This is a genomic window from Arcicella aquatica, assembly GCF_034928825.1.
GTDB classification, from domain to species: Bacteria; Bacteroidota; Bacteroidia; order Cytophagales; family Spirosomataceae; genus Arcicella; species Arcicella aquatica.
The window spans coordinates 1-57,671 of the sequence record NZ_JAYFUL010000035.1; the positions used below are offsets into that span (position 1 = coordinate 1).

Sequence of the window (57,671 nt, forward strand, 5' to 3'; positions counted from 1 at the left end):
AAGTAATTTTTTAATTTCGCTACTGATGAAACTTTTCATTAAAAGGCTGTTTTTTGTTGCTTAGGAACTACAAAATTCAGCCTTTTTTTATTAATTGTAAATTTTCATCGGGTAGAGTAAGACGAAACATGAGTCATCCCGAATTTTCTCTAAAAATAGTGAGTTTTAGATGATTTTTGAGTTTTTGTAATTTATTCTCGTCCTTACTTTTTGCCTTGATGCAAAAAGTAACAAAAAAATCAAGAATTCCTAAACTCGCTACCGCTCAAACAGTAGGAATTCGGTGTTCATCAATCATAAAAAAGCGGTCGAAACTAGTTTTTCGACCGCTTTTTTATGATTTTAAAATTCGGGATGACTCATGTTTGAGCAATCATTTTACTTGATTAAAAACTGCCTTGAAAGTTTATCATAAACACCCAAAAGCTGATTTGATTTACCATCCTTTTGGAAGATTGATTCCCAAGTATTCAGAGGCTCCCAAATACAAGTCCCTTTTCCTCTGCCGTTGGGTAAATTAAAAGCAATCGCATTGACATCTTCTTTCAACTGTGAATATTCTACCACGATAACGTCTTTGTTATACCGTTGGATAAGATTACTTAAATTATCTCTTAAATCATCCGTAGTACCATGCCATTTAGGATAATATGATTCGCCTATGACATCAAAATGTACTCCTCTTGCCAACATCCCATCAATAAAATTAACGGATTCGTGATTTTGACCACCTAAGGCTACATGAAGCATCATGACTACATTGGCATCAACAGCTTTCACTGCGGCTGTACCTGCATTTAGCAATTGAGCCAATTCGTCAGGATTTTGAACATTACCATCAGGCCATACGATACCGTGGTTAATTTCATTACCTATCTGTACCATATCGGGAACAGTCCCTTGGTCTTTCAACTCCTGCATTACTTGTTTGGTATAATCAAACAATGATTTTTTGATTTCTGTAAATTGTAAACTGTTCCAAGCAACAGGCTTATTTTGTTTACCTGGGTCTGCCCAGTAATCGCTATAATGGAAATCAAGTAAGAGTTTCAAACCAGCAGCTTTCACTCTTTTTGCCATTAGTTTAGTATGTTCTAAATCGCAAAAACCTTTGTTAGGAGAATACCCATTAGCATTGGCAGGATTATTAAAAATACGCAAACGGATATAATTAAAGCCATGTTCTTTCAAAATTTGGATAGCATCTTTTTCAACACCATTGTCAGAAAACTTTACATTTCTAGCTTCTAGTTCCGGCAAAAATGAAATATCAGCACCAATCATTTTATCAACCGAGCGATTTTTGGCTGCTTCACCTTTTAATTCGTAAGTTTTATCAATCGTAATTTTAGCTGCTTTTTCAGGAGCAACCGTTACAATATCAGTTGAACCTGTAAATAAACCTGTTGCTGTAGCTTCAAATTTAATCAAATCGGGCTTTGTACCTGCTTGTACAATCACTTGACATTTACCATTGAATAAAGCTCTTTGCCAAGCGCCATCAATACATTTGTCTGGTTCATGGCTACTTGGGTCACCATTGCCCACACCAATGATTTTAGCATCACCTTTTAACGAGAATCTTATCATATTATCAGCATCGGGTACTTCTCGTCCTTCTTTATCTACTACGCTGATATTAATAATGCTTACATCTTGACCATCGGCCAAAGTAGTGGTTTTATAGGGTGTAACTACTACTTCGGTGGGTCTGCCGGTGGTTTCTATTTTAGCGGTTAGTTGTTTACTATTTTTATAGGCTATCGCTTCTAATTTGCCTGGTGCATAGTTCACCGACCATTGAAGGTGACCATTTCTAGGCATATCTTTTTTGCCCAAGCTTTTTCCATTCAAAAACAATTCTACGTTATCAGCATTGCTATTCACCCAAACGTCAATCGGTTTGTCATTTTTGCCTAGCCAGTTCCAATGTGGTGAGATATGGAGAATGTCTTTGTCCGTCCACCAACTTTGATAATAGTAATAAATGTTTTTGGGGAAACCGCAAACGTCCATCACACCAAAATGAGAATTGACATTAGGCCAACGAAAAGGAGTAGGTTCACCACGATAATCAAAGCCTGTCCAGATAAAACCACCTAACCAAAAATCATTAGTAGCTGATAATTTCCACCATTCTTCTGCTTTACTTGCCCACCACGGAGCAGTAATATCTTGGTCAGGTAAATAACCTCTGATAGAATCTGTTTCATAAATTCCTCTGGTTGTTACCGTACTACCCATTTCAGTGCCAAGAATAGGTTGTGTTGGGTGGTCTTTATGATAATCAGCCACAGCAAACTGACGATAATTGAAGCCTCTTACTGGAATCACTTCGTTTACACCACGATAGACATTAGCTAAATCTGCGGCATACGTAGAGGTACGAGTAGGGTCTAGTTGTTTTTGCTTTTCAATAAGTGATAAGGCTATTCTTTTCCCAAATGTATTGGTCTGGATACCGCCTTCTTCGTTACCAATACTCCACATAAAAACGGAAGCATGATTTCGGTCGCGTTTTAAAAGTCGTTCAAACTGAGCCATGTATTCAGCTCCGCTATTTAGTAAGCGTTGCTCATCCATTACCAACATCCCTAAACTATCACAAGCTTCTAATAATTCTGGTGTAGGAGCATGATGACTAGTCCGATAAGCATTTGACCCCATATTTTTGAGCAAACTGATGCGGTAATATTGCAAATAGTCTGGCAATGCACTACCAATTCCTGCATGGTCTTGGTGATTGTTGGTACCCAATATTTTTACATATTTTCCATTCAGAAATACGCCATTATTTTTTACCTCAATAGTCCTTATGCCAAATTTAAAGCTTTGTTTATCAATGATTTGTCCGTTGGCTTTAAGTTCTACGACTACTCTATGTAAGTAAGGGTCTTCTAAAGTCCACAGATGTGGATTGGTAATAGTAAAGCTTTGCTTAGTTGTTTTTTCTTCAAGAGAAGGTTGAGATAAAGGTTGGTCGATAGACTTTCCTATCATTTTCCCAGACCTATCAATTAAATAAGAGGTCAACGTATAATTAGTAGGAGAGAAGTTTTCATTGCTTACATTAGTTTCTACATAAATGGTTGCTTTATTATCTTGTATCTTAGCATGAGCAAAAATGCCATCAGTATTGATATGTAAGTTTGAATATTTATTTAACCAAACGTGGCGATAGATACCTGCACCCTCATAAAACCACCCTTCATATTGTGAAGCATCAGCCCGCACAACAATCACATTTTCACGTTTGAAATTAATAAAATCAGTAATATCATAAGCGACTCCTAAATAACCACTTTTGTTATTACCTAAGTAAAAGCCATTTATCCAGATATTGGCATCTCTGAAAATACCATCAAACTGAATTTGAAAACGGCTACCAGAATCAGAAGGAGCTACTTTAAAGTGTTTTCTGTACCAACCCACACTTGTTTCTGGGAACAAACCACCGACAGGCTTAAATCCATGAGCTTCAACGTTCAAATCTTCCGATTTGGCAAAAGGTAATTCAACAGCCCAGTCGTGTGGAAGATTGATTTTTGCCCAAGTACTATCTTTAAAACGAGCTTCAATAGCAGAATTTTCGGCACTACCAGATTTTACAAAAACTTTGGTAATACCATAATTAAAGTCTTTTTCGGGGTTAGAGGTATGTCCTAAATGGAATTTCCAATCATTATCAAAATTGATTCTTTGCCTTGGGATAACCTGTGAAAATGATATAATAGAAAATAACAGGAGAAAACCTGTTAATAAAAAGCCTTTGTGATTTTGCATAATTATTAAAACAGTAAGAATAGTTAAAAAATTTCCTCTGTATTTACACAGAGGAAATTTAAATAAAAAAGCATCAATAGGTATTATAGTTACCTATCTCAATTGATTTTCAACCTAAAAAATCATTTTACTATTTATTAAGGTAAAAAAGCATCCATCGCAATAGTAGGTTTGCCCGAATTATCAAAAGCACCTAGCGTATAGCCAACCCAATTGTTATGAGCTTGAGGTTCCCAATAAAGTACACCTAATCCTTTTGAATTACTAATAGATTTTGTTTTAGTGATAATGTCACTTAGGAATAGTTTGCATTCCGAGGCACTATCCCAAGGCATACCTACTTCTACAATCATTACTTCTTTATTGTAGCGACTTATCATATCGTTCATGTTAGTCAAACATTGCTGATTAACTTTTGCCCAACCACCACTAGCAAAATCTGGAGCATAAGTAGGATACAGCGACATTCCGATGACATCATATTTGGCTCCATTGGCTTTTAATCCATCAAACATCCATCTGAAAAGTTGATTATCATAACCATTAGAAATATGAACGATAACCTTTGCATCCGGAAAAATAGCTTTTACGCCATCATAACCAGCGTTAATCATTTGGGCAAAACCACTCATATTGGTAGAGGCTCTTCCAGTTGGCCATAACATACCATCATTCGTTTCGTTCCCTACTTGCACCCACTCAGGTGTAATCCCATTTTTCTTTAGCTCAGTTAATACGTCGGTAGTATGTTTTCCAATGGCAGACTTTAGTCCTTCCAAATCTAAACTAGTCCAAGCGGCTGGTTTGGTTTGTTTGCCAGGGTCGGCCCAATTATCGCTATAATGAAAATCAATCATGATGCGTAATCCCAAGTTTTTAGCACGAATGGCCTTGGCAACAACATCCGCAGTATTGTTGTAGGCTGGCGAAGGATTTACCCAAACTCTGAGGCGAATAGAATTCATACCCAATGATTTCATCAGTGCCATACATTCCATCGCTTGCCCAGAAGTATTATAAAACTTTACACCAGCAGCCTCCATTTCTGTAACCCAACTTACATCAGCGCCTTTTGCAAAACCAGAGATTGGCGTCTCTTTCACTGGCTCAATCACTTCGTTATTGCTTGTATTGCTACACGACAACAACAAAAGAGAACAACAAAGAAAATTAATTAATTTATTCATGTTATTTTATTCAATGGTATAAGTATAATTCCCTGCTTTTAAGTCAAGTGTAATGGTGCGAGTTCCCGCTAAGCTCGCTGGAATAACGATATTGTCTCCATCGTATTCTAAACTTAAATCTGCACCAGTATCGCCCATATTGATTGCCCATGCACTGTTTGCTCTAAATTTCAATCCTCCAGCTTTTAGCACTGTAGTTACTTTCCAAACATTTTTGGTAGCATCGTAAGTCATTTTCACGTCGTCTGCCCAACCATTTGCAGCGGCATCACCAATGATTCCCCACGTAGTTTTAGTACCACTCCATGTATTACTATTCGTGTTTCCTTTCAACAGATAATAGCCATCTTCTGGCACAAACAAATTGCCACCACTACTGCTAAAAGTACCTGCTACATCACTACCTGTGGTAGTACTGCTTACCCACCCATAGTTTGTACCATTCCAATCGGGCTGACTTGTATATTTAAACTGATGCGTTCCGCCAACAATATTAACATAGCCTTCGTAAATACCGTTGGCATTTCTTGAAGAAATTCTTGGTGCTGATGCTGGATTCCAACCTTGAAAGTCGCCTGCTACCCAAAGCGACGGATAATTAATCACGACTAAATAGGGAGTAACTGAAACAGATAAAACGTTAGAATATATATCTGCTACAGCATCTGAAATATAAGATTTTACCCTTAGCTCTAACTGACCAACAGCATTAGGCTTTAGCCCCATGATGATGGATAACTGATTAAAATCGGCAGTAGTATATTTCAACTGCACCGTGTTGCCTAAGCTGATTTCTTTGGGTGCTGTAAAGTTAGTACCCGCTTTGGCAATTTGTAAGGTATAGCGGACAGCAGCCTGAAAGCCATAATTGGCACGATTCCATGTAAATGCCACGGCAGAATCGTTGGCTGTTGCTGGGGTAAGTACATAACTTGTTTTAGAAGAACTTAGCACTGGTGCTTCGCCCTTACTACTCATAACGGTTTTTATTTCATTGTTTTCACAAGAAAAAATACCAATACTTATGAGGCTTATTAATAGTATTCTGAATATATTTTTCATGATAGTCTCTATTTTCTTAAATCATTAATAACCTTGATTCTGTACCAGATTTGGGTTTGATGATAGGTCATTTGATGGTATCGGGAAAAGATTATATTTATCTTCTACAGCTCTTCCATTAGCTATTCCACCTTTCCAAGCCCATAAATAAGCACCAGTCGTGAATTTTTTGTACCTGATTAGGTCTGTTCTACGATGAGCCTCATAGTACAATTCTCGTCCTCTTTCATCCAAGATAAAGTTGAGCGTTAATTGACTAGCTGTAATATTGCCAGTGGTTTTTCCACCGTAAGCTCTAGTACGTAATTGGTTGATGTAAGTTAAAGCAGTTGCTACATCACCGCCTGTTCCGCCTCTTAATACGGCTTCTGCATAAATCAAGTTGATTTCGCCTAATCTAAACAATGGAAAGTCAATGTCTGTCCAGTTTCCAGCAGGGTCTGCATGAGGAGCTTTAGCACCTGTACGCGTTTTGTTACGATATTTATTCGACGAATAGCCATCAGTACCTTTGTATAGTTCCGCCATCAAACGATTTTGTCCTACGGTATAAAACTGTGCTCTTTGGTCTGTATTACCTGTTTCGTCAGGAAATAAATCCACAAAGTTTTGTGTATGACGAAGTCCACCCCAGTTACCACTCGTTCCAGAAATATCACCCGGTACGGCAGCAGGGCCGTGTGCTAAATAAGTAGTTCCGCCCCAGTTTTGCGTATTAGTAGCATCGTAGGCAATCATGAAAATATTTTCAGTTTTATTCAAATGATTGTCTGCCAAAGTCAATTCACGATAATTTGGATGTAATGAGAAGGACGCAGCTTTTATTTTATTACAATAAGTAATAGCCTCCGTGTATTTGGCTGTGCCTGCATATACTTCTGCATTCAAATACAAACGCGCTAATAATGCCCAAGCGGCAGATTTTTCAGCACGTGGGTATTCGTTTTGACCCGGATCAACTAAATCATTTTCAATGGCTTTTAATTCTGTTTCGATATAAGTAAACAAATCCTTCCGTTGAATCTGTTTTGGAAGAATAGCTCCTACGGCGTCGTTTTCTGTTACAAATGGAGGATTTCCAAACAAATCCATCAATGCCCAATACTGATAAGCACGAATAAATCTAGCTTCTGCTCTGTATTTTCTAATGTTTTCAGCATCTGTTCCTGTGATGCCTCTCTTGCTCAAATTAGCATCCGACGACTGGCGAATGAAATCATTACAAAGCGTGATTTGGAAGAAAGCACGGTAATAAATACCATTGATAATAGGATTGATAGCCGACCAGCTCATTTCCTTTAATCCTTTTACACCAGCATCATTTTGCCATGTCCACGAGGCTTCATCGGTTGTAAGTTCTTGCAAATTCCAATATAATCTAAGAAAATCCGAGTTTCCTTCGTCAGAAATAATCTGAGATGGAATATCAGGGCTTCCTGTTCCTCCAGTATTGCCCGTCAAAGCAAAGGCTGAATATACTTTTGCCAAAGCTTGTTTATACCCGAGTGGAGTTTTATAAACCGTTTCAGCAGTAATATCATTGGTGGGTAATAAATCTAACTTATCAGTACAAGCACTTATAATAGCAATAAGCAGGCTTGATATGGCTATTTTTAAATATTTTATTTTCATTTTTCTGTCGAATTTTATTAAAAGTCAAGATTCAAGCCTAAAGCAATGGTACGTGGACGAGGGTACAAACTATTGTCGATACCAGAAGCAACTTCAGGGTCTAAGCCTTTGTATTTAGTGATGACAAAGACATTCTGTACGCTGGCATTGATGCGTAAATTAGCAGTACTATTTTTCAAGAATTTACCTAAATCATAACTCAAATTGGCATTATCCATTCTTACAAACGAAGCATTCTGAATATAATAATCGCTCAATAATTGTTGACTATTGCCTTTGAACTGTGTATCTAAATAATTGCTTGAAGCATTATAAAGTACGCTATTACCTGTAATCTGACTCAATACGCCACTTTGACTAAAATTGTTATTATAAACATAATTATCAAATGAGGCACGCATTACAAAGCCCAGATTCCATTTTTTGTAATTAACAGAACTACTAAGTCCTAAGAATATTTTTGGAACAGCACTTTTACCTTTGTAAAGGTCATCTTGATTGATAATGCCATCACCGTTTTTGTCTACAAATACTCCTTCTACAGGCTTACCATTTTCGTCATATACCTGCTTGTATAAATTGAAAGTACTTTTGCTATAACCAACAGCATTGATAAAGGCAAACTGTCCGCCAATACCGCCTGCAATACCACCCGATGGGAAGCCAGGATAGTTTTTGTCTTGTGGTACTACCGTTAGGTTAGTGATGGTATTTTGGTTGTAAGTAGCATTGAAATCAAGGTTCCAAGTGAGGTTGTTTTTTCTAATGATTTGAGTGTTAATGCTAAACTCTACCCCTTTGTTTTCCATCGACCCTACATTGGCTACAATAAATGCTGTAAAGTTGGCGCCTGCTGGTTGTGGAATATTGTTGAGTAAGTCTTTCGTATTTTTTACATAAAAATCAACACTACCTTTTACTCGGTTATCGAATAAGCCGTAGTCTAAAGCGATGTTTTTAGAAGCTGTTTCTTCCCATTTACGGTTGCTATAGAAGCCACCTGGGCGATAACCCTGATAGAAAGTATCTCCAAACTGATAAGAAGCATTCGCAGAACTCAATGCAAAATATGAATAATAGTCATAATTCCCGATGCCATCTTGCTGACCAGTTATCCCGTAGCTAGTTCTTATTTTGAGGGCTGAAATTACTTTACTACTCGCTAAGAAAGTTTCATCCTTGATGTTCCAAGCCAATGCAATGGACGGGAAAAGTCCCCATCTGTTGGCAGGAGCGAAGCGAGAAGAGCCATCACGACGAAGCGTTGCCGTCAAGAAATAACGATCATTCAAAGAATAATTCGCACGACCGAAGAAAGAAATCAAGGTGTTTTCTGGTGTATCAAAAGGAAAAGCAGGGTCGGTATTTGGATATTTTACACCACGAGCATTATAACTAGCATAATTGTAGTTCGTCGTTTTATAATTATTGAATGAATATCCCGCCATGACATCAAACTTGCTTTTGATATCTTTCAATTCTTTGGCATAATTCAGATAAAACTCCAAAAGCGTATTTTGCTTTGTTTGTTTATACGTGTTGTTTGTTCCTCCTGCGCCATTGGCTACATAACCGATAGCTGCACTATCTGTAACATAAATTGTTCCTGCACCTTTTGATACATCATAGCCTAAATTTAAGTTAGCCCTCAATTCAGGCAAGAAGTGGAATTTATAATCTAACTGAATATTACCGATGCTTCTCTGTGGAGTACTTTCATCAAAACGCTGTTCTAATTGTCCCAAAGGGTTTCTGCCTGCTAAATTGACCAATCCTGTAGCACTGGTTCTGTCTAACCATTCAAAGTATCCTCCAAATCTTTGTGGATTCTCCGTGGCATATACAGGTTGAGTAGGGTCGAAACTAATCGCCGAGCCAATCGCACCAGTAGACGCAAATCTTGCCTTTTGCATACTTCCCTTAAGACTAATATCTACTTTCAGGTGGTTTTCAAAGAAAGTAGGATTTAAGGCTATCGATAAAGATGTTCTTTGCAACTTATCTGTTTTCAAAACCCCCGTTTGGTTCTGGAAACCCAAAGAAATACGATAAGGTAATTTTGCTATTTCACCGCCAAGGCTCAAGTTATTATCAGTCATAAAGGCTGTTTGGTAAATAGCATCTTGCCAATTGGTATTTGCCTTGCCAAGCATCGCTTTTTGTGCAGCCGTTCCTTTTTCATTTACAATCGCACGAAATTGGTCGGCACTCAATACACTTACTTGTTTAGTAATATTTGAAGTTGAGTTTACCGAAGAGAAATTTACTCGTAAAGCACCACTTTTCCCTTTTTTGGTGGTAATGATGATTACCCCGTTTGATGCCCTAGTACCATAAATAGCCGATGCCGAAGCGTCTTTCAAAACGGTGAATGTTTCAATATCATTTGGGTTGATAAAGCTAAGGGGGTTAGATGCCCCAGCGATGCCACCTTCTCCTTCCAAAGGAACGCCATCAATAACAATCAAAGGATTGTTACTGGCACTCAATGACGAGCCACCACGGATTCTGATGGTACTTCCAGCCCCTGGCTGACCGCTATTTGAAATGATAGACACCCCAGGAACTTTACCCGAAATCAATTGTTCTGGTGTAGTGATTGCTCCTGTTTGGAAATCTTTGGAGGTTATGGTGGTAACAGCTCCCGTTAAATCCTTTTTCCTTGACGTTCCATAACCAACTACTACCACTTCGTCTAAAGCTGTAGTAGCAGCAACTAGCACAATATTCATCACCGTAGCAGGACCAACAGGCGATTCTAGTTTGGTAAAACCAACGGAATTAAAAATCAAGATATCTCCAACAGATGCCATTATTTTAAACTCCCCCTTGCCGTCTGTAATGGCTGCTGTCTTTTTATTCTTAACAGTTATCGTTACACCAGGTAAGGCCGATTCGGATGACTCTACTACTCGCCCTGTTATCATTCTATCTTGTGCAGAGGCATTAATACTGGTTAGAATACTAAGGATAGCCAAGACATAGTACAATAATTTTTTTCTCATCTTAATTTTTGATATAAATAAAATACTATTAATTATTTTAAAAGTCAAAATTAGAGAGGATATTATGTATAGTTTTATCTCAGCAATCATAATTTTGGTGCTATTGTTCTAAATTTGTAGAATTAGAGGCTCTACATAAAAAATGATTTATTTTAGATTAAATATTATATAATTAAGACACAGTATTAATGCATCAATTCATTCAGCGTAACGTTATTTTATCATTGACTTACCTATTCATTTTTTGGAGTTTAGGCTTTTTGACTTATGCCCAAATTCCAAGTTTAAAATTTAAACATATTACCAATGAACAAGGATTATCGAATAGTACTATCGAAAGTATTTATCAAGATAGTCGTGGCTTTATGTGGTTTGGGACAAGAGATGGCTTGAATAGATATGATGGCAATCAAATCGTAGTTTTTAAGAATAATCCAAATGATGAAAAAAGCATAAGCGATAATTATATCACATACATTCATGAAGACAAAAACAAGACTTTATGGGTAGGTACAATTAACGGATTGAACCGTTTTGATGAACGAAAAAATACCTTCACCAGATTTAAACACAACCCTCAGAAACCAAGAAGCATTACTGATAATTATATCACGTGCATCAAAAATGATAGTAAAGGAAGGTTGTGGATTTGCACGCGCGGGGGAATAAATCTTTTACAATCTTCTGATGGAAACTTTATTGCGTACCGCAAAAAGCAAAATGTTGATATTTCCCTTACTGATAACCATATCAATTGCTTGTTTGAAGATAGTAGTCATAACCTTTGGGTGGGAACAGAAAGTGGCATTCAACTTTTTGATACGCACAATGGCACTTTCCAAAAGATAGATGCTTTTGCAAATCTCAGTTTTTCTTTAAAAGGATATGCCGTCAATTGTATTAATGAAGACAAACAAGGTAATCTTTTGATAGGAACCAACGGAAATGGCTTGATTATTTATAATCATCAACTGGGTACAATCAAACAATACAGTCATCAGGAAACTCAAGCGAAATCACTTGCTAATAATTTAGTTAAAGCAATTCTGATAGATGATAAGAAAAATATTTGGGTGGGTTGTATTAATGGAGGTTTAAATCTTTTTGATCCAGTTTCTGGTAGTTTCTTAAATTACCAATATCGCCCAGAAGACCCTAATAGTCTTTCGCAACGAACAGTTTCTGCCCTTTTTGAAGATAACCAAGGTAATCTTTGGGTAGGTACGCACCGTGGGGGGATTAATTTATACATGCCCAAAACAGAAAAATTTACTTTATTTAGGCAAGAGTCTAATATTAATAGCTTGAGTTATAATGATGTCAAAGCTTTTTGTGAAGACCGTTTCGGTAATATCTGGATTGGGACAGATGGTGGGGGCTTGAATTTATTTAATCGAAAAGATAAATCGTTCAAACATTTCAAATACAGTCCATTCCATAAAAATACCATTGGCTCTAATGAAGTATTAGGTATTAATGAAGATACAAAGGGGAACTTATGGGTAGCAACTTGGGGTGGGGGACTAAGCTTATATAATCGTGCAACGAACACTTTTAGCCGTTTTTTAAATAATCCAGCCAATAAAAATAGTGTTAGCTCAAACTACATTCAGACAATATTTGAAGATAGTAAACAAAACTTATGGATTGCTACTTATTATGGAGGCTTAAACCTTTTTGACCATAAAACAGGCAAATTTACTAGGGTTATCTACGGAAAAAATAACCAATCACAATTACAAGGAAATAATATCATTTCCATCAACGAAGATAAGAAAGGTAATATCTGGATTGGAACTGATGATGCGGGCTTGAATTGTTTGAATACTGCCACGCAGACTTTTACACATTATTTTAATAATGATAGTAAAAAACCAGATTTGAGGGTCATTTTCACCGATAAAAAAGGGAGAGTTTGGGTAGGGCAAATGGGTCTTTACCTTTTCAACGAAAAGCAGAACACGTTCTCTATTTTTACATCAAAGGCAAACCTTGATACAGAATTTATCAAGGGAATCGTAGAAGATGATGAAGGCAATTTGTGGATTGCTACTTCAAACGGGATTACTCAGCTCAATCCACAAACAATGAGCATAAAAAAATATAATACTGCCGACGGATTACAAGGACTGGAATTTGAAGCAAATGCCTCTTTGATGACCAAAGATGGACAAGTGTTTTTTGGCGGAGTGAATGGCTTCAATACATTTTATCCGCATAAGATTACCACGAATACTTTTACACCGCCTGTTTATATTACTGATTTTCAGCTATTCAATAAAAAAGTAGATATCGACGAAGATTCTCCTTTGGAACAAGACATTAGTTTTGCTCAATCAATAGACCTTAGTTATAAACAATCAACTTTTTCTTTTGGTTTTGCAGCCCTCAATTATACCGCCTCTGAAAACAATCAATATGCTTATAAATTAGAAAATTGGGATAAGGATTGGATTTATGTAAATAATGAGAAAAAAGCCTCTTATACGAATGTTAGTCCCGGAGATTATACTTTCCATATTAAAGCAACCAATAATGATGGCGTTTGGAATGAGAAAGGTTATACTATTGAGGTAAATATTACGCCACCTTTTTGGGCTACATGGTGGTTTAAAACCTTAGTAGCTTTGTCTATTTTAAGTGGCATAGCGGCCTTTTATAATTTTAAAAGAACGCTTGAAATTCAACAATTAGAAGAACAGAAAAAGGAGGAAATCCACCAAGAACAACTACAGTTTTTTACCAATATTTCTCATGAATTTCGCACGCCATTATCGTTGATATTAGGGCCTCTTGAAAAGCTAAAAAGAGAGTTTCCAACTTCGCCAGCTCATCCATATTATGATTTAATGTACCGAAATGCCAATCGGTTAATTAGCCTTATCAACGAGTTAATGGATTTTAGAAAAGTAGAATCAGGCGTATTGAAATTGAATGTCATGGAAGGAAATATAAATACTTTTCTAAAAGAGATTTCAGAAGAATTTAGTGATTTGGCAAGCGAAAAGAAAATTACTTTTGAAGTTTTTCAAAATAATCAGTTGGATGAAACATGGTTCGACCGCCAGATTCTGGAAAAAATTATTATTAACCTGCTTAGTAATGCCTTTAAATACATTGCTAATGGTAAACACATCACCTTAGAAGTAATGGAATCGCTCGAAAAATATCAACCTAAATATGCCAATGAACTATTAATACCGCACGAATACAAAGGTTCGAGCTACCTGTACATCAGGGTTTCAGATGATGGCATAGGTATTTCTAAAGAATCAATCCCTAATTTATTTGAACGATATTATAAAACTACTGAGGCTCATCTGGGTTCAGGTATTGGTTTGGCCTTTGTGAAAAGCCTTACCAAACTTCATAAAGGGAGCATTTGGGTATATAGCGAAAAAGAAAAAGGTACTGAAATTATTATTGGAATACCGTGTAAAAGAGAGGATTATGCTGAAAATGAACGATGGATAAAAAACAAAGATATTTTGATTAAGTTGGAAAGCATCTCTTCAAAATATGAAGTAGATATTCCCATCAACGAAGAAGTTGCCGAAAAAAAATCCTTAAAATCTACACAATCATTAGCCAAGCCTACCATTTTGGTAGTAGATGATAATGATGAATTAAGGACATTTTTAAAAGATGCCCTTCACAAAAACTACCATATTTTAGAGGCTATTAACGGACAACAGGGATATGAAAAAGCAAAAGAATGTTTCCCAGATTTGATTATTAGCGATGTAATGATGCCCGTAATGAATGGGAATATATTTTGTAAGAAAGTGAAAGACGATGACGAGATTAGCCATATTCCATTTTTGATGCTTACGGCCAAAGATGCAACTGAATCAAAAATAGAAGGGGTGGAGTCTGGAGCAGATTTTTATTTTTCAAAGCCATTGAGCATAGAGCTACTAGAACTGACTATTAAAAATATCTTTATCCAAAAACAAAAATTAAAAGAAAAATATGGTAATGACCAACTTACGGAGATTGTAGAGTTGGCACATTCTCAAAAAGATAAAGCTTTTCTGACAGAATTGATTCAAATGATTGAAGCACACCTAAGCAACCCAGAAATGAATATAGACTATATCTGTGCAGAAATGGGCATGAGTCGTACAAAACTGTATACTAAAGTAAAAGAGCTAACAGGGCAAGCGATAGGTGATTTTATCAGAAGTATTAGATTAAAAAAAGCGGTGCAGTTAATGACCCAACAAAATATGCCTATTGCTGAAGTAATGTATAATGTAGGGATTCAAACACAATCGTATTTTACCAAAGCCTTTAAAAATGAATTTGGAAAAACGCCCATGCAGTTTTTGAAAGACTTGAAGAAATGATTAAACAACATGAGCCATCTTGAAAATTCAGGATGACTCATGTTTACTACGCTTTTCTAACAAATTCCGACTTTAAAGCCATTGCACCAAAGCCATCAATTTTACAATCAATATTATGGTCGCCATCAGTAAGACGAATATTTTTTACTTTAGTCCCTGCTTTAATGGCTTTAGGAGCGCCCTTGACAGGTAAATCTTTAATGACAACAACGGTATCGCCGTCTTTAAGCTCATTACCATTTGAATCTAGTATTTTTGAACCTGCATCTTCGGTTTCTACTTCATCAGGATTCCATTCATAGAAGCATTCAGGACACACTAATAGCGAATCACTTGGATAAGTGTACTCACAATTACATTTTGGGCAAGGTGAAAATTCAGACATGAAATTAATTTAATAATGATGATTTTATCAGTTAGCTAATTTAATAAGCTACAAAAGTAAGCATATTTCATTAATAAGTTTGTAAACGCTGAATCATAAATAGCTATGACAAAATTTCTTATTACTTTAAAGATATAATAGCATTAACCCTATAAAAACCCCAATAAAATGCTGAAGATGTTTTATATTTCGCTTTGAATAAATATGTGAAAAGAATTCAAAGTAATATTTTACTGATAAAGTCCTCTCAAAGTATCAAACAAAAAATAATGATAAAAAACAAACCACATTTTGAAGTATTAGATGGACTGAGAGGAATAGCGGCTTTATGTGTTGTGGTATTTCATTTTGCTGAATGTGTGTATGCCGATTATAGTAAAAACTTTATTGGACATGGTCATTTAGCCGTTGATTTTTTCTTTTGCCTTTCAGGATTTGTAATAGCCTATGCCTACGACGATAGAATTGAACAGATGGGAAAGTTAGCTTTTTTCAAAGCTCGATTGATTCGATTACACCCTTTGGTAGTAATAGGAACGTTATTAGGAGTAATAGGTTTTCTTTGTAGTCCGTGGACAAACGCTGTTGATAATTATACTTTTGGAAAGATATTTTTGTTAGCGATAGGGTCTATTTTTGTAATACCACTTCCATTAATGGAAGACCGTTTCTTTAACTTATTTGGTTTTAATGCTCCTGCTTGGTCATTGTTCTGGGAATATGTTGCCAATATTTTGTACGCCTTTCTATTGCATAAACTTAGTCGTCGTTTATTGAGTGTGCTAGTAATTTTAGCGGCTGTAGTACTTGGTGTGGTAAGTTACCGTGCTGGAAATTTAGTGGGAGGATGGAGTAAAAACAATTTTTGGGACGGAGGAGCACGCTTGGCATATTCCTTTTTAGCAGGATTATTAATTAATAGAAGTCGATGGATTATTGAGAATAAACTTGGATTTATAGGTTTAATTCCGATGTTGGTAGTTGCTTTTATGATACCCGTCTTTGCTAATAATTGGCTAGTTGAACTTTTAGTGGTAGTATTTTACTTTCCATTGCTTATTGCTTTAGGAGCAGGCACTAAATTATCTTCCATAACACAAAAGATTTGTCAGTTTTCAGGAGAACTTTCGTATCCACTCTACATGACTCATTATGCATTTATTTGGATTTTTGCTAGTTATTTGTCTCATTTTAAGCCAGATATAACTCAAATTGCTTGGGTAATTGTGGGAGGCACTTGCTTTTTAGTACTTTGGGCAACAGGCATTATGGTATTTATTGATAAACCTATCAGAAAGTATTTAGCATCTAAAAAGTGAATGGGATTTCATTGTCAAAACTTTCCAAATCCACTACAAGGTTGTTTTCTTCAATGAAATATTTAGTGATTTCTTCGCCTTTATTAATATAATAACAAACGCGAGTAATACCCTCTAACATAAAGCCTACGTGTCGAAAAATTTTACCTGCTTCTGAAAAATATTCGTCTTTATGAAGCACTATTTCCTTCGCTTTGGTAGCAATGAAGTCAATTTGCTGTTGGTTCAAATTTCCAAATCGCAATAAATATTGTATCAATTCTTTCATGATAGGAGGTTAGTCAAAGTTCTCTTCTTGGGATTTGTCATTTGGCAAAAAATGTGTGTAAATATCAACTCATGGCATGACTATAAGATAATTTGAATCTAAACAAAACACTCCTCAGTCATGCCATGAGTATGCTCGACGGGTTTAAAGCCGACGCTTAAGAAAAATAACTCCTTTCCATTCTGACAAAAACCCTTCCAAAATGGAAGGGTTTTTTATCGCTCAAAAATCACTAAAAATTATATCTTATTGATTATCAATAAGTAACAGCCTTCTTCTCTTTTTTGGCTCATATTTTGGCATTAGGTTATCAAATAAACAACTAATACCATGATGACTTTCATTCTTTTACTCGCAGGGCTTTTATGCTTCGCATTCTTTTTAAAAGCGATAGATTTTTTTGAAAACATTTAACCTTAAACGAATCTAAAAAATTCTTATAGAATCATGATGACAGCCCTCTTTGCACTATCCATCGCCGTATTTGGCTATTTGTGTTATGTTTTATTAAAACCAGAAAAATTCTAAGCAATGAATACTGAAATTTTAGGAGTAATCCTCACCTTTATCCTCACGATAGCTTGTGCTATTCCATTGGGGAAATATATCGCAAAAGTTTTTGGTGGCGAGGCTACTTTTCTCGACTCAATCTTCAATCCTATTGAAAAACTTTTCTTTAAGTTTTCAGGTATCAATCCTAAACAAGAGATGACTTGGAAACAACATTTGGTAGCCCTGTTAACGATTAATTTACTGTGGTTTTTCTGGGCAATGTTTGTATTAATGAACCAAAGTTGGTTGCCTTGGAACCCAGACGGAAACCCATCGATGTCAGCAGATTTAGCCTTTAATACTGCTATTTCATTTTTATCAAACACCAATTTACAGCATTATTCAGGCGAAAGTGGAATGTCTTATTTAGGGCAAATCTCTTGCCTTACTTTATTCCAATTTATCTCTGCGGGTGCAGGTATGGCTGTTTGTGCGATGGTATTTAATGCCATGAAAGAACGCACTACTGATAAACTAGGCAATTTTTACAATTATTTCCTTAAAGCTTGTACACGTATTTTATTGCCACTTTCTTTAGTAGTTGCGTTGGTTGTTTTATACAATGGCACACCGATGAATGTAGAAGGTAAAGCTTCATTTATATCAATGCAGGGCGATACTGTACAGGTTTCTCGTGGTCCTGCCGCAGCCATGATAGGCATTAAACAAATAGGTACGAATGGTGGCGGATATTTTGGCGTAAACTCTGCTCACCCACTCGAAAACCCCAACTACCTAACTAATATTGTAGAAGTAGGCAGTATCCTGTTGATTCCAATAGCGATGGTTTTTGCTTTGGGCTATTATTTAAAACGTAAAAAGTTAGCCTACACCATTTTTGGCGTAATGACTCTTGGCTTTCTGTTGTTTTTGCTTCCGTCTATCTATTTAGAAATGAAAGGAAGTACAGACATTTCGACAATGGGAATTACCCAACAACTAGGCAGTATGGAAGGTAAAGAAGTACGTTTTGGCCCTGCGGCATCTGCTTATTGGGGTATTGCGACAACAGTTACCTCAAATGGTTCTGTGAATGCCATGCACGATAGCTTTACGCCATTAACGGGGATGTTCACGATGTTGGGTATGATGATTAATGCACTATATGGTGGGGTAGGAGTAGGTTTCTTGAATTTCTATATTTTTATCATCATTGCTGTATTTATTTCAGGCTTAATGGTTGGGCGTACACCTGAGTTTCTGGGTAAGAAAATAGAAGCAAAAGAAATGAAAATCGCAACCATTATTGCCTTACTTCACCCATTGATGATTTTAGGAGCAACGGCTTTATCATCTTTCGTCTTTGTCAAAAATCCTGATATTGGCTGGTTAAATAACCCTGGTTTTCATGGCTTTTCAGAAATGCTGTATGAATATACCTCTTCTGCTGCCAACAATGGTTCTGGTTTTGAAGGGCTAGGCGACAACACTGTTTGGTGGAACGTTACCTGTGGTATTGTGATGGTAATCAGTAGGTTTTTGCCAATTATTGGGCCAGTAGCCATTGCAGGGATTTTAGCTAATAAAAAATATATTCCTGAAAGTGCAGGTACTTTAAAAACGGATACTGGAACATTTGGATTGATGGTTTTTGCCGTAATTTTTATCGTAGCAGCCCTATCATTCTTCCCAGCATTGACATTAGGACCGATTGCGGAATATTTTACAGCTTTTAGCTCTAAGCCTTGAGCGATAAGCTTTCAGACTTCGGATTTGCTTATAACGCAATAAATAAATACTTAAAAATACTCAAAGCTGATAGCTCATGGCTCACAGCTTAAAGCTTACTCCCATGAAAACCCAACCAACTTCGCTTTTTCAAGCAGATTTAGTCAAGGAAGCTCTTCGTGCTTCTTTTGTAAAGCTAAATCCAACAATAATGTTCCGAAACCCTGTAATGTTTACCGTTGAATTAGGAACACTTGTGATGCTATTTGTTACGATTTATAGTATAAACAATACAGATCAAGGCTCATTTGCTTATAATCTAACGGTTTTAATCATCTTATTGCTAACCCTTTTGTTTGCTAATTTTGCCGAAGCCATCGCCGAAGCAAGAGGTAAAGCCCAAGCGGATTCTCTTCGTAAAACCCGTGAAGAAACTCCAGCCAAATTAATTCGTTCGGTTGGGGAAATGTATTTGAACGAGATTCAAATCGTAAATTCAGCTCAGTTGAGAAAAGGAGATGTTTTTGTGTGTGAAGCTGGAGATACTATTCCTACAGATGGTGAAATTATTGAAGGCTTGGCGACGATTGACGAGTCGGCTATCACTGGGGAATCTGCCCCAGTAATTCGTGAGTCAGGTGGGGATAAATCATCTGTAACGGGTGGTACAAAAGTACTTTCAGATAAAATTAAAGTAATTGTTACGACAGAACCAGGTGAAAGCTTTTTGGATAAAATGATTGCTTTGGTAGAAGGAGCTTCTCGTCAGAAAACACCCAACGAAATAGCTTTGACAATCCTTTTGGCTGGCTTTACTCTTATTTTTATCATTGTCTGTGTAGCCCTTAAACCTTTTGCAGATTACGCTAATACACCCATAACGATTGCAGCTTTTATATCACTATTTGTTTGTTTAATTCCTACTACTATTGGTGGTTTACTTTCTGCGATTGGTATTGCTGGTATGGACAGAGCTTTACGGGCAAATGTAATTACAAAGTCTGGTAAAGCGGTGGAAACAGCAGGAGATATTGATGTTTTGTTGTTGGATAAAACAGGTACTATCACCATCGGTAACCGTAAAGCCACCAATTTTTATGCGGCAAATGGTACAGATAATAAAACGTTTATGAATGCCACAATTTTGAGTTCTTTAGCCGATGATACGCCCGAAGGTAAATCGATTATTGAGTTAGCGGCTAGTCATGGTTTAAAGATTCCAGTACTACAAAGTGATGTAGAATTGATAAAATTCACGGCAGAGACTCGTTCATCAGGGGTGAACCTTCCGAACGGAACACGTATTCGTAAAGGTGCTTTTGATTCAATGAGAAATCTTGCAGAAAATGCAGGCAATACTTTCCCTGCTGAAATTACTGATAAAGTAAAATTCATTGCCAGTAACGGAGGGACACCTTTGGTAGTGACTGAAAACGAAAAAGTGTTGGGCGTTATCGAACTACAGGATATTATCAAACCGGGTATTCAAGAACGTTTTGAACGTTTGCGTAAAATGGGTATCAAAACGGTAATGGTGACTGGTGATAACCCTCTGACAGCTAAATACATTGCTGAGAAAGCGGGTGTAGATGATTTTATCGCTGAAGCCAAACCAGAAGATAAAATGAATTATATCAAAGCCGAACAAGCAAGTGGTAAACTGGTAGCCATGATGGGTGATGGTACGAACGATGCACCTGCTTTAGCTCAGTCTGATGTAGGTGTAGCGATGAACTCTGGAACTGTAGCTGCTAAAGAAGCAGGTAATATGGTTGATTTAGATAATGACCCTACAAAATTGATTGAGATTGTAGAAATAGGTAAGCAATTATTAATGACCCGTGGTACACTTACTACCTTCTCGATTGCCAACGACGTAGCCAAATACTTTGCCATTGTGCCAGCGTTGTTTATTGCTAGTATTCCAAGTTTGCAGGGGCTAAATATCATGCACTTGCATTCGCCAGAAAGTGCCATTTTATCGGCTGTGATTTTTAATGCATTGATTATTCCTGCTTTGATTCCCTTGGCTTTAAGAGGGGTTGATTATAAGCCTATCGGTGCAAGTGCTTTATTAAGAAGAAACTTATTGATTTATGGTGTTGGGGGACTTATCATTCCTTTTATCGGAATTAAAGTATTGGATTTAGCAGTTGGATTGTTTTTCTAAGGAAAAGGAAACTCATTTTCAAATCACCACACTTTCAAATTTTCAAATTCATTTTATTCAGACAATGAAAACTCAATTATTCCCAGCACTTAAACTCACATTGATGTGTTTGTTGCTATTCGTTATTATTTATCCTTTAGTGGTTTTAGGTTTTGCACAGTTTGCTCCTAGCAAAGGTAAAGTGCCTTTTGTTGAGTATCATGGAAGAATTGTTGGAGCAGATAATATCGGTCAGAAATTTGACCAAGATCAGTATTTTAATAGCCGTCCTTCGGCAGTGAGTTATAATGCTGCTGGTTCTGGGGGGTCAAACAAAGGGACTACAAACCCTGATTATTTGGCACAAGTGCAGGCTCGTATTGATACCTTTTTGGTGCATAATCCAACAGTTCCTAAAGCCGAGATTCCATCTGAATTAGTAACAGCTTCGGGTAGTGGGCTAGACCCACACCTTTCACCAAAAGGTGCTTTGGTACAGATAGATAGAATTGCCAAAATTAGAAATATATCAAAAGAAAAATTAGTAGCCTTAGTAAATGCTCAAACCGAAAAACCTCTTTTGGGCTTATTCGGAACAGAAAAAGTAAATGTATTGAAATTGAATATTGCTTTAGAAGCTTTGAAAAATTGAGTGAATTAGCGAATGAGTGATTTAGTGATTAATTTTTTGTAAATCAAATTATTAATCTCGTCAATTCCTCAGAGTTTTTACTCATGGGATGACTTCAAGTCATGCCATGAGTAGCTTGAGTCTCAACTTTGAACCTATCAAACTATGAGATAAAACAATTCACAAAAACAATCTCATATCATGAAAACAATTTATTTTACTTTGATTGCCTTGTTCGTTTTTCAAACAAGTATTTTTGGACAAACTGAAAGTAAACCAAGCATTACTTGGTCGGCTTATTTGGAAACCTATTATGTCTATGATTTTAATCAACCAGCTAATCATGAAAGACCAAGCTTTTTGTATAATCATAACCGACACAATGAGTTTAATTTGAATCTGGGTTTTATCAAAGGCAGTTATAGTACAGAAAATACCCGTGCCAATTTAGCTTTGATGGCTGGTACGTATGCACAGTATAATTTGGCAGCCGAACCATCACTTTTACAACACGTTTTCGAAGCCAATGTTGGTGTAAGGCTATCTAAAAACAACAACCTATGGTTAGATGCAGGGATTATGCCATCGCACATTGGTTTTGAAAGTGCTATTTCAAAAGATTGTTGGACATTAACCCGAAGTATTTTAGCAGAAAACACGCCTTATTACGAGTCTGGGGCTAAAGTTACTTTTATTAATCAAGATAATCGATGGACTCTCTCAGGAATGGTATTGAATGGTTGGCAGAGAATAAAACGTCCAGATGGTAACCAAACACTTGCTTTAGGGACACAAGTACAGTTTAAACCAAACGATAAAACAACCCTTAATTGGAGTACCTTTATCGGAAATGATAAACCCAGTAATGAGAAGCAACAAAGGTATTTTTCAAACCTTTATGGTATATTTCAAGTATCTACAAAATTGGGTTTGATTGCAGGATTTGACTATGGTATGGAACAAGCGTCAACTGGTTCGTCAGATTATAATACTTGGTATAGTCCTGTTGCTATTTTAAAATATACACCCAATGCTCAGTGGTCTGGGGCAGTTCGCTGGGAGTATTATCAGGATAAAAATGGCGTTATTATAGCGACTAATACTCCTAATGGTTTTCAGACAAGTGGGTATTCGCTTAATGTAGATTATAAAGCCAGTGATAATATCCTTTGGAGAGTAGAAGGGAGATTATTAGAAAGTAAAGACAATATTTTTATCAAAGAAGGGCAAACCGTAAAGGATAATTTTTCATTGAATACCTCAATCGCTATCTCAATTTAAGATGCAAAAAGAGCAGTCAGCAGCATATTTTCTTGAACTAATCCGCCAGTCGAAGCGAGGGAAGTTTAAAATATACATTGGCATGAGTGCTGGTGTGGGCAAAACATTTAGAATGTTGCAAGAAGCCCACACCTTGCTTCGTAACAATGTCAATATAAAAATTGGTTATGTCGAAACTCATAATCGAGCAGAAACACATGCGTTGCTAGAAGGCATTCCTATAATTCCTCGTCGGAAACTTTTTTATAAAGGCAAGGAACTAGAAGAAATGGATGTGCAAGCAATTATTAATCAACGCCCTGAAATTGCTATTGTTGACGAGCTGGCTCATACCAATATAGAAGGCTCGAAGAACGAAAAACGTTGGCAGGATGTCATGGAGATTTTGAATGCTGGCATCAATGTTATTTCTGCGGTTAATATTCAACACCTTGAAAGCCTTAACGATGAAGTAAAGAAAATTACGAATGTAGAAGTAGCCGAAAGAGTACCCGATTGGGTTTTGCAACAAGCTGACGAAGTAGTAAACATTGACTTAACGGCTGATGAGCTAATTGTACGTTTGAAAGAAGGTAAAATCTACGATTTGAAAAAAGTAGAAACAGCCTTGAATAATTTCTTTCAGCCCTCTAAGCTTTTGCAGTTGCGAGAATTAGCCTTGAAAGAAGTGGCCCATCAGGTAGAGAGAAAGGTATTTAATGAAGTATCGAGCAGTAAGTTCACACACGAACGTTTCTTAGCTTGTATCAGCTCTAATGCCAATACTTCTAAAAATATTATTCGAAAAACAGCTCGTTTAGCATCGCATTACGATTCTAAATGGTTTGTTTTGTATGTACAAAGACCTTCGGAAGCAAGTGATAAAATAAATTTAGCTGCTCAGCGACACTTGATTAATAACCTAAAACTAGCTACGGAATTAGGAGCGGAAGTTATCAGAATACAGAGTGATTCTGTAGCAAAAAGTATTGTAGAAATGGCTGAAAAATATGAAATCACAACAATTTGTATCGGGAAGCCACATTTTAGTTTATTCAGAATTATCTTGGCGACGAATTTATTCAATCAATTACTCAAAAAACTATCGTCCTCAGATATTGATATTGTTATTTTAAGTTAAATAGATTACTCATTAATGGTTGTCTATTATTTCACTGGCAGGCAATCAAAAAAAGCTGAAAGCTCATTGCTCACCACTCACAGCTAATTACCATGAAAATCAAAGCAAAACTTCAACTGGGATTATTCTTCCTGTTTTCTGTCATCGTGCTGTTGGGTGGCATGGGAACTTATTATCTTAATCAGCTTAAAGCAGATTCCAGTAAAATTCTTCGTGACAATATCGAGTCATTGGAGTATGTGCAAGGTATGCAGGTAATCTTGAATACTTGGACATCCGAACAAAGCAAACAAAAGGCATTTGAACAATTGCTTGATAACCAAGAACATAATGTAACAGAAGTTGGAGAAAAAGAAGCTACACAAGTATTAAGAAAAGAATATACAGATTTTAAAAAAGATACAACCGCCAACCAATTGTTAAAACTCAACCAAGCATTATTTAAAATCGCGGCGTTGAACCAGCAAGGCATTGTGAGGAAAAATGATTTAGCCTTAAAGACGGCAGAGAGTGCAAGTAATTACCTGAAAACGGTGGCTATCGTTTGTATGTTACTGACTTTCACCTTTATCGTCAATTTCCCTTCTTATATTGCGAATCCGATTAAAGAACTTACAAAAGGGATTCAAGAAATTACAAATAAGAATTACGAACAACGGCTACATTTTTCTTCAGAAGATGAGTTTGGAGAATTGGCTTCAGCATTTAATTCAATGGCAGAGAAATTAAATGAATACGAACACTCAAATCTGGCTAAGATATTGTTTGAAAAGAGTAGGATAGAAGCCATTATTAATAACTTGAATGATGCCGTAATTGGGTTAGATGAAAAGAATAGAATACTCTTCGTAAATATTGTAGCTATCAAAATGTTGAATGTACAGGCAGATGATTTGATAGGTAATTATGCTCCAGACATCGCACTTTATAATGATTTATTAAGAACACTTTTGAATGAAAAAGACGGCAACAAAGAAATCAAAATCTATGCCGACGAGCGGGAAAGTTATTTTACCAAAGAAAGCCTAATTGTAGAAAGTAATGATAAAGTATTAGGAAAAGTAATTTTATTAAAGAACATCACTCGTTTTCATGAATTGGACGAAGCCAAAACTAATTTTATTGCTACCATTTCACATGAATTAAAAACGCCTATTTCAGCCATAAAGATGAGTCTGAAATTATTGGAAAACGAGAAAGTAGGTACTTTGAATAGCGAACAAAGTCAGTTATTAGAAAATATCAAATCAGATAGCCAAAGGTTACTAAATATCACAGGTGAGTTATTGGATTTGACCCAAGTAGAAAGTGGTAAAATTTCTTTGACCATGCAAGAGGTTGAACCACATAAAATTATAGAATACGCTACTTCGGCAGTGCAATTTCAGGCTCAACAAAGCAATATTGAACTTGAAGTACAACTTTCGGGTAATCTTCCAAAAGTACAAGCTGACGCAGAAAAAACAGCTTGGATTTTGGTGAATCTATTAACAAATGCCATTCGATATAGTCCTGAAAATAGTAAAATCATTGTTTCTGCCATTCGTCAAAATAACATGGTGATTTTTACGGTACAAGATTTTGGGAAAGGTATTGCAATAGAATACCTAGAAAAAATATTTGATAAATATTTTCAAACACCTGATAGCCAGAAGGGAACAGGGTTAGGATTGGCCATTGCCCGACAATTCATTGAAGCTCAAAATGGGCATATTTGGGTAGAGTCTGTCGTTGGTGAAGGGAGTACTTTTTACTTTTCCTTGAGGGTTTAGTGTTGCCTTATGTAGCTTTAGGAATTAAATAATCCCCAAAGCTACATAAGGAATGAATTGAACGTTATTCTACTTCTACAACCATTTCAATTTCAACGGACATATTTAACGGTAAAGCACTTACTCCTAAAGCAGAACGCGCGTGTTTTCCCTTTTCTCCAAATACCTGAATCATCAAATTTGAACAGCCATTGATTACTTTTGGATGATCAAAAAACTGGCTGTCGCTATTCACGAATCCTACTATTTTTACGATTCTCTTTACTTTGCTTAAATCGACCAAAGTGGCTTTTAATACCGCTAATTGGTGAGTAGCAGCTAGTTCTGCGGCTTTGGCTCCTTCTTCTATGGTTAAGTCTTTTCCTAATTTCCCTGTGATATATTCTCCACTTGCTTTTAAAGGACCTTTTCCTGAGAGAAATAATAAATTTCCTGTACGAACCACATTAACGTAACTGGCAATGGGTTGTCCTACGGCTGGTAAAGTAATGCCCAATTTGGCTAAATTTTCTTCTGGCGTTTGGGCAAACGTTTGAAGACTAAGGAATAAAGCGAGGAAAAGAAGAATTTTCTTCATGATGATTGTTGTTTTAGTAAGGATGAACAATACTCAAATATTGTTTAAAATTATTAGATATTCAAGTACATTATTAGGACTAAGCATTTATTCAGATGTATTTATGGCTGTATGGGCTAATTTTTGATTCCCAAACCTTAAGACTTACCTTTGCTTTTATATAGGGCATCGTATTGTAAAATATAAATAATGATTAAGTATTTAAATATTTTTGATTTTTCAAAGAAAGTAGATTATAAAGTAGAAATATTAGCAGGACTCACCGTTGCCATGACGATGATTCCAGAATCGTTATCCTTTGCCATATTAGCAGGTTTCCCACCACTAATGGGTTTGTATGCAGCCTTTATTATGGGTTTTGTAACGGCTGTTTTCGGAGGAAGACCGGGTTTAGTATCGGGTGGGGCTGGGGCAACCGTAATTGTACTCATTGCTTTAATGCAGTCGCATGGATTAGAATATGTTTTTGGGGCAATTATTGTAGCAGGAATTATCCAAATAATGGTAGGGTTGTTTAAACTAGGCAAGTTTATTCGCTTAGTACCTCAGCCCGTCATGTTTGGCTTTGTCAATGGTTTGGCTGTTGTTATTTTTATGGCACAAATTGAACAATTCAAAACAATTGTTAACGGACAATCAGTCTGGTTATCATCGACACCCTTATATACAATGTTGGCTTTAGTGGCTTTAACAATTGCTATTGTTTTAGTTTTCCCCAAAATCAGCAAAGCTGTTCCCGCTTCCTTAATGGCTATTATTGTAGTCGGAATAGGAGTGTACGTTTTTAAAATTGAAACCAAAACTGTCAAAGATATTGCTTCTGTGTCTGGTGGATTTCCACCTTTTCATCTTCCTAATATTCCTTTTACATTTGAAACCTTGCAAATTATTTTCCCTTATGGTTTGATTATGGCTGGCGTAGGATTAACCGAAGGATTACTGACACTCAATGTAGTTGACGAGCTTACCCAAACCAAGGGAAATGGCAACAGGGAATCCTTGGCACAAGGAGCTGCCAATATTTTAAATGGGTTCTTCTTTGGTATGGGCGGCTGCCCAATGATTGCCCAAACGTTGGTGAATATTTCAGCAGGTTCCAGAGCCCGTCTTTCGGGTATTGTTGCTTCGCTAGCTATTTTATCGGTTATTCTTTTTGCTTCACCCCTTATTGAAAGCTTACCAATGGCGGCACTTACTGGAGTGATGATTATGGTAGCAATTGGTACATTTGAATGGATGAGTTTTAAAATCATCAATAAGATGCCCAATCAAGACATCTTTATTGGAGTATTGGTAGCGGGTATTACCATTTGGTTTCATAATTTAGCTTTGGCAGTATTAATAGGCGTAATAATGTCTGCTTTATCTTTTGCTTGGGAAAGTGCCAAACGCATCAGAGCTAGAAAATACATTGATGATAAAGGCGTAAAACATTATGCCATTTATGGACCGCTGTTCTTTGGCTCAACTACTGCTTTTGCAGAAAAATTTGATATTGTAAACGACCCGAACGAAGTAGTCATTGATTTTGCAGAAAGTAGAATTGCCGATATGAGTGCGATTGAGGCAGTTAATAAAATTACTGAACGTTACGCTCAACACAATAAAACGGTAAAACTTACTCATCTCAGCCCTGATTCCAGAGCGTTGCTGGCAAGAGCTGATAAAATAATAGAAGTAAATATTCTGGAAGACCCTACTTATCAAGTGGTAGAGGATTGATTTTTACACTTGTAGGACTAAAATTTCAAACATGATTGGTTTGTATATGCAATTGTACATATACAAACCAATAAGAATGATAAGATTAGTGAATTAATTCAGCTAGTTTTTTGTGAAGCTCTTCACTTCTGAGGTTTTTCGCAATGATTTTACCATTTTTGTCTAACAAGAAATTCATTGGTACGGCACTTACGGCATACATTTTAGCAGCCTCGTTTTGCCAGCCTTTCAAATCTGAAACATGAACCCATGTCAATTTATCAGCATTAATGGCTTTTATCCAGTTGTTCTTTTTGTCGTCTAGTGAAACCCCTACAATTTCAAAATTTTTATCACGGTACTCATTATACGCTTTTACAACATTTGGATTTTCTTTCCTACATGGGGCACACCAGCTTGCCCAAAAATCAACCAATACATACTTTCCTTTTAGAGATGCCAACGTAAAGGCTTTGCCTGTAGTATCTGCCATGCTAAAGGCTGGAGCCATTCTGCCAACATCCACTAAAGCAGCTTTATCTAAAAATTCTTTTACACTTATTCCATAATAAGAGTCTTTTGCATTTTTAGCCAAAAGATTATAATACTCCTTCGCTTTATCTTCAGAGCCAGCTCTCATAAAATAGCTATTGATGATAAATGGACTAATGGTAGAATTAGGATGCGTAGTAATGAATTGCTTACAGATACTATCAGCATAAGCTTCACCAGCAACAAACAGGTCATGAGCAGTTTTTCGCAACGCAACACTGTCAGGATCTTTAGTTTTTTGAACAGTCTTGTACAAATTATCTCCCTTGCTCATCAATGCATAAGCACCATCCATTTGTTTTCTGTGTACCATCCAGTCGATGTGTAGAGCTGAGCCTTTTACAGTTCCTTTATTCAAAGAATCTTTGGTTGCTTGTACTAAAATAGTACCACTTTGTACAAATATATTTAGGCGGTCTTTCTTCGGGTTTAAATATAAACTATAAATGGCAGGATACTTTAGTTTGCCTTTGAACGCAAATTTTCCGTCAGTGCTTACCAATGAATCTATATCAAAACCTTTGCCATTATACGTAGAGATAAAGATTTTTTCACTTTTAACTCCTTCAATTTTTCCACTAACATTGTATAATGCTTCTTTTTCTTTAGTAGGCTTGGTTTGAGCCATTATGCTTGAAGCAGACAGAGCCAGTAAGCTCAATGTTATTGATAATTTTTTCATAATCGTGCGTTGGTTGTTGGAAATGTTTTGTTAAAACTTATGATGTAAAAAAAGAGGAGTGTTGATAATTAAGCACAGAAAGTGCTTAATTATCAACCAAATAACAATTCACTCAATAATCATTAGTATCCCGCATTCTGAGTTAGGTTTTTATTCGCTAATCGCTGGTTTTCAGGAATTGGATATAGTACCGCAGTCGATTTCCATGTCTTTGGTTTTTGTCCACCAATTACAGCATCAGCTCTATTTGTCCGTTTTAAATCTAACCAGCGGTGTCCCCACTCTCCAAAAAATTCTAGTTTTCGTTCTTTCTCAATCGCCAACAAGAGTTGCTCCTTTGTAATTGTACTTGACAAAGCTGCTAAACCTGCTCTTTTTCGAATAATATCTGCATCTGCTTTCGCTTCCACAAGTTTCCCTTGTTGTGCTTGTGCTTCAGAACGAATCAGGTATAATTCTGCAAAACGTAAACCAATGTTATATTCATTACCAGTACCTGTCCTTACTTTATACTTGTTGATAAAGTAGTAATTGGTCGTGGCGATTTTGGTAACACCTGTCCAATTGATTTTTCGTAAGTCCACCTCTTCAAACGATTTATACAGCGTATCGTAGAGTGAAAAATTAGGAATTACACCTGTAGCAGCCAAGTAATTAGCTCCAAAAGTAGATACTCCTGTGGTGTTGGCTATTTGCCAAATCGTTTCTGTACTAGTATTCACAAAAGCATCGGCAGGTGCTGGCAAGGTATAGGCTTGTGCTGTAATTACCTGACTTGCCTGTGTTTCGGCATTTGCCCAATCTTTATTGTACAAATAAGCACGTGCCAACAACGTAGTAGCGGCATGTTTGTTGACACGGCCTTTGAAAGTACCTACATAAGTAGTAGGTAAATGCGTTTGAGCTTCTTTTAAATCTGTGATAATCTGAGCCCAGATAGTTGTAGCGGGTGTTCTTGGTGAATTTGCTTTAGCCTCATAATCAGCATCTGGCGTTAAAGACATTGGCACATCACCAAACAAATTAACTAAATAAAAATACGATAAAGCCCTGATGAATTTTGCTTCGCCCAATAACTGTTCTTTTACCGACGGCGTCAGCGTTTGTGATTTGTTCAAACCAGCAATAGCATTATTAGCATTTTTTATTTGCTGAAAGCCATAAAACCATGTCGTATTTTCAACCGAAGCATTAATAGACGTCAGTGCATTATTTTCAAATTCCTCAAAGGCACTGTTAGTATAATTATACTGAATATCATCAGCAGACATACCAGGGTAAAAGCTAGCTCCTTGAATAAAATTTACCATGATGTTCCCATTGTATAAACCAAGTATTGCACTGTTTGCAGTAACATCGGCTTTGAATACATCATCAGAAACAACTTGAGTGGGTGGAGCCCCCAATTCTACAAATGACTCACACGAAGATAAAAGCGATAAAGAAGTAAAGGCTGTTGCCCATAAAACTCCTTTTATTTTTTTATGGATATTTATCATAGTATTTCCTTAATTAAAATGAGCAATTGATACCAAACAAAATAGTTCTAAGTGGTGGCAAAACCTGTGCAATAGTACCTGTCCCTAAGCCTGGAGGGCCCCCACCAACTGTTGTTTCTGTATCTAAAATATATTTGTTTTTAGACCAAGTAAATAGGTTTTGCCCTTGTACATATAGTCTGCAATTAGTCATTCCCAATACTTTTGCAATGTTTTTAGGAACATTGTAAGCAATACTTGCAGATCTCAATTTTAAATAAGAAGCATCTCCCCAGAAAGCATCCGACGAACTATAGAAGTTATATGAATTATAAACCGCGGAACCTGCTACGGCTGTTGCCGCTGGAACATTGGTAATATCACCTTCTTTTTGCCAAACATCCAAATACGTTGTATTTTGGTTATTCAAAGTACCGGGTCTGTTATTAAGAATATTGGTTTGACCAAAACGATGGTTAAATTGGAAAAAGAAATCTAATTGAAAATTTTTGTAAGAAACACTATTTCCCAATCCTCCATAATAAGGCGTTCCGATTTTAGCAACGTATCGGTCGTCAAAAGTGATGGCTCCATCTTTATTAATATCCTCATATTGTGCTGCACCAGTTTTAGGGTCAACGCCCAAATAGTGAAGTACTTTTGTAAAGTTGATTGGCTGCCCAACAATGTATGACCCGCTAGAGAATGTATTTTCTATACCGGGAAATTCAACCAATTTATTTTTCGGTAAAGTAACATTAAAAGTAGAAGTCCATTTCCAATCGCCTGTTGAAATATTCGTCGTGCTTATATCGAATTCCAATCCTCTGTTTTCAATCAAAGCAGGTAAGTTTGATAAAATTGAATTATAGCCCGTTTGGGTTGGCAAACGTAAGTAAGCAATCTGATTGCTTGAACGATTGTTATAATAGTCGGCTGTTAAAAGGATTTTATCTTTCAAGAAGCCCAATTCTAAGGCTACTTCAAACTTCTTGGTAGTTTCCCATTGAATATCAGCATTTGGTAAAGTAACAGGGTTCATTGCTGGATTGCTGAGGTATGTTCCTGATGTACTATAAAGCGGTAAGTACAAGTAGTTAGAAATCTGGTCGTTACCAGTAGTTCCATAGCTGGCTCTTAATTTACCAAAACTCAATACTGGTATTTTTTTAGCAAAATCTTCCTCACTAAATACCCAAGCAGCACCGAAAGCTCCAAAGTTTCCATAACGATTGTTCGGACCAAAACGAGAAGAACCATCTCTACGGAAAGTAGCATTGGCAAAATATTTACCTTTCCAATCGTAGTTTACACGACCAAAAAGAGCATTGTACTTGTATTCTACAATATTATTATAATTAATTGTAATCAAACCCGCTGCCGAAAGCGTATTCAACAAAGCCTCGCTACTATAGTTGCTTCCTGTGATGTAATAACCATCAGAAGTATTGTGTTGCCAGCTTGCTCCAGCTACTGCCAATAATTTACCTTTACCAATTTCCTTTGTATATTCTGCTGTTGGTTCAATAATATAGTTTTGGGCCTTGTTGTCTGCAAAAACCGAGTTACTTGTAGGGTTTGAAGCAGGATTTAATACCGAAGCAGGAGTGAGGTTTTTTTGATCTAAATCTGTAATGGTATAGCCAAAGTTTGATTTGATATTAAAGCCTGAAAAAACATTATATTTTACACTTGCATTACCAATCAAATTGGTTGTGTTTGATAGGTAAGTTCTTCCTAAAGTTGACAAGGGGTTGGTAAAGTTTGATGACCAAAATAGTTTACCATTTGCATCATATAAAGGCAAGTTTGGAGGTAAATTATATACCATACTTACGTCACTTTGTGGTAGATTGGTGTTATCTTTTGAATAACTTACGGCAAAAGCAACATTTAGTTTTCTGTTTTTTGAGTTATGGTCTAAATTCAAACGACTGGTAAATCTCTTGCTTGAAAAGTCTCCTGGAAAAATCGTGGATTCAGTTCTGTAACCTGCATTAAACAAGAAGCGAGTATTGGCATCACCACCCGAAAGCGTTGTTTGAATGTCATTGATTTTACCAGTTCCACCCAAGAAATACTTTTGCCAGTCGGTCGTTTTGGTTTTATCCCAAACTAATAAATCTGGGGCATTGTTGGTATTAGGTGTTACACCATCGTTTTTGAATGCTTGTGTTCTTAAATTATAATATTGCTCTGGATTAAGCATCGGGATAAAGCGATTCAATTCGCTAAAACCTGTTGAGGCATTTACATCAAATTTTGTTTTACCTGCTTTGCCTCTTTTTGTGGTAATCAATACTACGCCATTTGCACCACGTGAACCGTAAATTGAAGTAGCATCAGCATCTTTTAAAATATCAATACGTTCAATATCAGCTGGGTTAATCATGCTGAAAGGGCTTACACCACCGTTAGCCCCCGACGTACCGAAAGCATTCAAATTATCCGTAGCAGGCGAACCGCCATTGAAGTTAGTAAAAGGCACGCCATCAATTACATACAAAGGGATTGTCCCTGACGAAAGAGAGCCTTGACCACGGATTTGAATTTGTATGGCACTTCCAGGGAGACCATTATTCTGAGCAATCTGAGCACCAGGAATACGACCAGGCAAGGCCGCTAATACATTGGCTACTGGTTGTTTGCTAATCTCGGCTGAAGTAATAGAACTTACTGAGCCTGTATTGATTCTTTTTGATGAAGTACCATAACCTATCACAACTACTTCATCTAATGCTTTTTGTGAAGGCTTAAGACTTATTTTCAAGTCAGTAGCATTTCCTACAGTTACTGTATATGACTCATAACCTACGTATGTAAATAAAAGGATGTATCCCTTTTTTGCCAAGATGCGGAATTTACCATGCTCATCGGTTATTGTTCCGAATGGTGTACCTTTGGCAGTTACAGATACCCCTATTAAAGGTTCGCCCGTTTCGGCAGAGGTAACAATACCTGTAACGTCCTCCTTTTGTTCTGACTCTGTAGATGTATTCGGTAAATTGTTTACTTTTAATGCATTAAGCGAAATGCTGGTCGCTGGAATTCTGGATAAAATAATTAAATGTTCGTCTTTCACCGCATATTTAATACCCATTGGCTTAAGCAAGCCATCCAATAAATTCCCTAGTGCTTCTTTTGAAGAGTTGACACTTACTGTTTGATTTAAATTGATTTGGCTACTGCTATAAACAAACTTTACTTTAGCTTCTTTTTCTAAACGCGACAAAGCATTTTTGAGTGAAACGTTCTCAATTTTTATAGAAACACCTTGATTGAGAACACCTTGCGCAAAATTTACATGAGCGTTGATGATTCCCGTAAAAATCATAATTATGATGGCTTGATGCATTGTAAACCGCATAATTCTTAGGGTTAAGTCTTTGATTCGATAATTTTCTATCATACCTTTGATTGGGTTTTATTCTTTGTTGAAATGGAGGAATAAGACAATAGTTTCTCATCACCGTTACCAAACGGTGTGTTGAAATGGAGTTAGCCAAGGCAGGAGTGCTGGGAACACTCTTGCCTTTTTTTAAGATTTTTTTTCTGTCATTAAGGATTACATTATTTTGGTTTATTGATTATTTAGTTTGGTTTTTTGCAAACATATTATCCGTAAAGTCAAGCCCTCCATCTCCTAATTACATCCCTCTGCTTTTAGCCATACGGTATTGTTTTCTCTCTCAAAAGTTCCATTTAAAGTTTGGCAAAGTACTTCAAATGTTTTTACTAAAGACTGATCTGTGAAGTCAGCCGTAATCAAACAATTCTGCAAACTATTGTCTGTTAACTTTACAGTTACATCAAATTTTGCCTCAATCTTCTTAATAATATCACTCATTTTGGCATCTTCAAAATTCATATTGTATTCTGTGTTGGCCAAATATTCCTCTTTTTGTACGTTTACTTGTGCTTTTATTTCCTTTTCAGCTGGCATACAAATGGCTTTTTCTAGTGGTAGAATCAACATTTGTTTATTCGTATTAGGTAACGAAACCGTTACTTTACCCGTGAAAACCACTACTTCGATATGTCCACCGATGTGTCTAATATTAAAACTTGTACCCAAAACTCGAGTATCCATCTGACCCGAATGTACAATAAAAGGATGATTAGCATCTTTGGCAACTTCAAACAACGCTTCCCCATTTAAACTGACTTCCCGATTCTGTTTGTCAAAATGTTCTGGATATGTCAACGTACTTTTACCTTTCAACCAAATAATACTACCATCAGACAGCATTAGTTTCTTTGTTTGCCCGTCTGAAGAGGCGACTATCGTTTCATTCTTTAAATCAAACACATCATAGCCTATTGGACCCAAAGCAAATAATCCAATCAGTATGGCCAACACCGCCGCTATTTTAACATAATTGGCCAAGTTAAAAAAACGGATAGATTTTCGGGGCGAAACCGCTATCTCTTGCTTAATTTTAGAAAACATTCTTTGCTTTATCGCAAGCTTTTCGGCTTCTTTGATATTCTCAAAAGAATTTTGTTCAGTTGCCAACGAATCCATCCATTCTTCTACTATTCGTTTTTCAGCCGCTGTACAAACGCCCTGTTGGTACTTCTCAATTAATATAATAAGCTTTGAATCTCCCATAGTTGTTTTAAAGTTTGAGTAGATAAAATATTATTTTGGAAGATTCATAAATGCCCAAATAATATTTTATGTATCCTCTTATAGTGAAGTAAATGCAAAGGCGTTATACACCTATCTCAAAATTAAAAAAATATTCTTTTTTTTTAATTAGGCGCAAATTGACCCTGAAAATGGCACTTAATTAGGTAAATAGCTCGAAGAAAATGCTTAAAACTAGAAAATCCCCCAATGAATTTCGCAAATGTTTTAAAGCCTTGGTTAAATGATTCTCGACGGTTTTATGTGAAATGTGTAGTTGAAGAGCGATTTCTTGAATACTTAAATGATGTGTCCTACTGAGTCGGAATACTTCCTGACATTTTTCAGGGAGTTCTGTAATGCTTTTTTCCAACATCATTTTTAAATCATTCAATGCCATTTGTTCATTGGTTGAATCGTCGAACAATGCATCTCTGAAATGATTAAAACTATCAATATAATTATTGCGTACCTGAGTCGATTTCATGAAATTGAGCATCTGATACTTGACAGCTTGGAAGAGATAGCCTGAGAGTGAACTATTAATTTGCAGGTTTTGGCGATTAGACCAAAGTGAAACAAAAACATCTTGAATGATTTCCTCAGACGCTTCTTTTTCCCTTAGTCTATTATAGGCAAATGCATAAAGTTTTGCCCAATACCTTTCATAAATTTCATCAAAAGCAGAGGTTTCTCCTTGCTGAATCAGTAGGTATAGTTCTTGGTCAGTATGTGATATCGTTTTATTTATTTCTTTAAAGGTAAAGATTTTGAAAAGAAAAGAGTATTGTGAAATTACGAAAAATAATAACGCTTACCATACGAATCATAAAGCTACAAACAACTTATTTAGAATTTATAATTTTTCTAATAAATGTGTTTTTAAAGCCTTTAAAGCTGAAATAAACAAAATATAATTGATTTAATGGTAAATTCAACCCAATTAATAATTTTTTTGCAGAAAAATCAATGAATTTAGTGAAATTAGCACAGAACGTATATTTATGATGTTATTTCGTTATATTATTAATCTATATATTCTATAGGCAAAATTATATAATAAGGCTGATTGAACAAAATAATTCGCCTTTTTGTAGTATTATTGACCCCAAAAAATATAAAAAAAACTATATGATTATCATATAGTTCTATTTCCAGCAAAATATTTCTGTTCAATCAAAGGCTACTTTTTCTCTTTTTCCAACTGCTTTGAGTGCATGTATTCGGTGGGTGTAATATTAAAATGCTTTTGGAAATTGCGGGCGAAGTTACTTTGTGAGCTAAAGCCGACCATGTAAGAAACTTCGAAAATGCGATGATTTCCTTGGGCTAACAACTCTGCTGCTTTCTTGAGGCGAGTGATATTGATTAATTCGATGGGAGTTAAGACAGAGATAGCTTTAATTTTTCTGTAGAGGGTAATACGGCTCATATTCATAATTTCAGCCAGTTTTTCTACATCCAAATCTGTATCTTCAATGTTTTTGGTAATCGTATCATGTAGACTTTCCAGAAACAATTCATCCGCTTTGGAATGTGCCATGCTCTTAATATGAATCAAGGGAGAATTAGCAAAGTATTCACGAATAATATTTCGATTGTTCAACAAACTTGCCATTTGAGCTTGGAGGTATTCTTTGGAAAAAGGTTTTTCAATGTAGGCATCTGCCCCTAATTCTAATCCTTCTACCTTTGCTTGTATTGAGTTTTTTGCCGTAAGTAGTATGACTGGAATATGTGAAAATTCAAAGTTAGACTTTATTCTTTTACATAATTCAAACCCATCCATCACGGGCATCATTACGTCGCTGATGACCAATTGAATAGCCTCTCGTTCCAATATTTTCAATGCCTCGGCTCCATCTTCAGCTTTTAGAATAGTATATTTATTTCTTAACATTCTTTCTAAAAACTCTAGAATTTCTTCATTATCATCAACAAGTAAAATGATGGGTTGCATATCGTTTGTCATTAATTTCTAAGCGTTGAGTTGGTTTCTACTGGTAATTTTAATACAAATACAATTGAGCCATCTATCGTTTCTTTCAAAAATAAATCTCCATGAAGCAATTCTGTCAACGACCTCGCCAAGGCTAAGCCAATGCCTGTCCCTTCTTGTTTCGACTCTTTCAGGCGATAAAAAGGCTCAAAAATCTTTTCTTTCATCTCAAAGGGAATACTCAACCCGTCATTTTCAAATTCAATCGTAATAAAAACTGGGTTTTCAGCTAATGGTAAGAACCGAATGGCTACCTTCTTTTGGGCAAATTTAATAGCATTGCTAAAAAGATTACTGAGAATTTTATTCAGTGCTTCTTCATCAACCAATACGAAAATATCATTGGGAGAATACGCTATGGTGTAATCCAGCTTTCGTTTTTTGGTTAATAAAGCAAAATTTGAATAAGCGTCTTTCAACATTTCAGTGATGTTTACTCGTACAAAATCTACCGTAAAGCTATTCGTTTCTACTTTCCTAAAATCCAGAATTTGTGTTACTAGTGCAATGAGGCGATTCGTGTTCCTGTCCATCATCATTACATCATCTTTAATATCAGGAATATCATCTACTTGCTCAAGCAGGTTTTCCACTGGCCCTTTTATTAAAGTAAGAGGCGTCCTGATTTCATGGGCTAAATTGGTAAAGAAATCAATTTTAGCCTCATAGATTTCTTTTGCTTTTTTATCTTCTATAATGGTAAGATAGCTTCGTAATAAGTAATAAATCAGCGATAATACAAGTATAGCATACAAGAGATAAGCCCAGATGGTAGCCCACCACGGTGGTAAAATATTGATTATCAATAGTTTTTCTTCTTTGCTCCAATTGCCATTAATAAAGGCCTTTAAATGAAAAGTATATTTTCTTGGGGAAAGATTGGTGAAATATACTTTACGATTGGGCTTAATGGCTGTCCATTCTTTGTCTAATCCCTGCATAAAATAGCTGTACTCTGTCATTTCTGGTGAGACATAACTCAAGGCTGCAAAGTCGATATTAAAAGATGATTTGTCAAAAGGCAGGGTGATTTCATGGGTATAAATAATAGATTTCTTCAAAAATGAATGAGCTCCATCAATGGTTTGTTCTTTGTTTTCTACCCGAAAATCAGTAATATAAATGGGGGGTGTACTGTTGGTTTTTACAATTTTATCAGGCTCAAAGGTTATCATTCCTTTTACACTTCCGAAATACATTTTCCCTGCAGCATCTTTATAGCCCGAATTATAATTGAATTGATTACTCAATAAACCATTGTCTTTAGTATATGTCACCATCTCTTTATTGTCAGGATTTAGGTGTACTAATCCTTTCGAGGTCGTCACCCACATTTTATGATTATTGTCTTCCAGCGCCTTGTAAATAAAATTGCTAGGAAATCCATCATTAGTGGTAGTACTCGTAAGGGTTTTTCTGTCCTTGCTTAGTTTACAAAGCCCGCCACCTTCAGTAGAAAACCATATACAATGTTTGCTGTCTTCGTAAATAGCATTGATGTCATTATTGGTCAGGCTGTTTTTATTATGAGGGTCGTGTTTGAAAGATCCTTTTTCTTTGGTAATAGGATTAAAATAGAATACTCCCCCATGCGTCCCCATCCAAATAGTATGGTTATAATCTTCTATCAACGAAGAAACCCAAATATTAGCGGGGGCTTCTGGTACTGCCTCAAAGCCATCAATTGTAGGATTATATTTTAACAAAGCATTAGAATTACCTACGTAAATATCTCCAGATTTTGTTTGTAAAAAACTAACGATGAAACTACTCCTCAAATCATTTTTCCCTGTCCCTTCATCATAATGCTTTCGTACTTTTCCTGTGCGGATATCCATAATATCCAATCCATGTTCGAATGTGCCTATCCATACATCATTACCTGCTGTCAATAATCCATGAATATTTGAATAGGCAATACTTGTATTTGCTCCAGTAGGCATAAACTGTGTAATGTCTCCCGTTTTAGGATTCAGCTTACTCAGTCCTACATCTTCTGTACCAATCCAAATATTTCCCAAACGGTCTTCACAAATCTCCCTGATGGCATTACCACTGATAGATTTCTTTGAATTATCAGCAAAATATTTCTGAAACAGTGAATGTTCTTTGGCATAATAGTTAATACCACCAAAGTAGGTGCCAACCCAAACACCCCCTTCCTTATCTTTACAAAGAGAATAAACGGCATTATCAGACAATGAAAAAGGGTCGAGAAATTTCTTTTTAAGGTTCGTAAATTGTTTACTATTAGTATTCAAGATAAAAATACCCGATTCTGTAGCAATCCATAATTCATGAGCAGAATATTGTTGAATATCGCGTACATGTACTTTGGTTTTATCGGGGTTGATGCTCAATACATCTTTGTAGGTGGTCGTTGGTATATCAAATTCTTTTAATCCTTGGCTCGCTGTGCCAATATACATGGTATGTTTGCCCACAAAATACATTTTATGTATCCAGTGTGAAGAAACCTTAGGCGAATACTTAAAAACATCATAGCTTTCAAAAGCACCCGTTTTTGCATTAAATTTTTTGATTACCCCCTTGTCAGTAGAAGTCCATACTTCTCCATCATCATCAATTGCCAATGAAGTAGCAGGAAAAAACTTAGGCAAAGGAAAGACCGTAGTAGTTTTGGTTTCAAAGTTATACCTACAGAGTGTTAGCTGGGCAATAAACCAAAGCTGGTTTTTCCCATCTATTTCTAACCTATTTATTTCATTAAATTTTCCTGAATCTAACAAACGCACTAATTGCTCTTTTTGATTATCAAAATAGAATAATCCCTTTGTCGAACCTACCCAAAGCACTCCTTTTTTATCTGTTTTTAAACAATTAATCAAGTCTGGTTTAAAATCATGTAGCCCTTCGGTGGTTTTATAAATTTTAAAATGATACCCATCAAAACGATTTAGGCCGTCTTTGGTTCCAAACCACAGAAAGCCATTTTTGTCTTGGGTAGTGCAATAAACAGTATTGTTTGAAAGACCATTTTCTACCTGATAGTGCCTAAAAAAATAGGATTGAGCCATACCATGGTATGAACAAAACGACAAAATTGCGATGGCTCGTAAAAGGAATGATATATGTTTTTGTTTTTTCAAATAGTAAAATAGACGCTAATAATGAAAGATTGTCTTTGTGATATAAAGGTAAGAAATTATAAGACAGGCAATATGAAATGAAACATTTTGAAGAAATAATGATACTTATTGAATTGGGTATGGAAGATTGAAAGTCTAATTTTGTACTCATCTCTTCAAGTCCTTTGTTTAGGTAGCTGACTAATATATTCAATAATTTAACATAATGAAAAAACTGATTCTTTTAGGCTTGGTATTTTGTAAAACAGCCTTGACTTTTGCCCAAACTACCAAAGCTCCAGCTTATCCTCTCATTACACACGATCCGTATTTTAGTATTTGGTCAACCACCGACAATTTGAATGCTTCGCCTACCAAACACTGGACAGGCACTGACCATTCGCTAATCGGTATGTTGAATGTAGATGGACAAACTTATCGCTTTTTAGGTGACGAAACTATTAGTTACAAAGCAATACTTCCTGCTGGTGATGAAGTAAATTATGCTACAAAATATACAGAAACCACTCCGTCAGCAAATTGGATGAGTCCAGATTTTGACGATAGTCAATGGAAGAATGGTTTAGCACCTTTTGGAAATACCAAAGGGGTTTCCAAAACCTTATGGTTGAGTAAGGACATTTGGGTTCGTCGTGAATTTACCTTAGAAACGCTTAACCTAAAAGACCCCATCTTGAAACTTCAACACGATGATAACGTAAAGGTATATTTGAATGGAGCGTTGATTTTTGATGCAGGTTGTTGTGCAGGTAAATATCTGTATTTGCCTATGTCGAATGACATGAAAAGTAAATTGAAGAAAGGGAAAAACGTTTTTGCAATTCATGTAATAAATACTGGAGGGGAGGCATTATTGGACATCGGTATTGTTCAGAAGAATATTCCAGTTGCTAATACTAGCATGCACATCGCTCAGCAAAAAAGTGTAAAACTAAATGCCACACAGACTATTTATGAATTTACTTGTGGTAAAACAGACCTTACGGTTACTTTCACATCTCCTTTATTAATTAACGACCTAGATATTTTAGCCAGACCAGTTTCATACATTAGTGCCAAAGTAAAGCCGAATGATAATGCTGTACATCTGGTGAAACTGTATCTAGGCGCTTCTACTGATATTGCAGCTAATACAAGTTCGCAACAAATTAATGCTCAGAAATACAACAGTAACAACCTGAGTATTCTAAAAGCAGGGACAATAGAACAACCTGTTTTAGAAAAAAAAGGGGATGACCTTCGTATTGACTGGGGCTATATGTATGTAGCAACGCCCACAGGAACGAATGTGAAACAATCTATCACTACTACTTTACTCAATCCGTTTCAAGCAGCTACTAAGGACATTTTGACAGGTAAAAAACTGGTAATCAATACTATCGTAGACATGGGTAAAATCGCAAGTTCAGCAAAAGAACAGCTGATTATGTTAGGCTATGACGATTTGTATTCAATTCAATATTTTGGCAAAAACCTGCGTCCTTGGTGGAATACAAATGGACAGACAACTATGGAACAGCAACTTGCCTTGGCATCACAAGAATATACTTCAATCATCAAAAAATGCGAAAGTATTAATGAGATGATTCATAATGATGTTTTGAAAGCAGGAGGAGAAAAATATGCCAAATTATGTGAATTGGCCTATCGGCAGAGTATTGCTGCACATAAATTATTAAAAAGCCCTGAAGGAGAAACTTTATTTTTATCAAAAGAGAATTTTAGTAATGGATCTATCAATACTGTTGATGTAACTTATCCTTCTGCTCCACTTTTCTTGGTTTATAATCCTGAATTATTGAAAGGGATGTTAAATGGAATTTTTTATTACAGCGAAAGTGGCAAATGGACAAAACCCTTCCCAGCTCACGATTTAGGGACTTATCCTCTTGCTAACGGACAAACCTATGGCGAAGATATGCCTGTAGAAGAATGTGGCAACATGATGATTCTGGTAGGGGCTATTTGTAAAGCTGAAGGGAATATAGACTATGCCAAAAAGCATTGGAAAACAATGAATGTCTGGGCTGACTTTCTAGCCAAAGATGGTTTCGACCCTGCTAATCAGTTGTGTACAGATGATTTTGCAGGTCATTTAGCACGCAATATCAACCTTTCTGCTAAGGCGATTGTAGCACTTGAAACCTTTCCACAATTGGCTAAACAGATGGGTGAAACAGCTACTTTCGAGAAATACGATGCGATTACCAAAGGCTTTGTAACCAAATGGATGGAGATGGCAAAGGATGGCGACCACTATGCTTTAACGTTCGATAAAAAAGGGACATGGAGCCAAAAGTATAACTTGGTTTGGGATAAAGTTTTAAACTTAAACTATTTCCCGAAAGAGGTATTTGATACCGAGGTGAAGTTTTATTTAACTAAGCAAAATGAGTTTGGATTGCCACTTGATAGCAGAGCAACTTATACTAAGTCTGACTGGGTAATCTGGACATCCGTATTGGCAAACGACTACAAAGATTTTGAGGCGTTGGTAAACCCAATGTTTGATTATGCCACCAAAACATCATCTAGAGTTCCTATTAGCGACTGGCACCAAACCACTACAGGGAAAATGCTTGGCTTTCAAGCAAGAAGCGTTGTGGGTGGCTATTTTATGAAGGTGCTAGAACAAAAAATGAAGAATAAGTAAATGAATTTTAGCGTAGCAATAAACAACTTTTTTTTGCTAAAATTACCCGTAGTTAAATACAATTAACCATTTTATACTTAACCTAAGCATAGGGACTATTCAAATCTGAATTAGTCCCTATCTTTTTTATAGTATTTTGATATATATTATTAATAGTTTTTCCTAGTAACAGATTATGTGCTGATTTTACAAAACAATCAAGTACTTTTGATACAAAATAAACTAGAAAATAATACAATTATTTGTGTGTATTGTACAGAATGGTACTATTCTTGAAATAGTATAATAACCGTCAGTATTATTTATTTTGACCATTTTTAAATTATAAATATATGAGTACCATTCTCGCCCGCCATCTACTCAAAACACTTCCTTTGCCCATCTTGTTATTATCGAGTAATAATCAAGACTTTAATGTTATTGAAATAAGTGATGCATACACCAAAATTTGTGGGCTAAAAGCTGTTGATATAATAGGCAAAAGCGTTTTTGAAATATTTTCTATGGATGCTACCACGATAGCTGAAATAAAGCAGTCATTGCAAGAAGCTATCAAGTATAAAGTGCCCCATAAAATAACTGGTAAGCAATATGATTTTCAGGAAAATAATTCAGCTACCCAAAATAAATATTGGGAGATAGAACACGCCCCCGTACTTGATGATAAAGGGGAGATTATTGCTATCATGCATTCAGTGATAGATGTTACGGAGCATTTTATTCTAAATCAGCAATTAGTAGAGGCAAATATTATCATTGACAAAAAAAATGAACTACTTAGAAAAGCTGAAACTATTTCAAAATTTGGTACTTGGGAACTAGACCTCGTTACTAATGATTTGCAATGGTCTGATGGAGTGTTTAGCATTTGTGGTTATGAACCTCAGGCATTTGAAGTAACCTTTGAAAAAGGATTAGGCATGATTCACCCCGATGATAGAGCCTTTGCTATCGAAGAAATGCAGCATACTATGCAAACGGGGAAAGAATATAGGATTGAAAAAAGATTTGTGTTAGAAGATAATACCATAAAACATATCATTTCCAGAGGAAGTATTATTAAAGATGCAGAGGGAAATCCTATAAAATTATTTGGAGTATTTCAAGATATCACAGACGAAAAAATACAGCAAATTGCCTTACAGAAAACAAAAGATGAATTGAACAAAATCATGGATTCATCCCTTGATATTATCTGTACGATAGATGGAGACGGTAATTTTGTACAAATAAGTGCTGCTTGTTTTAAAATTTGGGGTTATAAACCAGAAGAACTTATTGGTACTAATTTCATGAATCTTGTTCATGAGGATGACCGTGATGTTACCAATCAAAGTGGTATTGATATTAAAAGCGGTATCGAAACTACTAATTTCGAAAACCGTTACGTCAGAAAAGATGGTAGTATCGTTCCGATGGTTTGGTCTAGTCGTTGGGATGCCGTAGAGAATATACATTATTGTGTTGCCAAAGATGCTACAGAGAAAAAGGCAAGTGAAGCGGCCCTGATAGAATCTGCTAAACAGTACAAATATCTATTTGATAACAATCCTTCGCCCATGTTTATTTGGGATTTCAAGACATTAGAAATTGTTGAATGTAATGAGGAAGCCCTCCTAAAATATGGTTATACCCGCGAAGAGATGTTGTCGCTAACTATTTTAGATGTAAGGCCCGAATCTGAAAAACCATTATTATATGCTGCAACTCAAAAGGAAGAAACGTATGGGAAAATTCACAAACGAATCTGGATTCATAAAACAAAAAATAATGACTTGTTAAAAGTAGAAGTCATTGGTCATTTAATGGATTATAATGGCAGAAGGGTTTCGTTTGTACAAATAAATGACGTAACAGAAAAAGAAGGTGTTTTACAAGAATTAAAAGACAGCGAAATAAAACTTCGTACTGCAACGAGCATCGCCAAATTAGGGTATTGGCAAGTCAATATCGAGCAACAACATTTATATTGGTCTGATGAAGTCTATACACTTTGGGGAGTTTCCAAAAACTCTTTTGACCTAAATTTTGAATCTTTTGTCAATACTATACATCCAGACGATATAGCAATGTTCCTTCAAAAACAGAGAGAAGCATTGAATGAAATTAAGGTAGTTGATATAGCATATCGAATCATATTACCTGATGGACAGATAAAATGGATACATGAAATTGGTAAACCTATTAAAGACGATACAGGAAAAATTATTTCATTTGAAGGAACGGTTCAAGATATAAGCGAACAGAAAAATGCACAAAGGGCACTTGTTGAAAGCAATGAGCGATACAAATTTGTTTCAAAAGCAACATCTGATGCAATTTGGGATTGGGATTTACGAGATCAAACTATATATTGGGGAGAGGGCTATTTGAATATATTTGGACATACCTATGAACAGCTCTCTTCTATTGCTAACTCTTGGATTAAAAACATTCACCCTGATGATGTAGCGAGGGTTACGAAAGGCATTAAGATAGTTATTGAAAATAATAATAATATCAATAATTGGGAAGATGAATATCGTTATCGACGCGCTGATGGAAGTTATGCGTATGTAATGGACAAGGGTTTTACCATTAGAGACACTGATGGAAAAGCCATCAGGATGGTAGGTGCAATGAGGGATATTACTTTGCAAAAAGAAAAGGAACAACAATTAAAATTACTGGAATCTGTAGTGGTAAATACCAAGGATGCAGTAATGATTACAGAAGCAGAGCCTTTTGATTTTCCTGGCCCAAGAATAATATATGTAAACGAGGCTTTTACAAAAATGACAGGCTATACGGCCGAAGAAGTAATTGGAAAAAGTCCTCGTATTTTACAGGGACCAGAATCTGACAAAAATGAGTTGTCTCGTTTAGGCAAATCATTGCGAGAATGGGAGACTGCTGAAATTACTATTATTAACTATAAGAAAAATGGAGAGAAGTTTTGGATAAACTTTACTGTCATTCCTGTGGCTGACGAAACAGGGTGGTTTACTCATTGGATAGCGATAGAAAGGGACGTTACTGAAATAAAAATTGCTGAAGAAGCCCAAAAACAGCTTAAACAATTAGAACTGTCATTAGAAAAAGAGAAAGAGATCAATAGCCTAAAAACTAGATTTACAGCTCTCGCTTCTCATGAGTTCAGAACACCTATCGCTACTATTGTAAGTGGGATTGACATATTAGGTATCTATGTAGATATGATGCAGGATGAAAAATTGAAAGAAAAAATAAAACTTCATCTCAATAAGATTGTTTCTCAGTCAAATCGCCTCACCGAAATGTTGCGAGATATATTATTGCTTGAAAAAACCGCCGTAAATACCAAAGAATATAACCTTGAACTCATTGATATTGTCCAGTTGATTAATGATATCAATCAACAATATTATTCGGATAGAAACGATAATCGAACATTAGAAATACATTTGCCAGAAGAGCATAAACTGATTCTTTCAAATACCTCGTTTCTAAATCATATTATTAGCAATTTGGTAAATAATGCCTTTAAATATTCGTCGGGTTCAAAGAATCCAAGTCTGACATTATTGTTTCATCCTGATTGCTATCACATTGTTGTCACAGACTATGGTTTGGGAATTCCTTTGGGTGACCAAGAACATTTATTTGAATTGTTCTATCGGGCAAACAATGTTTTACATATCGAAGGCACAGGACTTGGACTGACTATCACTAAAGAGTTTACAAATAAGTTGGGCGGGCAGATTTCATTTGTTAGTCAAGAAGGAATCGGGACAACTTTTACGTTGAAATTTCCCTATGAAGCACGGACTATTACCCCTCGGCTAAATTAAGGTAATGATAAAACACAACAACCATTTTGTTTTATAGTAACATTATTTAATTTTTTGTAACAATAGTTATATTGTTGTTGCTTTACCTATTGTCAATAGGTTGATTTACAATGCATTATAGATTGTATCAAATTTGGAATTTTTGGAAAGATTAATACATCATTTTAAAAAACAAGAGTGATAATTTTGAATCAGTAAAAGGCATAAATCTATGCCTTACGTTTACTTCACTATTTAATGATGGGAAAAATGAGTTACTTTCAAAGTTTTAAACGTATAACTATATTTTGTGTTACCCTAATGTTACTTATTATGCAGAAAGGATTAGGACAAAATAAGGATTTATACCATGAAAAACACCGCCCGAATTATCACTTTTCTCCACCAAAGGCTTGGATGAATGACCCCAATGGGCTGTTCTTTTATAAAGGTGAATATCATTTGTTTTATCAACATTTTCCAGACCAAAGCGTTTGGGGACCAATGCATTGGGGACATGCTATTAGTAAAAATTTAACACATTGGGAAAACCTTCCAATCGCCCTATATCCTGATAGTTTAGGCTATATTTTTTCTGGAAGTGCTGTAGTAGATTGGAATAATACGAGTGGTTTTGGCAAAAACAATCAGCCACCATTGATTGCTATTTTTACTTATCATAACATGGCTGCTGAAAAAGCTGGGAAAAATGATTTTGAAAGTCAAGGCATAGCGTATAGTAATGATAAAGGTCGTACATGGACAAAATATGCCAACAATCCTGTCATCAAAAATCAAGGTGTTCGTGATTTTAGAGACCCCAAAGTATCGTGGGATGAAGCACGTAAGCAATGGGTTATGGCATTAGCCGTACAAGATCATCATGAGTTTTGGGTATCTAAGAATTTAAAAGACTGGTCGAAATCAGGAAGCTTTGGCAAAGAATGGGGAAATCATGGTGGTGTTTGGGAATGTGCAGACTTATTTCCTTTAAAAGACGGTAAGATTACCAAGTGGGTATTGATTGTCAATATTAATCCAGGGGCTCTAAATGGTGGTTCAGGGACACAGTATTTTATTGGTGAATTTGATGGCAAAACATTTGTACTGGACGAGTCTTTCAAGCCTAGTGTAATGAATGGAAATGGAGTTTGGTTAGACTATGGCAAAGATAATTATGCAGGAGTAACGTGGTCAGATATTCCTAAAACGGATGGTAGAAGAATCTTAATCGGTTGGATGAGTAACTGGCAATATGCTAATATTGTTCCAACTACTCAATGGAGAAGTGCTACTACATTACCAAGAGAATTGACCCTAAAAGCAACAAGCCAAGGATATAGACTTGCGTCAACACCAGTCAAAGAACTTCAATCACTAAGAAATTTGGCTAAAAAACCTTTGCAGGTAAGTAATGTAACGATAAAAGATTCTTTAGATTTAAACACTAAGTTAGGTTTTGTGCCAACTTTATCAGAAGTGGAGTTATCATTTGAAAAACCTAAGACAAATGACATCGTTAATATTGAAATATCTAATGCTAAAGGCGAAAAATATATAATTGGCTATAACAGCGAAAAGAATACATTTTTTAGCGATAGAACAAAGTCAGGTAAAGTAGATTTTTCTAATGATTTTGCAGCAAAAATTCACATTGCTCCAAGATTGTCTGACAGTAATATCATTAAAATGCATTTGTTTTTTGATGTATCCTCAGCCGAATTATTTGCTGATGATGGCACCACAGTTATGACGGAAATTTTCTTTCCGAACGAAGATTATACAAAAATGAACATTAAAACTTCAGGAGCACCTATTAAGGTAAAATCACTGAAAGTCTGGAACTTGAAAAGAAGCTGGAAATAAAATTCATTGATGTAGCGTACAACTAGATAAACTGTTGGATAATAAAATCCAGCAGTTTATCTTTTTCTGCTTATAAAGCCTAGCTATTTTTACTCCTTTTGAATAATTGATTCTTGAAACAAAATCAGCTTATACCATCTCTTAATTGTAAATACATGAGAAAAATATATCAAATATTAGTACCGATATGCATAGTTTTGATGCTGTATGCTTGTAAGAGCAGTAAGGATGAAAAAACATTTCATATTGGTTTTTCGCAGTGTACTATGAGCGACAATTGGCGGAAGACCATGATTGAAGGAATGGAACGTGAACTTACTTTCCATAATAATATTGATATGGTTATCTCTAATGCAAATGGTAGTAGCAATAAGCAGATTTTACAAATTCAACAATTTATCAATCAAAAAGTAGATTTAATCATTGTATCGCCTAATGAAGCCAAACCTCTGACTTCTATCATAGAAAAAGCATACGACGCTGGTATTCCTGTAGTAATTGTTGACCGAAAAACAACGTCAGAAAAATATACGGCCTTTGTTGGGGCAGATAATAAATTGATAGGTCAAAATGCAGGAATATATGCTAACATTATTTTAAATGGTAAAGGGAATATTTTTGTAGTAGGAGAAGGTGCAAAAACCTCTCCAACTATCGACAGGCACAATGGATTTCTAAAAACGATTAATCATTATCCTAACTTAAAGCTTGTTAAATCAGTCTTTTCAGCCCGTAAACCTCAAAATTTCCAGAATCAAGTATATGCTATTATCAGTCAACATCCTGATATTGATTTGATTTTTGCACATAATGATAGGCTTGCACTAATGGTAGCGGATGTTTGTAAAAGCTTGGGTTTGAATAAAAAAATAATTGGTGTCGATGGTCTATACGGCGATAATCAAGGAATTGATTTGGTCAGTAAAGGTGTTTTATCGGCTACTATATTGTATCCTACTGGCGGAGAAGAAGCTATCAAAACGGCTGTTAAAATTTTGAAAAAGCAGCCTTTTAATAAAGAGAATCAACTTTTTACTACCATTATCGATAGTGAGAATGTAGGAATCATGTTGGCACAATATCAAAAGATTAAAGAACAAGAAGACGATATTAAACGTCAAGCGACAAGAATAAAAGACCTGACTCGTATCTTTTCGTCACAACAAAATACGCTTTACCTAACGGTAGTTTTTTTATTAGTGGTACTCTTGCTAGGGTTAATATTGTTCTACTTGTTGCGAGAGAAACAAAAATCGAATCAAATTCTAGGGAATCAGAATAGAGCGATTCTGGAACAGAAAGATGAGATTGAACGTATATCACAACTTGCCCGACAAGCAACCGAAGATAAATTACGTTTTTACTCTTACATTTCCCATGAATTTCGTACGCCCCTGAGTCTGATTCTGACCCCAACAGAAGATATACTTCAACGGAAATCTGTGGATGTCAAAGAAACTAGATATGCGCTACAATTAATTCATAAAAATGCTAATAGACTATTGCGTTTGGTCGATCAATTACTTGAATTAAGGAAAGTAGATGCTGGCAAAATGGAATTAGAAGTAAGTCAACAAGATTTAGTAAGTTTTGTAAAGGAAATCGTGTCTGACTTCAATGTAAAGGCAAAAACACAACAAATAGACTTACAATTTATCTGTCCGTTTAGCATCATGCCAATGGTTTTTGATACGGAAAAACTTGATAAAGTACTATTCAATATTATTTCTAATGCCTTTAAGTACACTCCTAATGGTGGATTGATTCATATTTCGTTATTGAAGAATATTGAGAAAATTGAAATCTTGATTTCAGATAATGGAATCGGTATGAGTAAAGAAGAAAAAGAGCGGGCATTTGATTTATTCTATCGAGGCAATCAGAATATTTCCTTGGGTACAGGTTTAGGATTAGCCCTTTCACGTGAATTCGTTTCTCTTCATCAAGGTGATATTCAAGTAGAATCTGAAAAAGGGAAAGGAACTACGTTTAAAATCATTTTACCTTTTGTTCAAATGCAAAGTGGTGAAACCGAAGTAACTAAAAGTCTGTATGCTCGCGAAAATATAGAGCCAGTTATGCCTGTCGTTTCAAACAGTTCAAAGACTCATGATAATACCATTGTATTGATAGAAGACAATCAAGATTTAAATCAATTTCTCACCCAAAAACTCAATCAATCATACAATACCGTTACCGTAGAAACGGCAGAAAAAGGTTGGGAGAAAATCTTGGATAATATTCCTGATTTAATCATCAGTGACGTAATGCTACCCGAAATGGATGGATTTTCGCTTACTCAAAAAATTAAAAATGACTTCAGGACTTCGCATATTCCTGTGATTTTGTTAACGGCAAAAGGACAAATGGAAAGCCAGATTGAAGGAACAAAAGCTGGGGCAGATGCTTATATTTCAAAACCTTTTAATCAGCAATTGCTAGAAGAAAAAATAAAAGGTTTACTTGAAAACAGAGATAGAATGCGTCGCCGTTTTTCAAGTGAAATTACTAACCCTAGTCAAATTCAAAAAAGTGAGCGTAAGTTTTTAGTAGAATTTGAATTATTGATTGAAAAGAATCTGAATGATAGTTCGTTATCTGTTGAGAAATTGAGTAAAGAATTAGGAATGTCGCGTGTACAATTATTCCGAAAGATTTCGGCATTGACTAACAAAAATGTAACTGATTATATTGGGGATTTTAAATTACTAAAAGCTAAGGCACTTTTAAAAGAAACCGATAAAACCATCGCCGAAGTAGCCTATGAAACTGGTTTTAACAATCCAAGTTACTTTACCACTTTCTTTAAACAAAAGACTAATCAAACCCCTTCTGAATGGCGAAATTCTTGATGTATCATTTATTAAAACGCTGTATCAATACTTATATTCAAACGTTGATTATAGTGTGTAAATATTACATATAATGCTGTCATTCAGTAAGTTAAATTAATGTATCAATACAGATACTCTTTGAAAGAATACTTACAGACATCCATATAATATTCTTCTAATTTTGGTTCATCAAAAAACTTATAAAAGTTAACCATGAATCAAAACATTAAAATATTCTTGTGGGCACTCTCTGCAGCTTTAGGGGGATTCCTTTTTGGGTTCGATACAGCAGTAATCTCTGGCGTAGAGCAAACGCTACAAAAATTATGGAATCTAAACGTAGTTGAACATGGCGTTACCGTTTCAATTGCTTTAATCGGAACAGTTTTAGGTTCTTTAATTGGTGGTTTACCCGCTGAAAAATACGGAAGAAGAATAACCTTATTATTGGTAGCTATCTTTTATTTACTATCGTCTTTAGGTACTGCCTATGCTGCCAACTGGAGTATCTTTTTAGTTTTTAGATTTTTAGGAGGCCTAGGCGTGGGTGTTTCTTCTGTAGTTGCTCCCATGTATATTTCAGAAATAGCTCCAGCCCACAAAAGAGGTCGCTTGGTAGCCATGTTTCAATTTAATGTAGTGTTCGGTATATTGATTGCCTATCTTTCTAACTATTTGTTAGCAGATATTGGCGAGAATGCTTGGCGTTGGATGTTAGGAGTACAAGCCCTGCCTTCTATATTATTTTTAGTAACTGTTTTTATCATTCCTGAAAGCCCGAGATGGTTAATACTCAAAAAAGGGGACGTCGCAACTGCCAGAAAAACATTAGAAGAAATAGATGCCACAACCTCGGAAGAAATTATTGAAGCTATCCGTAGCCATGCATCAACTAGCGTTTCAAGTAATTTTACAACATTGTTCAAGCCTGCGTATAGCAAGCCCGTTATGTTGGCAGTATTATTTGCTGTATTCAATCAGGTTTCGGGAATCAATGCCATTATTTATTTTGCCCCTCGTATTTTTGAAATGGCTGGTTTAGGAAAAGACTCCGCCCTTCTTTCGTCAGCAGGAATCGGTTTAATCAACTTATTATCAACGCTTTTAGGCATTTCGTTAATTGATAAATTCGGCAGAAAAGTATTGATGTTCTGGGGTTCTATAGGCTTAATTGGTTCGTTGATATTAGTAGCGCAAGCCTTCTTTAGTGGTAATATTGGTCTTAACGTTTCTTTCTATTTATTCATCTTTATTGCCTTCTTTGGGTTCTCACAAGGGGCTGTAATTTGGGTATTTATCTCAGAAATATTCCCGAACGAAGTACGTGCTTATGGACAAGCATTAGGAAGTTTTACACATTGGATTTTAGCAGCTATCATCACTTTTACATTCCCATATATCGCAGAGACATTCGGTGGTGGCGTTACTTTCGCATTCTTTGCTTCGATGATGGTTTTGCAACTATTGTTTGTATTGAAAATTATGCCTGAAACCAAGGGGACTTCTCTGGAAGGCGTGGAAAAAACAATCGTAATGCATTAGTACACAATTATTATTTCAATCTATTTAAACAATGACTAATCCAAAAATAATCTGCTTTGGCGAAATGCTTTGGGATATTCTTCCCACAGGAAAACAAGCGGGTGGAGCTCCAATGAACGTAGCGGTTCAATTAAAAAATTTAGGACTTAACCCATTGATTATTAGTCGCGTTGGCGATGATGAATTAGGAGAAGAATTAATTCAGGTTATAACCCAAAAAGGCTTATCTACCGAATTGGTTCAGCATGGCAAAACACATTTAACAGGCGTTGTAAAGGCCAATGTGAGTGATCAAAATGAGGTAACATACAAAATTGTACATCCTGTAGCTTGGGACTATATCCAGCCAGAAGACAACCTGACAGAAGCAGTACAAAGTACGGATGTATTTATTTTTGGTAGTTTGGCAGCCCGTAGTGAGGTTACCTCCAATACTTTACAAGCATTACTAAAACAGGCCAAATTCAAGGTATTTGATGTGAACCTCAGAACGCCTTTTTATAATGAGGAAACGGTAACTTCCTTCTTGGAAATTGCCGATATGGTAAAAATGAATGAAAATGAATTGGCTTTGATTGCAAGTTGGTACGACGAATCTCCAGTCTTAGAAACAGCCATGTTAGCCTTAGCCAAACGTTTCGACATTCAAACACTCTGTGTAACCTTAGGAGCAGATGGAGCTATTTTATTGAAAGATGGAGTGTTTTACCAAAACAAAGGTTTTTCTGTTGAGGTAAAAGATACCATTGGTAGCGGAGATGCTTTTTTAGCTGGATTACTCAAGAATTTGTTACAGCTAAAAAATCCTGCTGAAAGTTTACGATTTGCTTGTGCAATGGGCTCGTTAGTAGCTACTTATCAAGGAGCAACCCCTCAGATTTCAGAAACCCAAGTAATGGCTATGATGTAAGTCTAATTTAACTGTATTTCCTTCCCTGAATTTTTAATAACTAAACAATTTCAACATGAAAAACTTTTTACTGAGCATTACCGTGCTGCTTTGTACGGTACAACTTGCCCTTGCACAGCAAAGAACCATTACTGGTAAAGTAGTGGCGGCTGAATCAAATGAGACGCTTATTGGCGCCAATGTACTCATTACGGGTACGCCTAAAGGAACTTCAACAAACGTAGATGGACTTTTTACCATCACAGTACCCGAAAATGCTACTTCGCTTACCATATCATTTGTTGGTTACACAACGAAAGACGTTTCGATAAAAGGAGTGAGTAATATCGTTGTCTCTCTGACTCCCGGTAAAGAACTTAGCGAAGTAGTAGTCGTTGGTTATACTTCTTCTAAAAAGCAAGACTTAACAGGAGCAGTAGCCATTGTAGATATGAAGCCTCTCAAAAATATCAGCTCAGGAAATCCTATGCAAGCCTTGCAAGGACGTGTCGCGGGGTTGTATATTGAAAAAGATGGTTCTCCTAATGGCTCAAACAGTAGAATCTTGATTCGTGGAGCAAATACCTTAGGTAATAATGACCCTCTGTATATCATTGATGGAATTCCGACTACTCGTCCAGAAGTATTTCAAAATATTAGCCCAACTAATATTGAGTCTGTACAAGTATTAAAAGATGCTTCGGCTGAATCTATTTATGGTGCTCGCGCTTCCAATGGGGTAATTATTGTGACTACTAAAAATGGTGGTAATACCAATGGTAAAATAGAATTTCAGTTCAACAGCAGTGTTTCTTTTCAGTCTGAAAAAGCCATGCGTTTCAAAATGTTGAATGCCATTGATAGAGGTAAAGCTCTTTGGCAAGCATCCATAAACGACGGACAAGACCCGGCATCTGGTTATGGTGAAATCTATAATTTTGATTGGAATAAAAACTATAGCAATCCCGTTCTAAATGGCGTTTCGGTAAAACCTTTTGTAGGTGGTGACCCAAATACTCCTGTGGGCGATACCGACTGGCAAGATGTAATGTATAAAACCGGTATTGTTACTAGAAATGATTTTACGCTTTCGACGGGTAATAAAACGTCTTCATTAGAAGTGAATTTTGGTCAACTCAAAAATACAGGGATGCTAAGATTTACAAATTATGACCGCTTGAATGGTAGTATCAATGCCATCACGCGTGCCTTTGATGATAAATTAAAAGTCGGTCTTAGCCTTCGTATTGCCAATTCCAACGAAACATTAACGGCTAACGATTTGGGAGGAGCTTCGACTACTTCATTAGCAGTTACGTTGGTGCCAACAATTCCTGTATTCCAAAAAGATGGCGTTACTTATGCAGGAGCCTCGGGTGGTGGTTATTCTGATAGAAATAACCCATTACACATGCAAGACATTGCAAAATGGAATAATGCAAACCGTTTGAGTACTTTTGGAAATGTTTTTATTGAAATCCAACCTATTAAAAACTTGTTTTTCAAAACCAATATTGGAGCTGACGATTCAAGATATTTGAACAAAGTAATTACGCCTACGTTCTCTGAAGGGGCATTTAACCGTACAACGAATAGCTTGCTTTTCGACCAGAATCATTTCCTGAGCGTTACTTGGTCAAATACATTACGCTATAACTGGGATTTAAACGAAAAACACCACTTTAAATTTTTAGCGGGTACGGAATACATTAAAACTGATTTAGATTTCCAAACTACCAAGAAAGAAGGTTATGCATTACAAACGGAAGATTACTTTACGCTGAATGCTGGTACAGGAAACACTACCGTATCGGGCGGTTCAACGGGTCATCGTTTGTTCTCACAATTTGGTCGTGTTGATTATAATTTAGATGATAAATATTTATTGGCTCTGACTATCCGTCGTGATGGCTCCTCTCGTTTTGGTACTGATAACAGATATGGTATTTTCCCTGCTGCCTCATTCGGATGGAAGCTTGATAAAGAAAATTTCTTGAAAGACAGTAAACTAATTACAGAACTAAAAGCAAGAGTAGGAGTGGGGCGTGTAGGTAATCAACAAATCGGTGATTTAGCGCGCTTTGGACTATTTGACACAAGATACGGAACAACACAAGCACAATTATCTGGAGGTTTCTGGGAGCAATACATGAATATTGGTACAGCTTATTCATTATCAGGCGCTAACACAGGTACTTTACCATCAGGTTTTGTTCAGACACAAGCAGCAAACTCGGCGTTGAAATGGGAAACTACTGAAGAAATAAATGTAGGGATAGACTTTGCATTCCTAAACAATAAAATCTTTGGTTCATTTGATTACTTTACACGCCAAACAACTGGGATTTTGATTACACCTCCTGTGGCTTCTGCCCTTGGTGAAGGTCAGTCAAAAGCAGTAAATGGTGCTTCTAAATCTAACAAAGGATGGGAATTTGTATTAGGCTATCATGGCGAAGTTGAGAATGGTATTAAATATAATGTAACGGCAAATTTTGCTCACTTTAGAGATAAAATCACAGAATTGCCTGAAAATGTACGCCCAGCTTATGCAGGGAACTTAGTCAATACGATTATAGGTCATTCACAATTCGATATTTTCGGGTATAAAACTAACGGACTTTTCCAGTCGCAAGCAGAAGTAGATGCCGCACCAACACAAGTAGGAGCAGGGCCAGGAAGAATCCGTTATGTAGATATCAACAGTGATGGTAAAATTGACGACTTAGATAGAACTTGGATTGGTACAACGCTTCCAACACTTGAATATGGTTTAAGACTAGATGTATCATACAAAAACTTTGATTTAGCCATCTTTGGTTCGGGTGTAGCAGGCAGATCAGGTTTTGATGTATATACGTTATTTAACAATTTGATGAAGAGTAGAGAAAACGTTGGACCAGGAGTATTTAACGGTTGGACGCCACAAAACACCAACACAAATGTTCCTGCATTAACGCTAAAGGATAATAACAACGAAGGACGTACTTCTGATTATTTCATGGTAAATACATCTTATTTCAAGGTACGTAATATTCAGTTTGGTTATACTCTTCAACCGAAAGCAGTGTTCTCAAGACTTCGTTTTTATGTCATGGCTGAAAACTTGTTCTGGATAAAAAGCAGTAGTTATTTAAGTCCAGACCCAGAACGCATTGACCTTGGCCCAGTTCCAATTCCGAAGACTTTTACATTTGGTGTTAATGC

The 57,671-nt window shown here is 36.0% G+C and carries 32 protein-coding genes (1 of these 32 running past the window's edge); 17 read left to right on the forward strand and 15 right to left on the reverse strand.

Annotated elements, in window-relative coordinates; all coding sequences use genetic code 11:
- Positions 1 to 378: 378 nt before the first annotated feature.
- From galA to VB264_RS17950, 5 genes are all read right to left on the reverse strand, one after another.
- The gene (galA, locus tag VB264_RS17930) at positions 379 to 3,783 is read right to left on the reverse strand and encodes a beta-galactosidase GalA (protein WP_323251514.1); all 3,405 of its coding nucleotides are present in this window, start codon (positions 3,781 to 3,783) and stop codon (positions 379 to 381) included.
- A 137-nt stretch (positions 3,784 to 3,920) separates the two neighbouring features.
- Complete coding sequence (locus VB264_RS17935; protein WP_323251517.1) at positions 3,921 to 4,970, reverse strand: glycoside hydrolase family 53 protein; 1,050 nt, start codon at positions 4,968 to 4,970, stop codon at positions 3,921 to 3,923.
- 6 nt (positions 4,971 to 4,976) lie between these two features.
- Entirely contained in the window at positions 4,977 to 6,032 is a 1,056-nt protein-coding gene (locus tag VB264_RS17940; protein ID WP_323251519.1) for a SusE domain-containing protein, read from the reverse strand.
- A gap of 24 nt (positions 6,033 to 6,056) precedes the next feature.
- On the reverse strand, positions 6,057 to 7,664 hold the full coding sequence (locus tag VB264_RS17945; protein WP_323251521.1) for a RagB/SusD family nutrient uptake outer membrane protein: 1,608 nt from the start codon (positions 7,662 to 7,664) through the stop codon (positions 6,057 to 6,059).
- Between the two features lie 17 nt (positions 7,665 to 7,681).
- On the reverse strand, positions 7,682 to 10,669 hold the full coding sequence (locus VB264_RS17950; RefSeq protein ID WP_323251523.1) for a SusC/RagA family TonB-linked outer membrane protein: 2,988 nt from the start codon (positions 10,667 to 10,669) through the stop codon (positions 7,682 to 7,684).
- A gap of 188 nt (positions 10,670 to 10,857) precedes the next feature.
- Between VB264_RS17950 and VB264_RS17955 the strand changes: the two genes are divergently transcribed.
- Entirely contained in the window at positions 10,858 to 15,018 is a 4,161-nt protein-coding gene (locus tag VB264_RS17955; protein ID WP_323251525.1) for a hybrid sensor histidine kinase/response regulator transcription factor, read from the forward strand.
- A 46-nt stretch (positions 15,019 to 15,064) separates the two neighbouring features.
- Here the strand turns inward: VB264_RS17955 and VB264_RS17960 are convergent, their stop codons facing one another.
- Entirely contained in the window at positions 15,065 to 15,403 is a 339-nt protein-coding gene (locus VB264_RS17960) for a zinc ribbon domain-containing protein YjdM (protein WP_309918094.1), read from the reverse strand.
- A gap of 269 nt (positions 15,404 to 15,672) precedes the next feature.
- Here VB264_RS17960 and VB264_RS17965 point away from each other — a divergent pair, with 269 nt between their 5' ends.
- Positions 15,673 to 16,722: an acyltransferase family protein gene (locus VB264_RS17965; protein ID WP_323251528.1), complete on the forward strand. Its 1,050-nt coding sequence runs from the start codon at positions 15,673 to 15,675 to the stop codon at positions 16,720 to 16,722.
- On the opposite strand, the gene VB264_RS17970 is transcribed toward VB264_RS17965, so the two are convergent.
- Entirely contained in the window at positions 16,712 to 16,990 is a 279-nt protein-coding gene (locus VB264_RS17970) for a cyclic nucleotide-binding domain-containing protein (protein WP_323251530.1), read from the reverse strand. The genes VB264_RS17965 and VB264_RS17970 overlap by 11 nt on opposite strands.
- Before the next feature lie 450 nt (positions 16,991 to 17,440).
- Between VB264_RS17970 and kdpF the strand changes: the two genes are divergently transcribed.
- The 7 genes from kdpF (at position 17,441) to VB264_RS18000 (ending at position 26,163) form a co-directional block, all read left to right on the forward strand.
- Entirely contained in the window at positions 17,441 to 17,518 is a 78-nt protein-coding gene (kdpF, locus tag VB264_RS25135; RefSeq protein WP_407652867.1) for a K(+)-transporting ATPase subunit F, read from the forward strand.
- Between the two features lie 3 nt (positions 17,519 to 17,521).
- Positions 17,522 to 19,231 carry a potassium-transporting ATPase subunit KdpA gene (kdpA, locus tag VB264_RS17975; RefSeq protein WP_323251532.1) on the forward strand — a complete coding sequence of 570 codons (1,710 nt, stop codon included), beginning with the start codon at positions 17,522 to 17,524 and terminating at the stop codon, positions 19,229 to 19,231.
- Positions 19,232 to 19,334: 103 nt separating this feature from the next.
- Positions 19,335 to 21,380 carry a potassium-transporting ATPase subunit KdpB gene (gene kdpB / locus VB264_RS17980; protein WP_323251534.1) on the forward strand — a complete coding sequence of 682 codons (2,046 nt, stop codon included), beginning with the start codon at positions 19,335 to 19,337 and terminating at the stop codon, positions 21,378 to 21,380.
- A 64-nt stretch (positions 21,381 to 21,444) separates the two neighbouring features.
- Positions 21,445 to 22,011, forward strand: a complete 567-nt coding sequence (locus VB264_RS17985) for a K(+)-transporting ATPase subunit C (protein WP_323251536.1) — start codon at positions 21,445 to 21,447, stop codon at positions 22,009 to 22,011.
- A gap of 180 nt (positions 22,012 to 22,191) precedes the next feature.
- On the forward strand, positions 22,192 to 23,271 hold the full coding sequence (locus tag VB264_RS17990) for a porin (protein ID WP_323251538.1): 1,080 nt from the start codon (positions 22,192 to 22,194) through the stop codon (positions 23,269 to 23,271).
- A 1-nt stretch (position 23,272) separates the two neighbouring features.
- Entirely contained in the window at positions 23,273 to 24,391 is a 1,119-nt protein-coding gene (locus VB264_RS17995; RefSeq protein WP_323251540.1) for a sensor protein KdpD, read from the forward strand.
- Between the two features lie 92 nt (positions 24,392 to 24,483).
- Positions 24,484 to 26,163 (forward strand): HAMP domain-containing sensor histidine kinase, encoded by a 1,680-nt coding sequence (locus VB264_RS18000; RefSeq protein WP_323251542.1) that lies wholly within the window; start codon positions 24,484 to 24,486, stop codon positions 26,161 to 26,163.
- 64 nt (positions 26,164 to 26,227) lie between these two features.
- Here VB264_RS18000 and VB264_RS18005 read toward each other — a convergent pair whose 3' ends face one another.
- Positions 26,228 to 26,740, reverse strand: coding sequence for a RidA family protein (locus VB264_RS18005; protein ID WP_323251544.1), 513 nt, complete (start codon positions 26,738 to 26,740; stop codon positions 26,228 to 26,230).
- Positions 26,741 to 26,929: 189 nt separating this feature from the next.
- Here VB264_RS18005 and VB264_RS18010 point away from each other — a divergent pair, with 189 nt between their 5' ends.
- The gene (locus VB264_RS18010; RefSeq protein WP_323251546.1) at positions 26,930 to 28,462 is read left to right on the forward strand and encodes a SulP family inorganic anion transporter; all 1,533 of its coding nucleotides are present in this window, start codon (positions 26,930 to 26,932) and stop codon (positions 28,460 to 28,462) included.
- Positions 28,463 to 28,547: 85 nt separating this feature from the next.
- On the opposite strand, the gene VB264_RS18015 is transcribed toward VB264_RS18010, so the two are convergent.
- The 7 genes from VB264_RS18015 to VB264_RS18045 all read right to left on the reverse strand — a co-directional run bounded on the left by VB264_RS18015 (position 28,548) and on the right by VB264_RS18045 (position 40,820).
- Positions 28,548 to 29,675, reverse strand: a complete 1,128-nt coding sequence (locus VB264_RS18015; protein WP_323251548.1) for a TlpA disulfide reductase family protein — start codon at positions 29,673 to 29,675, stop codon at positions 28,548 to 28,550.
- A gap of 122 nt (positions 29,676 to 29,797) precedes the next feature.
- Positions 29,798 to 31,174 carry a RagB/SusD family nutrient uptake outer membrane protein gene (locus VB264_RS18020; protein WP_323251550.1) on the reverse strand — a complete coding sequence of 459 codons (1,377 nt, stop codon included), beginning with the start codon at positions 31,172 to 31,174 and terminating at the stop codon, positions 29,798 to 29,800.
- 13 nt (positions 31,175 to 31,187) lie between these two features.
- Complete coding sequence (locus VB264_RS18025; protein WP_323251551.1) at positions 31,188 to 34,562, reverse strand: TonB-dependent receptor; 3,375 nt, start codon at positions 34,560 to 34,562, stop codon at positions 31,188 to 31,190.
- 234 nt (positions 34,563 to 34,796) lie between these two features.
- The gene (locus VB264_RS18030) at positions 34,797 to 35,765 is read right to left on the reverse strand and encodes a FecR family protein (RefSeq protein ID WP_323251553.1); all 969 of its coding nucleotides are present in this window, start codon (positions 35,763 to 35,765) and stop codon (positions 34,797 to 34,799) included.
- Positions 35,766 to 35,946: 181 nt separating this feature from the next.
- On the reverse strand, positions 35,947 to 36,579 hold the full coding sequence (locus tag VB264_RS18035; RefSeq protein ID WP_323251579.1) for an RNA polymerase sigma-70 factor: 633 nt from the start codon (positions 36,577 to 36,579) through the stop codon (positions 35,947 to 35,949).
- A 387-nt stretch (positions 36,580 to 36,966) separates the two neighbouring features.
- A complete protein-coding gene (locus tag VB264_RS18040) occupies positions 36,967 to 37,743 on the reverse strand; it encodes a response regulator (RefSeq protein WP_309994640.1) in 777 nt (258 codons plus the stop codon).
- Between the two features lie 11 nt (positions 37,744 to 37,754).
- Positions 37,755 to 40,820 (reverse strand): ligand-binding sensor domain-containing protein, encoded by a 3,066-nt coding sequence (locus tag VB264_RS18045; RefSeq protein WP_323251555.1) that lies wholly within the window; start codon positions 40,818 to 40,820, stop codon positions 37,755 to 37,757.
- Positions 40,821 to 41,097: 277 nt separating this feature from the next.
- Between VB264_RS18045 and VB264_RS18050 the strand changes: the two genes are divergently transcribed.
- From VB264_RS18050 to VB264_RS18080, 7 genes are all read left to right on the forward strand, one after another.
- Positions 41,098 to 43,545, forward strand: a complete 2,448-nt coding sequence (locus VB264_RS18050; protein WP_323251557.1) for a glutaminase family protein — start codon at positions 41,098 to 41,100, stop codon at positions 43,543 to 43,545.
- A gap of 332 nt (positions 43,546 to 43,877) precedes the next feature.
- Entirely contained in the window at positions 43,878 to 47,354 is a 3,477-nt protein-coding gene (locus tag VB264_RS18055; RefSeq protein WP_323251559.1) for a sensor histidine kinase, read from the forward strand.
- Between the two features lie 312 nt (positions 47,355 to 47,666).
- The gene (locus tag VB264_RS18060) at positions 47,667 to 49,199 is read left to right on the forward strand and encodes a glycoside hydrolase family 32 protein (RefSeq protein ID WP_323251561.1); all 1,533 of its coding nucleotides are present in this window, start codon (positions 47,667 to 47,669) and stop codon (positions 49,197 to 49,199) included.
- Between the two features lie 155 nt (positions 49,200 to 49,354).
- Positions 49,355 to 52,051: a substrate-binding domain-containing protein gene (locus VB264_RS18065; RefSeq protein ID WP_323251563.1), complete on the forward strand. Its 2,697-nt coding sequence runs from the start codon at positions 49,355 to 49,357 to the stop codon at positions 52,049 to 52,051.
- Positions 52,052 to 52,246: 195 nt separating this feature from the next.
- Positions 52,247 to 53,575, forward strand: a complete 1,329-nt coding sequence (locus tag VB264_RS18070) for a sugar porter family MFS transporter (RefSeq protein ID WP_323251565.1) — start codon at positions 52,247 to 52,249, stop codon at positions 53,573 to 53,575.
- 31 nt (positions 53,576 to 53,606) lie between these two features.
- Positions 53,607 to 54,485, forward strand: coding sequence for a carbohydrate kinase family protein (locus tag VB264_RS18075; protein WP_323251567.1), 879 nt, complete (start codon positions 53,607 to 53,609; stop codon positions 54,483 to 54,485).
- 55 nt (positions 54,486 to 54,540) lie between these two features.
- On the forward strand, positions 54,541 to 57,671 hold the 5' portion of the coding sequence (locus VB264_RS18080) for a SusC/RagA family TonB-linked outer membrane protein (protein ID WP_323251569.1). The gene runs 10 nt beyond the window's last position; only the first 3,131 of its 3,141 coding nucleotides appear in the window; its start codon is at positions 54,541 to 54,543; its stop codon lies beyond the right edge, outside the window.

Coding starts and splice junctions, on each gene's coding strand:
- galA (WP_323251514.1), bottom strand. CDS start 3,783: ATGCAAAATCACAAAGGCTTTTTATTAACAGGTTTTCTCCTGTTATTT.
- VB264_RS17935 (WP_323251517.1), bottom strand. CDS start 4,970: ATGAATAAATTAATTAATTTTCTTTGTTGTTCTCTTTTGTTGTTGTCG.
- VB264_RS17940 (WP_323251519.1), bottom strand. CDS start 6,032: ATGAAAAATATATTCAGAATACTATTAATAAGCCTCATAAGTATTGGT.
- VB264_RS17945 (WP_323251521.1), bottom strand. CDS start 7,664: ATGAAAATAAAATATTTAAAAATAGCCATATCAAGCCTGCTTATTGCT.
- VB264_RS17950 (WP_323251523.1), bottom strand. CDS start 10,669: ATGAGAAAAAAATTATTGTACTATGTCTTGGCTATCCTTAGTATTCTA.
- VB264_RS17955 (WP_323251525.1), top strand. CDS start 10,858: ATGCATCAATTCATTCAGCGTAACGTTATTTTATCATTGACTTACCTA.
- VB264_RS17960 (WP_309918094.1), bottom strand. CDS start 15,403: ATGTCTGAATTTTCACCTTGCCCAAAATGTAATTGTGAGTACACTTAT.
- VB264_RS17965 (WP_323251528.1), top strand. CDS start 15,673: ATGATAAAAAACAAACCACATTTTGAAGTATTAGATGGACTGAGAGGA.
- VB264_RS17970 (WP_323251530.1), bottom strand. CDS start 16,990: ATGAAAGAATTGATACAATATTTATTGCGATTTGGAAATTTGAACCAA.
- kdpF (WP_407652867.1), top strand. CDS start 17,441: ATGACAGCCCTCTTTGCACTATCCATCGCCGTATTTGGCTATTTGTGT.
- kdpA (WP_323251532.1), top strand. CDS start 17,522: ATGAATACTGAAATTTTAGGAGTAATCCTCACCTTTATCCTCACGATA.
- kdpB (WP_323251534.1), top strand. CDS start 19,335: ATGAAAACCCAACCAACTTCGCTTTTTCAAGCAGATTTAGTCAAGGAA.
- VB264_RS17985 (WP_323251536.1), top strand. CDS start 21,445: ATGAAAACTCAATTATTCCCAGCACTTAAACTCACATTGATGTGTTTG.
- VB264_RS17990 (WP_323251538.1), top strand. CDS start 22,192: ATGAAAACAATTTATTTTACTTTGATTGCCTTGTTCGTTTTTCAAACA.
- VB264_RS17995 (WP_323251540.1), top strand. CDS start 23,273: ATGCAAAAAGAGCAGTCAGCAGCATATTTTCTTGAACTAATCCGCCAG.
- VB264_RS18000 (WP_323251542.1), top strand. CDS start 24,484: ATGAAAATCAAAGCAAAACTTCAACTGGGATTATTCTTCCTGTTTTCT.
- VB264_RS18005 (WP_323251544.1), bottom strand. CDS start 26,740: ATGAAGAAAATTCTTCTTTTCCTCGCTTTATTCCTTAGTCTTCAAACG.
- VB264_RS18010 (WP_323251546.1), top strand. CDS start 26,930: ATGATTAAGTATTTAAATATTTTTGATTTTTCAAAGAAAGTAGATTAT.
- VB264_RS18015 (WP_323251548.1), bottom strand. CDS start 29,675: ATGAAAAAATTATCAATAACATTGAGCTTACTGGCTCTGTCTGCTTCA.
- VB264_RS18020 (WP_323251550.1), bottom strand. CDS start 31,174: ATGATAAATATCCATAAAAAAATAAAAGGAGTTTTATGGGCAACAGCC.
- VB264_RS18025 (WP_323251551.1), bottom strand. CDS start 34,562: ATGATAGAAAATTATCGAATCAAAGACTTAACCCTAAGAATTATGCGG.
- VB264_RS18030 (WP_323251553.1), bottom strand. CDS start 35,765: ATGGGAGATTCAAAGCTTATTATATTAATTGAGAAGTACCAACAGGGC.
- VB264_RS18040 (WP_309994640.1), bottom strand. CDS start 37,743: ATGCAACCCATCATTTTACTTGTTGATGATAATGAAGAAATTCTAGAG.
- VB264_RS18045 (WP_323251555.1), bottom strand. CDS start 40,820: ATGGCTCAATCCTATTTTTTTAGGCACTATCAGGTAGAAAATGGTCTT.
- VB264_RS18050 (WP_323251557.1), top strand. CDS start 41,098: ATGAAAAAACTGATTCTTTTAGGCTTGGTATTTTGTAAAACAGCCTTG.
- VB264_RS18055 (WP_323251559.1), top strand. CDS start 43,878: ATGAGTACCATTCTCGCCCGCCATCTACTCAAAACACTTCCTTTGCCC.
- VB264_RS18060 (WP_323251561.1), top strand. CDS start 47,667: ATGCAGAAAGGATTAGGACAAAATAAGGATTTATACCATGAAAAACAC.
- VB264_RS18065 (WP_323251563.1), top strand. CDS start 49,355: ATGAGAAAAATATATCAAATATTAGTACCGATATGCATAGTTTTGATG.
- VB264_RS18070 (WP_323251565.1), top strand. CDS start 52,247: ATGAATCAAAACATTAAAATATTCTTGTGGGCACTCTCTGCAGCTTTA.
- VB264_RS18075 (WP_323251567.1), top strand. CDS start 53,607: ATGACTAATCCAAAAATAATCTGCTTTGGCGAAATGCTTTGGGATATT.